Raw genomic sequence first — 57,671 nt, 5'->3', positions numbered from 1 at the left:
AATACCCGTGGGCTGCGTCAGCGACCGGCTCAGCGTAATTGAACAGGCGTTGGCATCGGTCACGGTGAGTGAATAAGTGCCTGAAGATAAGCCAATTATGTCTTCGGTGGTGCTGCCATCTGACCAGCTAAACCGATACGGCACAATGCCTCCCGACGGTGTGGTGTTGATGGACCCCGTCTGTCCGCCCGCGCAGGCAATGTTCGTCACTCCCGCCGCTAACGACAGCGCCGACGGCTGCAAAACCGTAGCTGACACAATGCTGCGACAGCCGTTGCCGTCCGTGACCGACACCGAATATATCCCCGCCGATAATCCGCTCAGGGCCGAACTGCTGGCCGCATTACTCCATAAATAGCTATACGACTGGGACGCCAGCCCGGCCGTTCCCCCCTGCACCGTCAGACCGATTTGCCCGTTGCTGCCACCAAAGCACGATACCGGGCGCGGGCTGGGCGTAAGCGTCAGCGACGAAGGTTCCTGAATAGTGGCTTGGGTGGTGGCGGTGCAGCCGTTGGCATCTGTTACGGTGACGGAGTAAATGCCCGCAACAATACCGGTCAGGTCTTGCGTGGTGCTTCCACTCGTCCATTTGTAGGACAAGGCACCCGTACCACCCGTGGGCGTCAGGTCAATGCTGCCCGTGGCGGCTCCGTTACAGGCCGCGTTTTGGATCGAAATGGCCAGTGAGAGAGCGGGTGGGTTGGTTAGGGTGGCGGTGGCGATGCGGCTGCAACCCTGCGCGTCGGTGACGGTCACGGTGTAGGTGCCCGCCAGCACGCTTGTCAGGTTTTGAGTCGTGGCTCCGTTGCTCCACAAATAGGTATACGGCTGAGACGCCAGCCCGGCCGTGCCCCCCGTAGGCAGGCTGTTGACCGACCCCGTGTTGGCCCCAAAACAAGCCGGGTTTTGGACTGTGGTGGTCACGCTTAGGGCGGGCGGGTTAGTCAGGGTCAGGCTGCGCACCAGCGTGCAGCTTTGCGCGTCGGTGAGGGTAACGGAGTAGACACCCGCTAGCAGGTTCGTGAGGGTTGGCGAGATGGCCCCGTTGCCCGATGGGCCTGACCAGCGATATGAATAAGTGCTGGTGCCGCCCGTGGCCGTGGTCGAAATAGCTCCCGTAGCCGTGCCGAAACAGGCTGGATTTTGGGCCGTAGTAGCCAGGCTAAGCGCCGTAGGCTGCGTAAGCGTATAGGAAGCCGTGGCCTTACAGCCGTTACCATCCGTTACCGTGACAGAATAGGTCCCCGCTGGTAGAGACGCAAGGGATTGCGTCTGCGCACCCGTATTCCAAACATACGTGTAAGTATTTGATCCAGAAGGTGTTCCACCCGCCATCGTGAGGTCTATACTGCCGTTGCTGCCCCCCGCGCAGCCGGGATTCTGAGTGCTGGCCGACAGCGAAATGGCCGTGGGTTGGGTGAGCAAAATAGCCGCTGTAGCCGTGCAATTATTGGCATCGGTGAGAGTGACGGAATAGGTTCCTGCCGTTAATCCGGTCAGGTTCTGTGTGGTTGCGTTGTTGCTGGTTGGTCCGGCCCAGCGATACGTAAACGTGCCCGTCCCGCCCACGGGAGCCAGGTTTGCCGTGCCGGTATTTCCCCCGAAACAGGTTATGTTTTGGCCAGTCAAGTTCGGAACAATGGGCGCGGGCTGGGTGACGGTAAACGACTGGCTGGCCACGCAAGTATTGGCGTCGGTGACGGTCACGGTGTATTTGCCCGCCACCAAGTTGCTCAGGTTTTGCGTGGTGGCCCCGCTGCTGACCGGACCCGTCCAGGCGTAGCGGAAGGGGGCCGTGCCGCCCGCGACGGTCAGGTTGATACCGCCCGAATTGCTGCCGTTGCAGGCCACATTCTGCACCACGCCCGATACGCTCAGGGCGGTGGCCTGGGTGATGGTAAACGCCTGAACCTGAGTGCAGTTGTTGGCATCGGCCACTGTTACCGAATAGACCCCGGCGGTCAGGCCGTTGAGGTTGCTGGCCGTGCTGCCATTGCCCACGGGGCCGTTCCACAAGTACCGATACGAACCCGTGCCGCCCGAAACGGCCAAACTAATGCTGCCCGTGTTGCCCCCGAAACAACCCACGTTTTGCTGCGTGGGGGTCAGGCTTAAGGCCGTAGGCTGCGTGAGCGTGAGCGACGTTAAGGCCGTGCAACTGTTGCCGTCAGTGACGGTAACGGCATACACGCCAGCGGCTTGACCCGTTAAATCTTCGGTTGTTGCGCCACCAGTCCAGCGGTAGGTATACGACAGTGTGCCACCCGAAACGGTGAGATCGATGCTGCCGTTGCTGCTGCCGAAACAGGTGGGGTTGCTGCGGGTGGTGCCCAGCGACAGCGCCGGGGGTTGTTGCAACGTTACCTGGCTGGTGGCGGTGCAATTGTTGGCATCCGTTACGGTGACAGAATAAGTCCCTGCCGGTAGAGACGCAAGGGATTGCGTCTGTGCGCCTGTGTTCCAGCGGTAGGTAAACACGCCCGTGCCGCCGGTGGGCGTCAGGCTTACGGCCCCCGTGGTTCCACCAAAACAGGCCACGTTTTGCCCAGAAATGGCCAATGCAATGGCTGGAGCCTGATTGATCACCACTGGTAGGTTACTGACGCAGCCATTTTTGTCTGTCACTACCACTGTATAGGACCCCGCCGCCACGCCCGTGAGGTCTTCGGTGGTGGCAATGCCCACGGTACTGGTCGAATTCCAAACATAACCGTAAGGTGCCGTGCCGCCCGTAACGGTGAGGTCAGCGGCCCCGGTGGTGCGGCCATTACAACCCACGTTCATCACCGTAGCCGCGAGCGAAAGGGCCGTGGGTTGGCCCACGGTGGTGGTGCCTACGGTGCTACAGCCGCCCCGGTCCGTCACCGTGACAGAATATACCCCCGCTGCCACGTTGGTGAGGTCTTCGGTGGTGGCGCTCTGGTTCCATTTGTAGGTGTAGGGCGTGGTGCCGCTGCCCGCCGTGAGGTCCACGCGGCCCGTACTTCCCCCAAAACAGAGCGCGTTTTGCACCGATAGCGACAGCACCGGCGCGGGCAGAATCGTTACCGTTTGCGTGACCGTGGCCGTACAGCCGTTGGCGCTCGTGACGGTGGCTTTTAGTGTGCCTGTACCCGCCGATGGCCCCCAAAGCACCGTGGCTGTTTGGCTGTTGGGCGTACCCCCCGACACGATGGTGCCGTTGGTGACAGACCAGGCATAGGTGCCCGCCGTGGCTGAGAGCGTATACGGCACCGACGTGCCCGTGCAGTAGGATAAACTACCCGCCGAACTGCCCGTGAACTTCAGCGTCGGGGTGTCAGGATTTAGGACAATGGAGGTGGTGTCGATACAGTTTTTACCGTCCTGTACACTAATCAGGTACCGTCCGGGCAGGGTGGCCTGAATTACCTGCGTGGTCAGCACCTGTTTGTCGGGCGTGATCCACTGGTATTGGAATGTGCTAACTGAACTGGTCGGAATGATGGTCAGCGAGGTTGCGCCGGTGGGCTGACAGATAAACGGATTATTTGGTATGACGTTGACGATCAGATCGTTATTCTTATTGACGTATTCCAGGCAAACCTGTCCTTCGCGCCCCAGTTCGTTCTGCACAATCACCCGGATTGTGTCGCGGGCGCAGATGGGGGCCGTCGTACTCATGGTGTAGGTAATGCACTGCACATTGTTGAACGTGGCCGACTGCGTGTATTTGCCCGGAATAATGCTTTTGATGGTGTTGGTGGTGCCGCAACTGGTGAGCGTGAGGCAGTAGTTGACCGGGCTGCCCACCGTGACCTCGGCCACGGTGTAGAAGTCGTCGGGCTGGCTGGTGTTGGGGTTGATCACGTCTACCCGCGCTTCGTAGTTCGAGTAGTAGCCGTAGTTGCCCGTGGCCGCGCCGCCCGTGTTGGAGACTACACCCACGTGAAACCGCTCGGTAGACGTGAGCGTGTTCACATTACCCGCCGCCGCGATGCTGCCGTTGGGAAAGCTGATGATGCTGTGGGGTACGCCGTTGATCGTGATCTGGTCAATGACGGTGCCGTAGACCGAAAACGGCTGCCCACGAAACGTGAGGCTGGGCGTCCCCGAAGAGGGAATCGTAACGATGGCCTGGTCGTTGGAACTGCCCGACGTGCGGTAGAATTCAATGCGCTTACTGCCGTTGCAGGGGTTTATGGTGGGCAGCAGGCCCATGCCAAACTCGTTGGCGGCGTAGGACGAGACGTGGTAGGCATAAGCTTTGCGGCTCGTTTTAATATAGAAAGCCCGGTTTTGTGCGCTGTTGGGCAGGTTGTAGGTGAATACCTGCCCCGCCTGCAATACCGTCGTCGACAGTACCGACGAGGTGCCCGCCGTGGTGGTTGGCCCCGAAATGGTGACGGTGGTGTTGTTTTCAATGGCCTCCACAAACACGTAGTCCGAGTTGGCGGTGGTGTTCAGACTGTGCACGGCCACGTAGTCGGTGCCCACCGTGCGGGCGGGTACCAACTGATCCATGCCGGCGTCGCGGTTGCCGCTGTAGGGCTGCACCGTATGCTGCGACCCCGAATTAACCACAATCGGGTGGTCGGGGTCGGAGGTGATGAGCGTGCCGGCCATCGACTTGTTTTCGGTGCTGGCCCCGTTGTTGATCACTTTAGACGTGACCATGTAGGTCTGCCCGGCGTTGAGCGTTACCGAAAAAGGCACGTTGGCGGGGCGTCCTTCCAGGTCAATGGGGCTGTTGAACGTGACCACCGTGCCGTCGAGGGTGGCCATAACCGAGGCGAAATGGCGTTCGCTGGCCACGTTATTACCCCCCAGCCGGGTTTGGCTACCGGCATAAAACGCGTAGCCCAGTGCAGCGCGGCACTTAAGCGGAATAATGTCCTGGTTGTTGCCCGCCGTTTGCCGGTAGGTCACCTGCACGGGGTCGCCGGAGGTGATAATCAAGCCTTTGTCTGTTTGCTTAGTGTTAGGTTGATCAGACATCACCACCGACAGGGGCAGCGACACGATGGTGGACCCCGACGAGGTAACGGCTACGGTTTTGGTGTAGGAGCCGTCGGCGCTGCGGATGGTGACGGTGGTAAACGGCGCACTCGTCGACAGCACCAGGTCCTGCGACCCGTAGACCAGACTACCCGTTGAATTAGGAATACCCCAGATGGGGGGCATGTAGCAGGTGTTAGGCTGTACGCAACTCTGAAAACGAACACATTCGGGGCAGTCAGGATCCTGACAGTCAACGAGTTTGTCGCCGTCGTCGTCAATGCCGTTGTTGCATATTTCGACGGCCTGCGCCTGCATGCTCTGAGGGATAAACACCCCAACAGCGGCACCTAAACCCAACCATACCTGTAGGAATAGGTAAAACAACCGATTGTGAAGGGGGCGAAATAGCATTGGTCAGCGTAGGGTATTCGCCCAAAATCAACCAACATTCATGCCAGATCGGCATTAGTTTACTAAGTTACAAGACTAATAACATGTGCTGACTTACAGCTAGTTATTCGTTCACCTCTGCCATAGATCAACTAGCACACCTGAGCAATTAGGGTACTTAAGTATAAATATGAATACTCTACCGACTATTGACAGATGTATTGCGTACTTTTGTTGCAGTTTTACTTATATAAATCATCTATGAACAACTTGTACGAAAAGATGGCAAGTCGCCCGTTAAAGCGGCTGCTGTGGCTTTTTTGCCTGCTCACCGTGGGTCAACTAGCCAATGCTCAATCCCCCACCCGTTACGTGCTGAAGGGCCGCGTGTTGGACGACAACAGGCAGGGGCTGCCCGGCACTACGATTGTGCTGGTGGGTACCAGCGTGGGGGCCACCTCCGACGCCGAGGGTAACTACACTCTGCCTGTAACGCGCAAAGCCGGTCCGGCCACGGTGGCGTTCACGGCCATTGGCTATGAAACGTTGCGGCAGGACGTCACCTTTGGCGCCGATGAAGTCGTCACGCTGAACGTGAACATGGTGGCGGCTGCCACCAACCTCGATGAAGTGGTCGTAACAGGCTCAACCCTGTCGGCACCCAAGCGTGAACTGGGCAACGCCATCAGCACAGTGCGGGCGCAGGACATCGTACAGTCGGGGTCGGGCAACCTCATCAACTCGTTGCAGGGCAAGGTGCCCGGTGCCCAGATCACCCAAAACTCCGGCGATCCGGCGGGTGGCATCACCATCCGGCTGCGGGGTATCAAGTCGCTGGCGGGTTCGTCTGATCCGCTGTATGTCATTGACGGTGTAATTGTTAGCAATGCCAGTACCAACGTGTCGCAACTGGCGCTGGCTGGCGACGTAGGTAACTCGAACGTGGGGCAGAACCGCCTCTCAGACATTAACCCCGATGATATTGCCACCCTCAACGTGATCAACGGCGCGGCGGCAGCGGCGCAGTACGGGTCGCGGGCTGCCAACGGCGTGGTCATCATTACCACCAAGCGCGGCCAGGCTGGCAAGCCCACGGTAACGTTTTCGACATCGTTCAACAGCAACGAACTCCGCAAGGGCGTGCCTGTGAACACCTACGGCAAGCAGTTTGGCTTTCCGGCGTTACGCCTCTACACCATCGGGGCTGTGTCGGCAGCGCAGATTACGGCCAACCCCGGCACCACCGTCACCACGCCCGGCATCTTCCGCGACGGCACCTTCACCAACCTGGCCACTAACCTGGTGGATGTGACACGCTACAACTACTTCGACCAGATTTTCCAGACGGGCACGGGTACCGATAATAACCTGTCGGTCAACGGCGGTACAGACAACACGCAGTACTATGTGTCGGGGGGGTATTTGCAGAATCAGGGTATTATTAAGGGTACCAACTTCACCCGTTATAGCCTCCGCGCCCGCGTGGATCAGCGGCTAGCAAGCTGGGCTAAGGTGTCGGTGGGTCTGAGCTACGCCAACAGTTTGTCGGACGAAAAAGCGAACGGCAACGTGTTCTACAGCCCCATCAACGCGGTCAACATCACCAACAACATCTACGACATCACCAAGCGCGATGCCGCCGGGAACCTGCTGGCCGTGGAACCCACCCGCGTAAACCCCCTGTCGACGATTGAAGACATGAAGTTTTCGCAGCAGATCAGCCGCACCATTGGTAGCGTGCAGTTGAACCTGACGCCGTTCAAAGGTCTTTCGGTCGATTATATTGCCGGGATAGATACCTATTCGCAGTTTGGCAAAAACTACATCCGGCCCTATCCCTATCAGGCCGTGGCTGGTTTGCCCGCCGCCCGGTATCCGGGTGGGTATGCCGCCAACGCTACCAACGTGGTAGCGCAGTTCAACAACGACCTGAACGTTTCATACACGGCTCAACTACTTGAAAGCCTGAAACTTAGTGCTGTTGCGGGCTACAGCTACCAGTATTTCCAGTCGGACTATACGCAGCTGAACAGCCAGAACCTGGCGCCGTTTATTGAGACCGTCAACGGCGGTACCAGCACTACCTACGGCCTGGGCTACGGGCTGGACCGGTACGCGCTGAGCGGGTTGTTTGGGCAGGCTACGCTGGGCTTCAAAAACTTTGCTTTCCTGACCGGGGCCATCCGCCGCGACCAGTCGAGCAAGTTCTCGCCCACGCAAACTAACCAGTACTACCCTAAAGTGAGCGGTTCGCTGGTGGTGTCGGATATGAGTTTCTGGAAGACATTGTTCAACGGCAATGATTTCAATAGCCTGAAGCTCCGGGCCAGCTACGGCGAGGCAGGTAACCTATCGGGTATTGGGTCCTATGCCCGGTTCTACCAGTTCAATCCGGCAGCCTACCTGGGCCGGAACACCATTGTGCCCGGCACCCAACTGGCCAACCCCGATGTGCAACCCGAACGGATGGCTGAACTGGAAGCAGGCGTAGATGTAGGTTTTCTGAACGGGAAAATCAACCTGGGCTTCACAACCTACCAGCAGCAGATCAGCAACCTGATCGTGAACCGCACCCTGGCTCCGTCGGCGGGGGGGACGAGTATCGTAAACAACGTGGGCGCGATGCAAAACACGGGTTTTGAAGTGGTGCTGGATGTAAACCCAATCAAAACGGCTGACTTCAACTGGGATTTTACGGTGATCTACAACCAGAACCGCAACAAAGTGACCGACCTGGGCGGTCTTACGGTACTCGACGTGGGCGCCGAAGGTACGTCGGGCGCACCGGTGCGGTTGCTGCTGAATCAGCCCGTGGGTGTGTTCTTTGGAACGGGCTATGCACGCAACCCGGATGGCTCCCTGTTGCTCTCGCCGTCGGGCTTTCCGATGTCAGAAAGGGCTACTACGGCCAATACGGGCACGATTGAGTTTACGCCCGCCCGCGCTGCCGATGGCAAAGTAGACGTGACCAAGCCCCTGGCCAACATCATCATTGGCAACCCGAACCCGAAATGGACCGGCTCGTTCAGCACCAATTTGTCCTACAAAAAGCTGAACCTCCACGTGCTGCTCGACGCCGTGCAGGGCCTCGACGTGTTCAACGCCGACAAACGTACCCGGCAGGGTGTGGGCCTGGGCGATTACGCCGAGCGCGAACTCCGCGGCGAGTTGCCACGCGGCTATATTTTCGGCATCTACAACACACAAGAATTTCGCGTCGATCCGGGTTCATATACCAAACTGCGCGAGGTGTCGCTGAGCTACGCCCTGCCGCAGTTCACGCCCGCCATCAAACGCCTGAGCGTGGGTTTGGTTGGCCGCAACCTCTATTCGTGGGATAACTACACCGGCTTCGACCCCGAAACCAACGCGGGCGGCAACAACGACCTCATCCGCGGCGTCGACTTCGGCAACGTCCCCATTCCCCGCACGTACCAACTGAAACTGACGGCAACATTTTAAGCACATGAAAAAAATCATTATTTCCGCCTTGTCGCTGGTGTTGCTGTCGCAGATGGCTTGCCAGACGCCAGAATATTTGAACCCCAGCACCATCAGTCAGTCGCAGGCCGTTAGTTCGCCCGACGGGCTGATAACGCTCTGCAACGGCCTCCAATTTCGGTACAGCACCGGCGGGGCGCTTAGCATTTTATATAACGCCACGGCCGGTGCCGGGCTGACTACCCGCGAGCTAAGTGTGCTCAACGTGGGTAACATTGAAGAAGCCAACCTGGCCACGGGTGGCGGCAACGTTAACAACGGCAACGGCGTGGTGCGTAACCTATGGACCCAAAGCCAGTTGGTGCGCGCCAACGCCGAGCTGATTCTGGCCAACACCGCCGTGACCGACAACGACCCTGGCACCAAAAGTGGCATTGTGGGCTATGCGGCCATTTTCAAGGCGCTGTCACTAGGTACGCTGGCGCAGTTTTTCGAGCAGGCACCCATCACCACGGGCACCAACGCGCCGTTTGTACCCCGTATACAGGTGTTGCAGGAGGCCATCCGTACGCTCGAAGCAGCCGCCACGCAGTTAGCTGCCGCGCCGGTGTCGGCCAACTTTACGGGCAAAATTGTGCCTGGCATCGACATTCCGAACACGATACAGGCGCTCATTGCCCGCTATGCCCTACTGGCCGGTGATAATGACAAGGCCCTGGCCGCCGCCGCTAAAGTAGTGCTGACGAGCAAGTCGGTCTTTAACTTCGACGACCTCACCCGCAACCCCTTGTTCGAGGCCACGTTTGGTAACCTCAACAACTACCAGCCCACCAACGCCAGCCTCGGCCTCACGGGTGCCCTGGCTCCCGACCCCGCCGATAAGCGGCTGGCGTTTCTGACCAAAGTGAGCAGTAACACGGCCGTGTCGCCGGTGGTGGCGTCGGCTTACTACACGGCTAACAACGCAGCGGTGCCGGTCTATCTGCCGGGCGAAATGGGCCTGATTCGGGCGGAGGCGTTTGCCCGTAAGGGTGATTTGGCCAATGCCATTGTCGAGCTAAACAAGGTGCGCACCAAGACCGCCGCTCAGGATGCCTTCGGGCTGGGGGCTGGCCTGCCCGCCTACGCACCCTCAGGCGATACGCCCGTCACTGCCGATGGTGTTTTGCTGGAGATCTACAAAAACCGACTGGTGGAACTGGCATTCCAGGGCTTCCGGCTGGAAGACAGTCGCCGGTTTAACCGCCCCGGTCCGGGTGCTACGGGTGCCGAACGCAACCGCAATTTCTTTCCCTACCCCCGCACCGAGCGCGACAACAACGCCAGCACCCCGGCAGATCCGGGGGTGTAGGGGTTGAGTTTAACGTTTAACGTCCAAGGTCTAAAGTTGCTTCGCGGGCTACCTCACCCCCAGCCCCTCTCCTTTAGAGAGGGGAGCCGCACTACAGCAGATTCGCCAGCTATTAAAGTAAGCGAAGCTACGCCGAAGCGGCTCCCCTCTCTAAAGGAGAGGGGCTGGGGGTGAGGTAGCCCGCGAAGCAACTTTAGACCTTGGACGTTAAACGTTAAACTCAACTTCCCCGTACCTTGCAGCTTCTACAAACGCTGCCCATTATGACTATCGCACTCGGCTCGGACCACGCCGGTTTTGCCTATAAAGAACTCGTCAAAGCGCACCTCAGTGAAGGGGGACATACCGTTGTCGACAAAGGCACGTTCTCCACTGACCCCGTCGATTACCCTGATTTCATCCGTCCCGCCGCGCAGGCCGTACTAGACGGTGAAGCCGAACGGGCCATTGTGTTTGGTGGCTCTGGCAACGGTGAGGCCATGACGGCCAACCGCCTCAAGGGCATCCGCTGTGGCTTGTGCTGGAGCGAAGAAACCGCCCGCCTCACCCGCCAGCACAACGACGCCAATGTGCTCTCGATGGGTGCCCGCATGATTCCCGAAGACCTGGCCCTGCGCATCGTCGATATCTTCCTCGAAACACCGTTTGAGGGAGGAAGGCACGTGGCGAGGATTGCGAAGTTAGACGAATGAAAAATGTAAAATGAAGAATGTAAAATGCGGTCCGACGGGTCGGCTTCGCGCTAGAATGTCAGAGTGCGGAGCCGACCCGTCGGACCGCATTTTACATTCTTCATTTTACATTTTTCATTAAAAAAATACCCCCATGCCCACATCCTTCTACTCCCCCCGCGACTTACGCTTTCACCTCTACGAGGTTATTAAGGCGCAGAATCTGAGTCAGTTACCACACTTTACCGACCATGATCGGGATTCGTTTGATATGGTGCTGGAAGCGGCGGGCCAGATTGGTGAGACGTTGCTGCGACCGCTACTAACGGTAATGGACCGCGAAGAACCCCAACTGGTAGACGGTAAAATTCGGGTGCACCCGCAGCTACGGGCCATTATCAAGCGCTTCGGCGACGATGGCTGGATCAACGCGCCGTTCAGCTATGACGAAGGCGGGCAGCAGCTCCCGGCCACCATCATGAACGCGGCCACGTTTATCTTCGGCGCAGCCAACTACTCATCTAGCGTGTTTCCGTTTCTGACGTCGGGCGCGGCCAACTTGTTGCGGTCGTTTGGCTCGCCGGAACTGGTGGCTATGTTTACGCCGAAGATGTACAGTGGCGAATGGCAGGGTACGATGGCCCTCACCGAACCCGACGCCGGTAGTTCGCTTTCTGACATTACCACCAGCGCCGAACCCACCGATAATGAAGGTGAGTACCGCATCCGGGGTCAGAAAATCTACATCTCGGCGGGTGACCATGATGCCTGCGACAACGTGGTGCACCTCATGCTAGCCAAGATCAAAGGAGGCCCTCCCGGTGCCAAAGGCATTTCCCTCTTCGCCGTTCCGCAGAAGCGCCTTGAGTCCAATGTTCAACGTCCAGCATCCAACGTCCTCGTCGACAACGACGTACAGACGGCGGGGGTGTACCACAAGATGGGCTATAAGGGCGCTCCCATTGCCCACCTTATGGTTGGCTCTGGCGACGGGACCATCGGCTACCTTGTGGGCGAACCGCATCAGGGGCTGCGCTACATGTTTCAGATGATGAACGAGGCCCGCGTGGGCGTGGGCATGAACGCCGTCTCTATTGGCACCGCCGCCTACTACGCCTCGCTCCAATATGCCCGCGAACGCCCTCAGGGCCGCCCCATGGCCGAAAAAAGTGCGGGCAGTCCGCAAGTGCCCATCATTCGCCATGCCGACGTGCGCCGGATGCTGCTGTTTCAGAAGTCGGTGCTGGAAGGATCGCTGGGATTGTTGTTGCAATGCAGCTACTACGCCGACCTGGCTCATGCGGGCGAGGGCGAAACCGCCCAACACGCGGCCCTGCTGCTGGATTTGCTCACGCCCGTGGCCAAATCGTACCCGTCGGAGATGGGGTGCCTGACCACAAGCGCGGCGGTGCAGATTCTGGGCGGGGCGGGCTACACGACCGATTTTCCGGTGGAACAGTTCTACCGCGAAGCCCGCATTCACCCCATCCACGAAGGCACCACGGGCATTCATGGGCTGGATCTGCTGGGCCGAAAAGTGACACTGCATGGCGGAAAGGGCGTTCAACTGCTCATTGCCGACATGCAGCGGGCCATCGCTGAGGCCGCCGTTCATCCCGAATTAGCGCCCCTGGCTAATCAGCTGACCGAAGCCATTGGCCGCCTTACTAAGGTCACTACCCACCTGCTGGGCCTTGCCGCCGACCCCAACGCTTTTTTGGCCGACGCTACGCTGTACCTGGAGTTTTTTGGCATTGTGACCCTGGCCTGGCAATGGCTCCGGCAGGCTACCGTAGCTCAGCTTGCCCTGCCCACCGCCCAGGGCAACGACATCGCCTTCTACCACGGCAAGCTGATGACCGCCCGCTACTTCTACGACTACGAACTGGTGAAAACCCTGTCCTTAGCCCACCGCCTCCAGTCCGACAGCCGCGTTACCCTGGAGATGCAAAGCGACTGGTTTTGAGGGGGCGTGTCGTGGGAGGTTGCTGCCGCCTGGCCCTTCGACTAGGCCGGTCCGCCGGTGCGGTCCCCGACAAGCTCAGGGTGACAACAACCTTGAATCAAGCTAGGATACTTTCTTATTTCCCTGTCACCCTGAGCTTGTCGAAGGCCCGCGCGGCAGCAACCTATAACGCGAAGCCAACCAACGCGGAGCCACACGCAACAACAGCCTACAACGCATAAAAAACGTCTGTGCGTCGTCGCACAGACGTTTTTTATGCGTTGACTATCAGTACACTAGTACCTCAGTTCCGTGATTGTGTGATGGTGGCGGTGTTGCCGATACCGATCTGGCTGACGCTGGCGATGTTGGCTACGTAGGGGGCACTGCTGCCTGAATTCTGCGTCACGGTCAGCGTGTTGTCGTTGCCCTGCTGGATGGCAAAATCACCGGTGAGGCCTTTAATCACGTTGTAGTCGCCGCGCTGGCTGAGCGTACCCGTGTTGCCATTGCCTACCTGCGACAGTTTGGCCGTATTGTAGCTGTATTCCTGCGTAATAGTAGCCGTGTTGTTTTCCGATAACGTGGCACCAGCACCCTGTTTGATGTAGGCCACGTTACGCGACCCCGCCGTGGTGAGCAGATCCTGTGTAATGGTGGCCGTGTTGCCTGTGCCTGAAGTACTGCCACCATACACCTGATCAATATTGGCTTTGTTGAGAGAGCCGTTCTGCGTAATGCTGGCCACGCCGTAATAATCATTGTCTTGATTAATGGTGGCCTGGCTTGAGGTACCTAACTGTAGTATGCTGGCTTGCTCATATCGGCTACCGTTCGATTGGGTGATTGTACCCTCGTTATCACCTCGCCGTTGCTCTACAGAGGCCATACTCTCCCTTGTATTCGTCTGCGAAATCGTTGCCGTTGACCCCAATCCGCCAATTTGCAGCACCGTGGCTTCGTTGTCGTAGCTGCTATTATTTTGGGTGATAAAGGCATCGTTGCTACTGGCTGTCTGCGTCACCGTGGCCGTGTTGCGACGGCTGAAATTTTGCTGTACTATCACGGCGCGGTCATCATTTACCCCCGCACTGGCCGTTCCCTGAAAGATGTTGGCCGTGTTGTTGTTTGACGTGCTGCTCTGGTCAATAGACGTCTGGCGGTTGTTGTCTCCATACTGGGTTATCTCACCAAAGTTGGCGTAGCTGGTGTTGCTCTGGTTGATGTAGGTAGTCACGTTGCCGTTCCCCTGCTGATAGATGCCCGCCCAGTTGCCCTTGGCCGCGATCACCGCCGCCGCTGAGGTGGCTCCTGTTACCTGCACCGCTGCCGTTGCCAGTGCCCCGCTGTTATTGCTCTGGGTGATGGTTGCTTCGTTGCCGGTGCCGCCACCCACCTGCGTCACATACCCCCGGTTCGAGTTCGAGCCATCTTTCTGATTAACGGCGGCGTAGTTGCCCGCCGCGCCGGTGCTTTGCTGACGCGTGGCGGCATAGCTGCCGTAGTTGGTTGCCGTTCCTTTGTCCTGCGTAATAAACGACTGGAGGTAGCTGCCCGTTTGCAGTTGGGTGGCCGTTTGGGCGTTACCGTTCTGGTTGAGGGTGGCGGTGTTGGTTTGGGCTAGGCCCGCTGTGGCAAAGGCGATCATCGCGGTGCCAGTAAGTACTACATTTTTCATGGTTGAAAACCGATTAGATGAAACAAGTGGATTAAGGTTACAAGGGGTGGCCGTTACGCCGTTTTGGTCAGATACTGAGTCAAAAGTAGCCGTGCCCAGGAGGCAGTGCCGGACAAAGGGGGTGAGCAACGCCCTGTGGTAAGTGAATTGGCGCGTTTCGGGAGGGAATGAATCCAGACCCCTATTGAGGCAGGCCATAGGCTCGGTTGAGAGCCATAAAAAAAGGCACCGCCATGGCGGTGCCTTTTCAGGGTTAGGGCAATAATTTGGTCAGTTATCGGTGCAAAAAGTGGCGCATAAAGTCGTCTTTGCAACTCCGGCTTAGGGGGATCAACTGCGGCCCAATGCTCACTTCCACGTCGTTAAACGACTCCACCGAATTGATGTTGATGGCGTAGGACCGGTGAATACGCACAAGCCACGGCTGACTGATGCGTTCCAGAATGCTGCTCAGCGTAAGCCGGAGAATGTACTTCCGCCCCGTGGTAACGAGTTTGGTGTAGGTGTTGTCGGCTTCCAGGTACAGCAGATCGTTCATGTCGATCCGAATAAACTGGTAGTTCTGCTTGATATACAGGTAGTTATTGATCTGAAGCAGGGTTTCGCGGCCGGTGCCATCACGTTCGGCGGCGGGTGGCGGGGTGCGCATGGTGGCGTTATGAATAGCCAGTTCAATGGCCGTGCGCAGGCTGGGCAATTGGTAGGGTTTGTTGAGGTAAGCCGCCGGGTAGGTTTGCTTGGCCCGTTCCAGCGTATCGCTGTCGGTGAGGGCGGTCAGGTAAATCACCGGTACGGGGCGTTCGGCCGTTAAATGGCGCACGGTTTCGATGCCGTCCCAGTCGCCTTTGATCATGATGTCGCACAGGACCAGGTCAACGGGCCGAGTGCGAAACAGATCGAGCGCCTTGTGGCCGTTGGTGGCTACGCCTACCACGCAATAGCCCTCTTCTTCCAGGCTGTCAGACAGGTCCATAGCCAGAATAGGCTCATCTTCTACTACCAAAATGTGCATTCGTTCGGCCGTTTTCATACCGCTACAGGGGCATAGTGTGATTGATTGGTAGAAGGTAAAGCGTTGGCTGTTAGTCGAATGTGTTGAATGGACAACCGGAACAGCGTACCATTTTGCCTGAGCCACTCGCCCTGGCCATCTAGTTGCTCACTAAGCGATGCAATGAGGCGCTTGCCAAACGACCGCGAACCGGTTGGCTGCCCGTTGGTGAGGTCAATGCCCGGCCCGTTGTCCTGCACTTCCAGCGTCATGCCTGACCCACTCAGGCCTTCGCTGCGGCGCAGGTCAATGCGGAGTAGGGGGTGTGGGCTGTCGTCGTAGGCATATTTGAAGGCGTTGGTAGCCAGTTCGTTGACAATTAACCCTAACGGAATGGCCACGTCGACATCTAATTCGGGTAGATCTACGTTCAGTTGCAGGTCGAATGAGTCAGGCTGATACCCGTAGGCCCTGATTAAACTGGCGGCCAGGTCGGTGAGGTACTCGGTCATGTTGACGGTGGTGAGCTGATCGGTCTGGTAGAGCCGCTGGTGAATGAGCGACATGGCCTCTACGCGCTGCTGTCCCACCCGCACCGCCTGGATGGCCTTCTCATCGTCAAGCCGGTTCGACTGGAGTTTCAGCAGGCTCGACACAATGGCGAGGTTGTTTTTCACCCGGTGGTGTAGCTCTTTCATCAGCACCCGCAACTGATCCGACTGGCTGACCAACTGCTCACTGTTGGCCGTGATGATGCCGTTTTGCACCGACAGGCGGCGGTTTGTCCGGCGAATAACAACATACAACCCCATCAGGCTACCTGCCAGCAGCAGTAGTAGCACTAGTCCCCCCGTCATGTATCTGATCTGCCGGGTGCGCTGTTGATTTTGCCCGTCGAGTATAGCAATCTGATGCACTTTCTTCTGCGTGTCATACTTAGCCTGCACACTCGCCACTGCCCGCGTCTTAGCCACCTCAGCAATGGCCCTAATCTGGGCTACGCGGCGGCTCTCTTCTGCCTGAATAGCCACAATCTCCTTTGCCTTCTGCGCCTCTATCCGAGCAATTTCCTGTGTCTTAGCCAGTTCCAGATTAGCCTTAATTGTAGCCAGGGCGTTGGCCTGCTGCACGGCATAGCGTCCCTCAAGCTGGGCGATGGTCCAGGTTTTGGTGATGTTGACCAGCGAATCTTCAATCTGCTTGTGGATGATCGAGGCCGCGTAGGCTTTGTCGTAATGGCCTGCACCGGCATAGCTTTTGGCCAATATGCCGTAGGTGGAAGCCGTCAGGGGTGCGTCTTTGGCTTTCTTGCTAAACGCCACGGCCTTTTCGGCACAACGAACGGCCATGTCGGGTTGCCCAAGGCCGTTATAGGCGGTGGCCAGGTTCCGGTAATTATGGGCCAGACTGCTGGTTTTCTGGAGCGATTCATTAATAGCCAGCGCTTTTTCGAGGTAGGTGATGGCCTGTTTGTGCAGCCCCTCTACGCTGTAGTTTTTGCCCAGGTTGTTGTAAAGAATGCGGGCATCTTCGGGTGTTACCTCGGTATTGTCGATACGGGCCAGTCCTTTGAAAAAGCACTCACGGCCTTGTCTGTAGTCACCCAGATCTTCATAAATAATGCCCAGATTGATGTAGTTACCACGCAACTGCTGCGTGGCTTTAAAGCGCTGGTTGATGGCGATAGCCTGCTGAATGTAGGCCAGCCCCTGCCGGGTATATGCCTGTACACCCTGACTGTCACCCATCATTTTGTACAGTAACCCCAGGCTCTGGTAAATTTTAGCCACCGCTTTCTGGTTGCCTACTTTGGTATAGCAGGCAATAGCGGTCTGACAGTAGGTCAGGGCGTCTTCATACAGGCCCCGGTGCATAGCCACTACGGCGCTAAGCCGGTTGTAGTCGCCCAAGCCCAGCTGGTCGTTGCGGCGCACGCAGAGTGGCTGCATCCGTTTCAAATACAGCGTGGCCGAGTCGGGGAGGTTCTGTTTGTAGAACGCGTTGGCGATGTCGTAGTAAATATGAGCACGGGTGGTGTCGGCCAACCGGTGCGTCAGGCTTGTTTTCAGACTATCGATCAACCGCGATTGTGCTGTTGCTGACAATGCCGAAAGTGTAAATAACATAACGCCCGTGAAAACGTGTCGATACAACGTCATGGGTTAAGTCGAAAGAGGTTGTCAGTGATAAAGCGCGTTGGTCTGCTGGTATTGCCGGGCCTGTACAGGTATAGAAATGATCCTCGAATTTGTCCTCTCGAAATAACAGACTTTAGGTATATGAATGCACCCTGATGCACCAAATAGGATGATATGTTTATCAGACGGTTACTGAATTTTCAAAGCAGAAACTCTGCTCATTCCGCTCTTCATCACCGCCGTGCTCGCCGAAGGCCTTTCCAGATGGCTTTGGCCATTTTTTGGCGAAAAGCGGGGTCTATGGCCAGGGCTTCGTCGGTGGGGGTGCTCAGAAATGGGCCTTCTACCAGCAGGTTGGGGTAATCGGTAGGGCTGTTGAAGAAGAAGTTGAAATGCCCCACGTTGCCAAACTCGGTTACGGGCAGTTGGGTCAGCAGTTGAGCCAGTACCGCCTGACTCCACGGCCGGAAGCCCAGGTGTTTGTAATACGTGCTCACGCCCCGCACTCCAGCGCCTCCTGCCGAATTGAAATGGACGCTTACCACCAGGTTGGGCAGCAACTTCCGCATGGCCAAAATCCGGTCCGACGGGCCGAGTGTTGTGTCTGTTTCGCGCACCATTACCACCCGCGCCCCGGCTTTGGTCAGGTAGGTTTGCAGCCGCCGCGCCACGTCGAGCGTGAGGTCTTTTTCCAGTAGGCCAGACTTCTCGCCTTTCGCGCCGGTATTGGTGCCCCCATGCCCGGCATCGACGGCGATGACCATGCCTCGCAGTGACCGGCCTGCGGGTGGCCTGCGCAAACGGAGCATAAGCGTAGTACGCTGATAATACAGCGAATAACCCCAGTGTGTTGGGCCATGCTGCGGCTTTTTCAAGGCAACAACTACCCGGAAATGCCCGTCGGCCACCTGCTCAAACCAGACCCGATCAATGGTTTGCACCGTGCGTAACTGCGTGATCCAATTGGTGTTGGCTGTGGCGCCGAAGATATCGAGCACGATCCGGTTGGGGTCAATTTCGGTTCGGCTTTGGTAAGGCAACCGTTCAGGCAATCGGATGGCCACGTAGTCATACAGGCTATCGCCGGAGACGGTCCAGTTGCCGGTGAGCAGGGTAGGGGGTGGGGGCGATGACGCAGGTATGATAACCGTTGTTGTCTGGGCCGTACTGTCGGGGATGGGTGCTGGTTTGAGGAGCGCATCGGCATCTTGCCGAAGCGGGACAGGCTGTACTTGCTCCATTGGTACAAACCCGGTCTGATTGGGCGCCAGTTGCACCCGGTACAGCTTGTCGGCCACGCCCGTAATGCGCAGCACCACCCCCGAATCGAGCGTTTCGCGCTTGGCCCCGCCGAGGCGGTCCGTGCCCTGTCCGTAGTATAAATTGGTGAGGCTGCTTTTGGTCTGCACCGTCAGGGTCGTGTCGCGGACGGGGGTGTTTTGGGCAAAGAGGTCGTTAACAGTCAGCCAGCTAAACAGTAACGGAAGCAGGTAACGTTGATTCATGCACGAAAATAGGGATTAGCCACAGAGATTATAGCCTGGGTGTGTGTTGGTCATTCCGTTAGGTCCGTACCTGAGCGGAGCGGCAGGCCCGGAGGCTTAACGCCATGCTTTAGCTTGGCGACGCGGGCTGCGACCACAAAAAATGGGCTACCTGTTTTCTGGAGCTAGAAAACAGGTAGCCCATTGTACTTGGCTGTCCTTGTGGTCTTTTTACTTTATCAGTTCACGCTAAAATCCGAATCCTTCAGTCCTTTATTCACCTCTACTTTATCCACCGAAAGCGTCATGGTCATGGGACCCATGGGCTGCTTGATGCTGTAAGGCACTTTCACGCCGCTGACATCTTTGTAGTCGCCGTAGCTGACGGTCTGTACCACCTCGCCCTGCGGCCCCTTTTGGGTCGACATAGTCTGTACTTTTAGGCCCGACGCGGTATCATAAAAATCGGTCCAGGTGAGGCCGTTGGCGGTGCTGTTTTTCACACGGTAAGCGTCTTTGCCGTCTACTTTTTCGGTGCCTTCCAGCGTACTTGTTACCTTGTTGTCGGCGTAGCGCAGTTCGGGGAAAAGGCCGCCCTGCACCAGCACCTGATCGGCGTCTTTGCCTTCCAGTTTGGTGGTGTTGCCGCGCACGGTCCGCGCCGCCGACGTGCCATCGCTGGCCATTTTCATCATCTCCATGCCCATCACCGTGGCCGACATCATCGACTTGTTGGGGGCTTTGGCTTTACGCGTCATCAGCACGGCGTTGCCCTGCATCTCGGTGCTCATCTGGGTGGTCATGTCCTGAATTTTCAGCAGGGCGTCTTTCCCGCCAATGGCCGCTACGTACTTATCAATCACCTGCTGGGCGGTCATGCCCACGGGCACGGCGGCAGCAGCTTTGGGTGCCTCCACGCGGTTGCCTTTGTTGTCGTAATACTCGATGTCGCCAAACTTTTTCAGCTTGTCGGCAATCTCACTGGCCTTACCCACTACCACGATCACGGCGTTTTCGGGCCGGATAAACTGCTTACCCGCTGTCGATACGTCGGCTTCGGTGATGTTGTCGACGTACTTCAGGTAGTTGGCGAAGAAGTCTTCGGGCAGGTTGTAGCGGGCCGTGTTGATGGCGAAGTTGGCAATCGTCTGCGGGTCTTCGAGAGTGAAAATGAAGTTGCCGCCAAACGCATTCTTGGTCTGCTTCAGCTCGGCCGCCGAAACGGGGCTGCTGCTGATCGACTTCAGTTCGTTCATGATCTCGGCTACTGAGCTGTCGGTCACCGCGTTGCGCACGCTAGCCCCCGCCCGGAACCGACCTACCAGCCGGTCGCCGCTCAGGTTCGAGTACGCGCCGTAGGTGTAGCCGTGCTTCTCGCGGAGGTTGTTGAACAGCCGCGCTTCTGACCCACCCAGAATGTCGTTCATCACGCTGGCCAGAATGGTTTCCTGCGAATAAGGCTTGAGCGTAACGGGATACACCACCGAGATCACCGACTGTACCGAACTGGGCCGGTCTACCAGCGCAATCTTGGTTTTGCCAATGGCTGCCGGAGCAGGGTAGGTAGGCTTGGGCACGTCGCCGCGCTGCCAGCCGCCCAACGACTTCTCGACCAGCGCTTTGGCCTGCGCGGGCGTGATGTCGCCCACTACGGCCATGTAGCCAATGTTGGGCCGGAAGTAGGTGGTGTAGTAATTCTTCACGTCGTCGATGGTGATTTTATCCACCGACTCTTCCGTTTGCTGCTCCCCGTAGGGGTGGTTTTTGCCAAACATGACCACGTTGGCCACCTTACTGGCAATGGCGTTCGGGTTATCTTTCTGCGAGGCTAGGCTCGATTTTGTCTGCTTTTTCAGCTTGTCTAACTCCGCCTGCGGAAACGCCGGGTTCAGCACCACGTCCGACATCAGTTCGAACAGCTTACCCACGTTTTTAGTCAGCGAACGGCCATACACGTTGGTGGCTGATGTGCTTAAGTCGGCGCCAATGAAGTCAACTTCCTCATCAAGCTGCTCTTTGGTGCGAGTCTTGGTGCCCATCCGTAACAGTTGTCCAGCAAAGCCGCTAACGCCTGCTTTGTCTCCTTCCAGCAACGGCTCACGGTCGAGCACTAGGTTTACGGCCACGCGGGGCAGCTTGTGGTTTTCCACCACAAACACCTTCAGACCGTTGGCCAGCGTAAACGATTCGGGCTTACCGATTTTGATCTGCGGCGCGGGGGCGTCCACAGGTAATTTGCTCCTGTCGAGCGGGTTCTGGGCGAAGCTGCTGGTGGCGATGCCCAACAGCGAAAGGCCCAGGAGGGTATGTTTGAGTATCATTATTTTGCTTTCGGCAGATAATATAAAACTACCCGGTTTTCGGGTTTGAGGTATTGGTTGGCCACGCGGCGGACGTCTTCCTTGGTGACCTTGTTGTAGCGGTCAATTTCGGTGTTGATCAGGTTGGCGTCACCGTAATACATTTTGTAGTTGGCCAGGTTCTCGGCCACCCCGAAAATGCGGGCGTTCTGGTTCACGAAATTGGTTTCGAGCTGGTTTTTCACCTTTGTCAACTCAGCATCCGTTACCAGGTCTTTCTTTACCCGGTCGATTTCGGTGTTCACCGCCACTTCCAGATCATTAGGTTTAACACCCTGGTTAGCAATGGAATAGGTCAGAAAAAGCCCCGAATCTTCGTTAGCCACCGGAAACGCCGCCGACTGTAGCGCCTTCTGTTGCTTATCGACTATCTCCTTGTTCATGCGCGAGCTTTCGCCCCCGGCCAGAATCGTTTGCAGCACCTCCACGGCATAGGAGTCGGGGGTGCCCTGCGCGGGGATGTGGTAGGCCTGCACCACGGCGGGCAGCGTGATGTTGTCGTAGATGGTGTCGCGCACCTCTTTCACCTGCTCCGGCTCTTTGATCGATGGACGGTAGATAGCTTTGGCACCCTTGGGAATTTCGGCGAAGTACTTGGTGGCCAATGCTTTAGCCTGCGCCGGGTCAATGTCGCCGGCAATAGACAGGATCGCGTTGTTAGGTACGTAGAAGTCTTTGTAGAACTGCCGGAATTCGTCAATCGTGGCGGCGTTCAGGTGCTCCAGCGAACCAATGGGTGCCCACTGGTAGGGGTGTTTGGTGTATGCGTGCTTCAGTACCTCGGTGAAAATAGAGCCATAAGGTTGATTATCAATCCGTTGGCGCTTTTCTTCCTTTACTACTTCGCGCTGCGTTTCCACACCTTTCTCGTCGATCCTGGCGTGCAACAGCCGCTCCGATTCCAGGTACAGGCCCAGCTCGAGCTTGTTAGACGGCATTACTTCGTAATAGAACGTGCGGTCCTGACTGGTGTTGGCATTGAGCTGTCCGCCGTTGCCTTTCACGATCTTCATGTACTCGCCCCGCTTAATGTTGTCCGAGCCTTCAAACAGCAGGTGTTCAAAGAAGTGGGCGAAGCCGGTGCGGGTGGTTTGCTCATTTTTCGAGCCCACATGATACATCATCGTCACGGCCACCAGCGGCGTACTATTGTCCTGATGCAAAATCACATGCAGGCCGTTAGGCAAGTCAAATTCGGTGAATTTAATGCGACCAGACGTAGCAGCGGCCGGGGCAACTGGCACTTTTGCTGCGTTGGCAGCCCCCGACTTCACGGCAGCCTGCATAGGAGAAGCCTTTGCCGGGGCTTTTTTCGACTGGGCTGGAGCTTGTGCGTAAAGGCAGGTGCCCACGGCCAACAGCCATAAGGTTCGTTTCATGCGTATTGGTTTTTCAGTTATTGATAGGGTGTTGCCTTAAGGCAAGTCCTAAAAATACAACCCCGGCGTTACATAGCGCAACGCCGGGGCTGGTGATTACACGAAAGGAAACCAATAGGTGATGGAAGGTAAGTCTGTATGGTTTGGTAGCACCCTTCTTGTTTCTTGCTTCTTATTTATTCAGCGAATCCTTCCGGGCTTCTTTGGCGGCGTCGTTGTATTCGGCTTTGGCCGAGTCGAGGTTGGCTTTCTCATCGCGCATTTCGCTGGTATCGCCTTCGGCGCGGGCCTCGTTGAGGTCTTCTTTCGCGTCTTGTACCTCTTCGGCTTTGTTTTCTTTCTTCGAATCGCAGGCTACAATGGTAGTAGCGGTCATGAAGGCTACGGCTAAGCCGACGACTAATTGTTTGGTTTTCATACGTGGTTTTTTTATTGAAAGTTGAACCAGACCTACTAACCGGCCTTTGACTAGAGTGTTTATGAAACTGTGTAAACGGTGTTCTACATCAACCGTTTTTCGTAGCAGTAGAAGCGCAGCCCCGGTCGAAAACCAAGGCCAATTTCACCCGCAAACACGTACCCCATGGCTGGAAAAAGTGCCTGCGTAGCCTGATTTTGCGTGTTTGTGTCGATCCGCAGGCGGGGGATGCTCTTCGCCTGCGCTACTGTTTCGGCCTGTTGCAGCAGCGCTTTTCCTACGCCCTGCCCCCGAAAAGCGGGATCAACCGCCAGCCGGTGCGTGACAATAGCGGGTTCACTGATGTCCCAGCCCACCTGCGCATACTCCGGTTCCTGATCGGTCGTGATGGCCGATACGCCTGCCAGTTGCCCGTTGATGTCGGCCACCCAGAGTTGCTGTTTGCTAATATCATCACCGAAAACGGTGGCATTGGGGTAGGTGCTGTCCCACTGAAAATTGCCCGATGCCTGCATTTGCGGCACCACACGGCCCAGCAGGGTTACTAATTGAGGAATATCGGCGGGCGTAGCGAGGCGAATGAACATGTGGGGATGTACGATGTACGAATTACGAATTACGATTTTTGCTGACGCACGAGTACAGACGCGTCAGCAAAAATCGTAATTCGTAAATCAGTTCAATCCAGTCCTGGTCTTCTAAACGAGCGGGCTTGGGGGAAGGCGATTTCCATGTGTTTGGTTAGCCGGTTTAATGTGGCCAACAGATCGAGCAGGTCATCCATTTTTTCGGGGAAAAACGCCAGCATCGTCTGCCAGGCCAGCAGCGACCGGTCTATGCTGACCAGCACCAGTTTAGCCTTGCCATTGTAATAATCCAGCAGGTACTCGTCGTCGGTAGGTTCTTCGATAGCGCGCAGGGCCGACGTGGTTTTCACCGGAATTAGGGTGCGGTACCAACGAATTTGCTCGTACGCATCTTTCAGGGCGTTTAACAACACCATGGCTTCGTCTTCGGTGCGGATTCCTAGTTGCACCTCGCGCAGTTGCTGCTGACCGGCCTGTTCTAATAGCCCTTTCTCGTCGGCCAGCCAGGTACCAGTTTGAGTGAGGTAGGCCAGCGCCAGCCGCGACGCAGGGTGTTCTTTAGCCTGCATTCTTGGCATAGCTGCCTGTTGTTCAAGCAGTTGCTGCTCTTCCCGATCTGGTGTACTGTTGAGCAAAATATCCTGTTCGCGCTGTAATTTCTCTACATAACGCTTGGTCAGGTTAAGCGCTTCGGTGAGTTGATGCACCAGCGAAGCGCTGGAGTCAACCGGCTGAGTGGGGCCGTCGGGGTTTTGCATCTGATAACTGCGGCAGCGGGTGGTCAGCTGGCAGCGTTCGCACCAGGAATCGCAGTAGTTATAGATGCCCGGAATCAGGTCGGGTTTGGCCGCAGCAGACGGCGACAGTGGTTGCGTGATCATTAGAGTAGTACAATTGAGGGATACGGTCGTTCATTTGTACCTTAAATATAGAGTCCCCTGAATCACCACCGTTTAAACTATACGGACATTTTTTTGACTTACTTTTAGCAAGCAAATTGGTCATTGGCCCCGTGGGCGTCATTAATCGTCATTCGCTACGCTGTCATTCAGTGGTCATTCAATAGTCATTTATTGCCTTTACAACGAATGACCATTAAATAACCACTGAATGACAGCGTAGCGAATGACGATTAATGACGCCCACGGGGCCAATGACCAATGACCAGCCCTTATCGAACCTACTTTATATGTCGTCATTCATAAATCAAGTTGCCCTCGTCTCCGGTGCCGGGTCGGGAATTGGACGGTCAACGGCCCTCGCGTTTGCCCAGTCGGGTGCCTCCGTTGTTGTGTCAGATGTAAACGATGCCAATGGTCAGCAGACCGTATCCATGATTCAGGATACTGGCGGTCAGGCGAGTTATATTCACTGCGATGTGGCTGATCCTGAACAACATACCGCTGCTGTTGCACATGCCGTGGCCACCTATGGTCGGCTCGACGTGGGCATCAACAACGCCGGCATTGGCGGTCGTTTTGCCCGCTTTCTTGAGCAGTCGGTGCGTGATTGGGACACCATGATGGCGGTGAACCTGGGTGGTGTTTTCTACGGCATGCAGGCCCAGATCAGGCAGATGATGCAGCAGACCGATGGGGGAAAGATCGTTAACGTATCGAGTATTGCGGGGGTACGGGGCATGCCCATGGGCGCACCCTACAGCGCGGCCAAGCACGGCGTCATTGGCCTCACGAAGACCGCCGCGCTGGAATTTGCCAAGAAAAATATTCGGGTAAATGCCATCTGCCCGGTCTATACGCACTCGGCTATGGTGCAGGACCTGATAGATACCGCCCCTGAAATGGAAGAGCGGATGCGCCGCCTGATTCCGATGGGCCGGTTTGGCCAGCCCGAAGAAATTGCCCAGGCTATTTTGTGGCTCTGCGCCCCTGAAAACGCCTTCTGCACCGGCCAAGCCCTACAAATGGACGGCGGTACCACGGCGGGATAATTATAGTGAGCAGTTCTACAGCAGGCAGTATGCAGTGTGGCTGACGCATGAATACGCTGGCGTCAGCCACACTGCATACTGCCTACTGTAGAACTGCTCACTGTAATTACCAGCGGCGTTTTTTGCCTCCGCTGTTGCTGTTTCCGCTGCCTGATGATTGCTCACGGGGCTTGTCGAAGCGGTCTGGTGAGGTAGAGAGGGATGCCGTCCAGGGTTTCCAGCGGGCATCTTCGGCGGTGTTGTCTGCCGACCGATTGCCGCCGCTGTTGCGCCGGTCGTTGTTGCGGGGTTGACCGCTACGGTTGTCCTGATTGCGACCACCGTTTGGCCGACCGCTGTTACCACCGGGGCGCGGGCCTTGCGGACGCGATTGCTCCGTGCGTGGCTCCTGCGGACGGGACTCCGACCGGGGCTGCTCGGACCGAGGCTGTTGCGGACGAGACTCCTGCCGCGGGGCGTTATCGCGGCGGGGTTCGCGTGAACCACCTTCACGGCCTTCGCGGGGACCACGGCCCTGTTTCTGCACCATCTTGGGGGCTTTGGCCCGCTCAATAGGTTCGTTATTGTCTGACTGGTAGGGGTTATCAGTGGCTACCGGTACCTTCCGGCCAATCAGTTTCTGGATGTCTACCAGCCAGGCCCGCTCGTCGGTTTCGCAAAACGAGATAGCAATGCCGCTGGCACCCGCCCGGCCCGTACGACCAATGCGGTGCACGTAGCTTTCGGGAATGTTGGGCAGCTCGAAGTTGATCACGTGCGTAAGGCTGTCGATGTCGATACCCCGCGCGGCAATGTCTGTAGCCACTAGTACGCGGGTGGTGTGGTCTTTAAAGTTACTCAGCGCCCGCTGACGGGCGTTTTGGGCCTTGTTGCCGTGGATGGCTTCGGTCTTGACGTTGTGCTTGTTCAAAAACTCGGCTACCTTGTCGGCACCGTGTTTGGTCCGGCTAAACACCAGCGCCGATTCGATTTTAGGATCCTGCAACAGGTGCAATAGCAGGCTCCGCTTGTCGTCGCGCTCTACCATATAGACCGACTGCGTAACCGTGTCGGCGGTAGAGGAGGCGGGCGTTACTTCCACCTTCACGGGGTCGGTCAGGATGGTATCGGCCAGTTTTACGATTTCGGGCGGCATAGTGGCCGAGAAAAACAGCGACTGCCGTTTGGCGGGCAACTGCGCAATCACCTTGCGCACGTCGTGAATGAACCCCATGTCGAGCATCCGGTCGGCTTCGTCGAGGACGAAGAACTCGATGCCTTTGAGGTTCACAAATCCCTGTTGCATCAGGTCGAGCAGGCGGCCCGGTGTGGCGGTCAGGATGTCGATGCCATTACGCAGGGCATCGGTTTGGGGCTTTTGACCGACGCCGCCAAAAATGACGGCATGGCGCAACCCCACGTGGCGGCCATACGCGCCGAGGCTTTCATCAATCTGGATGGCAAGCTCGCGCGTGGGCGTAAGAATCAGGGCTTTAATCTTGTTCGACCAGTTGCCCGACTGCTTCATTTCGTACAGGCGCTGGATGGTTGGGATCGAGAAGGCGGCGGTTTTGCCGGTGCCGGTCTGGGCGCATCCGAGCAAGTCGCGACCTGCGTTGACGTAAGGGATGGCTTGTTCCTGAATCGGGGTTGGGGTGGTGTATCCTTCTTCGGCGAGGGCCTTCAGGATGGGAGCTATAAGCTCTAAATCGTTGAAATTCATTAAGTTGGGGTGATGTAGAAAAGGCCGCTACAAAAGCCGTGCCTAAACCCCACCACAGAGTGTATATCCCCCTTACTACGAAGAAGGTCAGCCGTTTAGTTCCCCCTCGGGCTTGGTGGGCACCCACCTTAGGTAGGCGCCACGAGCTGCCTGGTGAACCAGTTGGCGGCCATTGGCCACAGCACCCGGCCCAGGTCACGCCGAAAAAACCGCGTGTGGCCAATGCTGTCTGCGCCAATATCGGCGGGGTTTAGTCGCTGATACTGAACGGGTGCGTTGGCCAGCTGTGAGTACAGGCGGGTCATGGCCATGGGTGTGCAAAGCGGGTCGTCGGTGGCCGAAAACGCCAGCGTGGGGCAGATCAGGTTCAAGTGGTGCGAGGGCAGATTTAACTCGGCCAGGAAATCGAAGATGTTTTCATAATGGCGTCGCATTGCAATTTCGTGCACAAACTGTGCGGGTATGTCGGCAAAACCCAGTTTGAGGCGCTCACCCGGAAAATACCCGTAGCAGCGCGTAAGTAGGGGCATGAGCATGAACCACTGGAACCGCAGCTTGACATTGTCCCACCAGCCCGGCCCAAAATCGGGCGGATAGGCCATTTGAGTACCCACCGTAAACATAGCGTCGAGTTTCCGGTTTTCGGGTGTAAGCAAGGGCAAAATACCGCCAATAGAATGGCCGATTAGCCCCAGTGGCAAACCTGGGCATTGGCTTTGGGCATACTGCATAAGACATTCGGTGTCGGTCACCAGCTGGCGGAACCCACCCGCAAAATCGACCGTGAGCCGGGGCGGTGCCGACTTGCCCACGCCCCGGTAGTCATAGGTAATGGTGGTGAAGTGATGTTGCGCCATGTACTGCGCGAAAGGGCGGTAGTACCGCTGCGAAATGCCCACAGCGGTATTGACCAGGAGAACGGCGCGGGGTTGTGGTGCCGCGAACAAGGTAACGCCCAGCGGGTAGCCATCGAGCGAACGCACCCGCAATGGCTGGCCTGATGTGTGGTCTACGGCCATAGCTCGTCGGTGATGTCGTCCCAGGAAATATCGCCCCGGGGCGTGGTGAAATCGAACTGATCGAAGGAGAACGAATTGTAGAGGAGCAAAGCCCAAAAGGCCGCTACGAGCGAAATAAGAAGCGTTTTCATTGGTGGCGCATTGTTTTTCTACAAAACTCCCCCTTAGAAACGCCCTTATCAATCGCCGAATCCGGTGCTTTTTTGTCCCGGAATTCCGTGATTTTCGGGAGTGATCTTTACCCTATTGGTACGGTAGCTAAAAAGCCTGACCGGTTGCCCAGTAACCTGTTGACAGAGTCGGGGTGGGTATTGGTTATTTGCAGGTTACCCCCTTTCGCTTCGGTATCATGCATTGTTTTTGGCGCTACACACTGCTGCTTTGGTTGGGGACCACCACGCTTAAGGCCCAATCATACCAGACCCCCTTGTTCAACTTCGACCGGGGGGCCGAGCGGAGCTATGTCGATAGTTTGTTGCAGCTGTCGCGGCAACAGGTTCGGCTTATTGGCCAACTGCCCGCCACACCCACTGCCGACACCGCCCGCATGGAGTGGCTGCATTTTATGGCCACGGTGTATCACAACAGTTATTCGCGGCGAGACAGTAGTCGGCTGGTGGCTAACCAATTGGCACAGCTGGCCCAGCGAAAACACAACATCAAATACCAACTGAAGGCCCTGCAACTGCTGGAACGCTACCACCGGTCGGCAGGCGATAAGTTTGCCGAGGCCATCCGGCTCAATTTTCAGATGCTGGCGCTTATTGAAGCCAACCCGCCACTGGCCAGCATGTATACCTGGCGCATTTACCGAAACCTGGGCAAGATCAACACTAGCCTGGACCAACGTGCCGACGCCATAACGTACCTGCTTAAAAGCCTGGCCTGGTTTGGTAAAGACCCCAGGGGCGAACAAAACCAACTGGCCGATCTGCACCAGTCGCTGGCCAATGTTTATTTGAAAGATAACCGGCTGGCCGAGGCTGAAACGCATTTTATAGAATCGCTGCAACATGTTGATAGTCAACACGGTAATTTGTCCAGCCTGGCTTACCTGTCAAATGATATGGGGCGACTCTACCTTGCTCAGCACAAACCGGCGGTAGCGTTGCAGCACCTGGAAAAAGCCATTGCTTACTGGGGACAGCTCAACAGCCCTATGCCGCAGTCTGACGCCCTGGCCGACATAGCGCAGGCCTACGTGGCGCTGGGGAAGCCCGACGAAGCCATTGCGCATGCCAAGCAGGCTCTGGCGCAAAACAGAGTAGTGTTTGCCGTGCGGCTTACGGCCCTCAACACGTTGGTGGCGGCTTATGGACAACAGCACGACTGGAAAAATGCCCTCGACGCCCAAACCCTTTACCTGGCCCTTAAAGCCGATGAGCAACAAGCCCAAAACCGGTCGGACGTGCTGCGGCAACACGCCGTTTTTGAGCGCGAACGGCTCGAAACCAAGTACCGGCACGAACGACAGTTGCAGGAGCAACGCTACCAAACACTAGCCCGCGAAGCCGACATTGACCGGCTGAATAACGCCCTGGAAACGACCGCTTTGCAGCAGCAAAGTCAAACCAATGCGCTCTGGTTTCGGCTGGAAAAAGAAGCGCTGAAAACCGCGGCTACCCAAAAGCAGCTGGCGCAGCAAGCCACCATCAAACAGCTCACCGTGAGTGAGTTAAGCACGCGTTTGGCTACGCGAAAACGGATTCAGGATCAACTGTTTACGGGCCTGATCATCATCAGCGGCTTGGGCGTATTGCTGGTCTATTATAGTCTACGCCTGCGGCGAAGCAACCGGGCGTTGCGGGCGAAAAATGCCGATATTGAGGCCGCGCTCATTAAAGGGCAGCGGCTGGAGCGCAAGCGTGTGGCCACCGAACTCCACGACCGGGTGAGCAGTTTGCTGGGGGCCACCAAAATGACGATCCAAACCATCGACGCCGACACACTGCCGCCACAAGCCAAGAAACTATACGAAAACAGCCTTTTTCTGCTCGACGATGCCGCCAAACAGGTACGGCAACTGTCGCACAACCTGCTGCCTAAGCAGTTGCTGGAGCAGGGGCTGGTGCAGGCCATCAATGACCTGGTTGCCCGCCTGAACCTGGCCGACCAGACTGAATTCTCTTTCACCTACCCCAGCGCCAACCGGTTACCCCTGAGCGAAACCGCCGAGTTCAACCTCTACGTAATCTGCCTGGAACTTTGCACCAACATTATCCGCCATGCGCAGGCCAGCCACGCCCGTATTGAGCTAACGCAGCAGGAACGGGGTCTTCAGCTGGTGTTGCACGACAACGGCGTGGGCATTACCGACGGATCAGTGGCGGGTATGGGCCTTAGCAACATTCGGGAGCGGGCGCAGCAATTGGGTGGCCACTTCCACCTCGAAAGCATCCTCGGCGCCGGCACCCAGACCACCATTTTGGTGCCGCTGGGCTAACAGCAAAGGGCATGGAGCTTAGTGCTTAACCCATACAGCTTCTTAGCTCCTGGCTCTCTGCCCTAAGCTGTACTTGAGCAGACCCAGCGAGGTGTTGATGCCTAGCTTTTGGTAGATGCGTTTGCGGTGCGTCTCGACCGTATTGAACGAAATAAACAACTTTTCGGCGATTTGTGTGCTCGACAACTCGTTCAGAATGAGGTCAACTACTTCTTGCTCGCGGCTGGTGAGCGGGTTTTCATCAGGCCGGACAGTAACGTCTGCTTCCAATTCATATACCCGGCTGTCAACATAGCGGCGACCTGCTGCCACGGCCATGATAGCATCATAGAGTTCGGTTTTATCGGCCGATTTAGTCACGAATCCGTTGGCGCCCGCCCGCATTACCTGACGAATCAATGACGCATCGAGGGAGCCAGACAGGACCAAGATGGGGAGTGATGGGTGGTACTGCCGAAAGAGCGTGATCAGGTCCAGCCCGCCGAGATTAGGTAGCATCAGGTCGGTGACCAGCACGTCGGCGGGGGTGTCGTCAAGGAGGTCAAGCAGGGCCGGGGCGTCAGTAGCCGTGCCAATAACGGCAAGTTGCTCGAAGGTGCCGAGCAGGTTGGCAAAGCTTTCGAGTACCACCCGATGGTCATCCAGCAAAGCTACTTTATAAGGCATGGTATACACAGATTACAACGTGGAGCGGTCAGTATATTCAATTGCAAACCAACGGGTTATCGGCTACATTATGCCGCGTAGAACTACGTGAACTAGTTGCCGAAAACTCAATCTAACCCATAGATATGCCTACCTGCATAGCCAGCCAATGGCGTTATGGCGTTGTGCTGACCACCATTTTTGTCTGGTTTTTTTACTCCGTTTCGGGCTGGGCACAACGCGCCGATAGCCGGGAGAGTGCCGATTTCTGGGTCACCAAAGGCACCCGACTGATGGGGGCAGGGCACTACGCCGAGGCATACACCGCCTTTCAGCTGGCGCGTAGCCTGGGCGCACTTAACATGGCCGCGCAGATGGAACTGGCCAAAAAGCGTAACATCAACAGCGTTCAGTTTCGGGCGCTGGTGGCCGAAGCCCGCCTTCAGGCTACCACCGACCCCACCCAAAGCCTACGGTTGCTGGAATACGCCCACCAGCAGTTTCCAGACAGCACCTCCTTACTACGGGTCATTGGCGACGTGGCCAACCAGCCCAACAACTGGTATTACGCCCTCCGCGCCGATAGTATCCGGGCCTCGCCCCAATTCACTTACCTGCTGGCACACAGCGACAAAAGCCGCCTCTACTACCGACGGGGCGATTCGCTGACGCTGGTGTACACTTTTGCCGAACGGCCCCGCATCCACTTCTTTTCACCCGACGACCGGTACCTGTTTGTGGCCACCGGCGACAACTGGCGGGGCACGCTGCTCACGCTACGTGGCCCGAAACTTGACCCGCCCCGTCCGTTTGGTAATGCCGTCAGGAGCGTACTGTTTTCGCCCACGGCCAACTACGGGGCCTGGATACTGGTGAACCGCTACAACCGGGGGGCGCAACTCCACGACCTGCAAGCCGCCGACCCCACCGCCGTGGTGGCTAAACTTCCCGATAAGTGGCTGCACGAATGTCAGTTTTCGCCGGCTGGACATTACCTGATTAGCCCAAAGGGATTGCTGATGCTGGAACCGGACCAAGTGCAGTACATAAAACCGATGCAAAGTGCCAGTTGGGTTCGGTACGGCAATTTCAAGGGCTACTTTTCCCCCGACGACCGCCACCTGCTGCTGGTATACCGCGCCTCGTTTATCGGTGTCCAGGAAAATGGCGCGTCGGGGCTGGACATGGGCCTATACGCCATGCCCACTACGCCCGGCGACACCCTGCGGCAGTTAGTGGACCACCTGAACGCGTTTACGTTGCTGCCCCGCCGACTGTGGACGCCTTTTTCAGCCGATGGCCGCTACCTGTTTACCAGTCAAAGCCGCCTGTTGACAGGGGCAATCCGGTATGCTGGTAGCCGTTGGGACACCTTACCACCAACGTCTGTTACGGTCCCAACATCAGCCGATTCGGTAGTACGACTCGTCAGGAATGCAGTTCGGTTTTCGCCCGCCAATCAGTTGCTTACGCTAGAAGCGGTAGCCTCGAAGGAAGTAGTAGCTCGCCTTTGGCAACTCGACGGGCAAAGGCGGCGACTGTTGCATACGTTCGACCAGAAGACAACGGTGGCCGATGACGTTTTTTCGCCTGATGGCCGCTACCTGCTGGCCCGCCACACCACCGCCGATTGCCTCTGGCGCATCGACCCCGACACGGTGGTGCTAGTATATCGGTTCGCCCGGTCTATGCGGACAGTGAACGTATTTGATGAGGGTGGGTGGCCCGTGGCGTCGGCCTGGTTTTCGCCCAAAAGTGGCTACCTGATTACCTACAGCAACACGACCCAGGATGCCGACAGCCTGTGGCGCATTGGGCCGCAGGGGCTGGTGCCGGTCTATGGGTTTAGCACCCGGCTTAGGCCAGAAAACACCGTTTTTTCGCCCGACGAGCGGTTTTTGCTCACCGAAGGCAGCGGTATTCAACCTGCTACAGCCTGGCCTATGGCGGTGCAGGTGCCGCTGTTGTCAGACCGGCTTGGGTCGGCCACGGAGGCTCTTTTTTCACCACAGGGCAACGTGCTGCTCACGCACCATGCACCGCCCAATGCGCCCCGGTCGCGGGGCACCGTATGGCAGGTGACAGACCGGCAACTGCACCCGCTGGCCGACACGATTGGCCTTACCACGATCAGCAACTGCCAGTTTTCGCCCAACGGGCACTACCTGACCACCACATTGGCTGAACAGCGTGGTGCCGAAACGGCCCTGTATGGGGTGAACGCAGACCGGCTTACGTTCCTGCGCCGCTACCCCATCAACACGCCACTATATGTGGTTATGGAGGGGAGCGTACGGGTTATCACGCACCAGACTGGCCTGTTCTCGCCCAATGGCCGTCAGTGGCTGCAAGCTAACCAGATGGTTATGATGCCGGAAAAAGCGCCGGACAATGCGGGTGTTCGCCCGGTTAACCGCCCCGATTCGCTGTGGCAACTCGACGGAACAACGCCCGCCACGGTCCTGCAATTGGCCTCAAAAAAAGCCGTTCGGGTAATTGATAAAATGGTGGTGAAAACGTCGGAAAATTCGGTTTTTCAGCAGTGGCACGTCACGCCCGCCGCCCTGTTTTCGCCCGATAGCCGCCTGCTGATGACCCGTGAACGGGACAGGCTGCAGGTATACCAGGTGAATCCTATGGATCGGCTTAATACGTTGATAACCAATGCTCCCGATTGGCCTCTCGACGTATCGACTACGGGTAATTTTTGGCTAACGAGGAGCCAAAGACTGTATTATATGCCGTCCCGACAACAAACGGCTACAGACACCAACGAGATCGTTCATGAGTATAAAATGGATTTCCCCGTCGATCTCGACACCGTGCGCCTCTGGCGACTGACCACCAATCGGGCGGGTCAACCCGGCTGGAAGCTGATGGGTAGTTTCGACCCGTTCTACGAGGGCCTGAACAACGACTGGCAGGGCACCCGGCGGCAAAGTCTGTTTTCGCCCACTGGCAACTACCTGCTGCTGCCCACCACCACACCCGCCCTTACCACCCTTTATACCATAGCCAATGACGTTCTACGGCCTGTTAGTAATCTCAACGTCAGGTTATTAACAGCGTCGCATCTGCCTGCGTCGCCACAGAACGGCTGGGATGTGAGCCTGCTCTACACCACCACGGCGAGCCAGACGTACCTGCTGCGCCATAGCCGGGCGGGTACACGCACCACCTTGCTGGGGTTTGGGCAGTTGCTGCACCCTCCGCGCCCCTGGGGTACGGCGGCCTGGTGGGTGCGTAAAAAAGACGAGAGCCAGCAAACCGTGGAACTGCTCGATCTGGTCTCGACCCGGACGCTGGTGCAAGTGCCGTTTGGGTCGGTGCTGGACGTGGCCGTGCGCCCCAACGGCGACGCCTGGGTGGTGTCTACGGCTGGTGCGCGGCTGGTGCGGTCGCCGCAATCTACCCTGCGCTGGTTGCAGCAAGCCCCCATAGCTCCTCTAAGTAGTGGTCTGCGACAGATGTTTACGTTTTTGTAGTTTTCGGTGCGTTGCCTTTCGTTTTGCTGGAATAGTTTGTGGCCGCAAATAGATTACGGTCTCGGCATGTACCTTGCTGCCGGAAGTACGTACCAACCGCCGTCTATGTCTTCGCCCCTGCGTACCCGCCTGCTTCAGTTTCTGGATAAACAGGCCCCAAACCGCGTCTACTGGCTGCTGCTGACGCTGGTGGTGGGCGGGCTGGTTACGTTTATCGAAAACCAGTTCGACGGGCAGGATATCCACTCACTCACAGCTCGTTACGTCGATTCGGGGTTGAATCCGATGGCGCTGATCCGTCGCTGGGAATCCAACCGCCAACGGCTGGCGTGGCTGGAGGTACTGGTCGACACGGTGCTGTTCATTCCCGCCTACCTCACCACGCTCACGGTCTGGTGCTGGTATTTTTCGGCCCACACGCTCTTCGTCACCAACCCCTATCAACCCCATATTGCCCGGTTCATGCGGCGGTTTGGTCAGCTGGCCACTGGAGTAATGCTGGTTGGCGCGGCGGCTGACCTGGTCGAAAATCAAATCATGATGGGCTGGCTGCTCTACGTGCCAATTAGCCTGCCGCCCTGGGCCGTGGGCCTGATCCGGTTGCTCAAACTGGCACCTATTGCGCTGGCCGTTTTCTTTATCCTGCTGCATCCACTGGGCATTGTGTTCTCCCTGCGCGAGGCCTTCTTCCGGCTGCTGGGCGTGACCGGTTTCACCCAAAACGATGGTCGGCGGGTGTTGCTCAACCACATCATCAGTCGGCGGAAAAACGAAAAAGCCATCGACGACGCCCTGGCCGACCTGCGCGAACAGCACCCCGTTCGGGCGCGTCCGCTGCGGTTTCGCGACTACCTCAGCGCCGCCTGGAAGGGGTTTTTGAACGTGCAATATGTGGTTTACCTGCTGCTGATGATGGGCGGCCTGTTTCAACTGGATCAGTTCGATGAGTTGTTCTTTTTCCTGCTCACCGAATGGCGCGGCGTGTGGGTGAGCCTGGCTACGCTGGTGGCCCTGGGCCTCTGGGGCGGTATGGTCTATGTGTGCAGCAAAATTCTCTTGTTTGTGCAGCCCAATTTCTTTGGCGACGTTGACCCCGGCGATGCCCGCGCCACGGCCAAACTGCTGCTCACTCACCAGCGCGAACTCCGGCTGTTGCGTAATACGCCCAAGTGGCTGGCCTACAGTCCGTTTCTGATCATGCTCGTTACGCTGGGCCTCAACTACAACCGCCTTCGTCCCGACGAGCAGGGCAACCCCGACTACGCCTTCAAATACGTGATCCTGCTGCTGGCGCTGGCTGCGGCCTACTGGCTCTTCACCCGGATTATCAACTACTTCCACCGCAGCCTCGACGAGCGCGACATTGTCCTGTTCAAATCGGTCAACCCCGCCCGCGATTATGCCCTGCTGGTAGACCTGGCTCCGCGCAGCATTTTGTTTGGGCAGGGGCTGCTGGTGGCCGCGCTGATGGCGTTTTTGCCCACGGCCACAGGCTTAGTGCTGGCCAAAAGTATTGGCCTCTACGCCATTGTATTGCTCTGGCTGGCCGCGCTGACCTATTTTATCACAATCCTCTATCAGTTCAATCGCCTGCCCAACTACCCCATTCTGGTGGTGCTGGTAGGAGCGGTGCTCATTTTTTCGCGCTACAACGACAACAGTGCCATCCGCGAAAGTCCGCTGCCCACCCGCCAATTGCGCCGCGAAGCCGAACTAGCCCCCTCTCCAGCCCTGCTGCGACCCACGCTGGCTGCTTATTACACCCGCTGGCTCCAAACGCGCCTGGCAACCCCGCCCGGTCAGCCCGTAGATTCCACCAGTCCGTTGCCAGTGGTGGTGATTGCCACGGCGGGGGGCGGCATTCGGGCGGCGGCGTGGACAACGGAAGTGCTGGCGGCGCTGAATGAGCAGATTCCCCAGTTCGACCGGCATCTGTTTGGTATCAGCGGGGTGTCGGGCGGTGGGGTAGGGGCGGCTACCTATGTGGCCCTGCGGCGGGGCGGACAGTCGCCCACGGCGGCTGAGTTCGGGCGGCGGCTGCGCTACGTCGTGACCGAAGACCTTGTCTCGCCCACGGTGGCGTCGATGTTGTTTCGGGGCGGGGTGCACAACTTCATGCCGCTGCCCGTGCCCGCGCTGGACCGCAACCGCTGGCTCGAAGATGCCTGGGAACGCCGGATGCTCACCACCGACATCCTGCCCGACTCGGTCACGCGCCGTGATCTGCCCCAGTCGTTTTTGTCCTTTTGGCCCTCGGCGGGTGCCGCGCTCGATACGGCCTCGCTTACCTTGCCCGCCCTGCTGCTCAACGGGGCCGTGGCCGAAACGGGGCAGAAGATAATCATGACCAACCTCGCGCTGGGCAACACCGCCGACGTGCGCAACCCGTTCTATGACGTGGCCGACCTTTTCGCCAGTGCAGGCCACGACGTGCCCTATAAAACGGCCACGTTTCTTTGCGCCCGTTTCCCGTTTGTCACCAGCGGCGGGCGCAGTAGTGGTCCCCTGCCCAACATCTCCGATAGCAACGCCGACCACGATTACCACATCATCGATGGGGGTTATGCCGAAAACACAGGGCTACTGACGGCCGTGCAGCTTATTAAAAACATGCAGCGCATTGAAGACGACCTCCGCCGCCACCCACCCGTCTGGCTGGGCTGTCGGCCGGTGCAGTACTATCTGCTATTTTTGCCTAATTCGGCGGCAGCCGAGACTAAAGGGCCACTGGGGGCGTTCCGGTTTCTGACCGAACCCGTGCAGGGTTTTCTGCGCACCTGGGACCGCAACGGCGTAGGCCTCAACCAGCTCATTGGCCGCACCCTGCGCCGCGACCGGGGTGGCCTCAGCTTCGACTACACCAGTCTGGTGCTCGACACCAAAAACCACCACTACCCGCTGGGATGGTACATTTCGCCCACCGCCGTGGCCCGCATGGGTGAGCAGGTGAACCGGAATCTCGCCGATAGCCTGAACCCAAAAGCCGGTCAACCTGCTACCCTGTTCAGCCTGTTGAAACAGCAAATAAAACGGGGAAAAGAACCACCCGTAAGGAAGTAAAACAGGGCCGTTTTTGTTCTGTTTAAGACCACCACACCCATAGACGCACCCTCCTATGAATGATCCTTTTTTAGCTTGCCCAGCGCTTGGAAAAGCGGCAAAAAAGTCGTACTTTTATTAGTGTAAAACAACCCCGTAAACATGGCAAAATCGGACTCGGCTACGGCCACAGCAACTGCTAATGACAACAAGCTGAAAGCCCTTCAGACCACCATTGAAAAATTAGATAAAGCCTTTGGTAAAGGCACCGTGATGCGGCTCAGCGAGACCAAAGTCATGGACGTACCTGTGATCTCGACCGGCTCGCTTGGCCTTGACCTGGCCCTTGGCATTGGCGGCCTTCCCCGCGGTCGTGTCGTAGAAATCTACGGACCGGAATCGTCAGGTAAAACCACGCTCACGATGCACTGCATCGCCGAAGCACAAAAAGCCGGTGGCCTTGCCGCTTTTATCGATGCCGAACATGCCTTCGACCGTACCTATGCCGAGAAGCTGGGCATCGACATAAACAACCTGCTCATTGCCCAACCCGACAACGGTGAGCAGGCACTGGAAATCACCGAACACCTGATTAGCTCAGGCGCTATCGACATCATCGTGATTGACTCCGTTGCGGCTCTGGTGCCCAAAGCTGAGATCGAAGGCGAGATGGGTGAAAGCAAAATGGGTTTGCAGGCCCGTCTGATGTCACAGGCCCTGCGGAAGCTGACCGGTACAATCAACAAGACTAACTGCTGCTGCATTTTCATTAACCAGTTGCGTGAGAAAATCGGTGTAATGTTCGGTAACCCCGAAACAACCACTGGTGGTAACGCTCTGAAATTCTACGCCTCGGTCCGCCTTGATATCCGCCGCATTGGGCAGATCAAAGAAGGTGCCGACAACATCATTGGTAACCGCGCTAAGGTGAAGGTGGTGAAGAACAAGATGGCCGCCCCCTTTAAAGTGGTTGAGTTCGACATCATGTACGGTCTGGGTATCTCGAAGGTGGGCGAAATTCTTGACCTCGCCGTTGAGATGGAGATCATCAAGAAATCAGGTTCGTGGTTCTCATACGGCACCAGCCGCCTGGCACAGGGCCGCGATGCCGTGAAAGACCTCATTCTGGATAACCCCGAACTGATGGCCGAACTGGAGAACAAGATCCGCACCAAGATCGCCGATGACCAAAACGCCCTCCTCGACCCCGCCGGTGCCAGCGATGCTGATGCCGATGAGGAGGACGAAGCAGACGTGTAGTGTAGCAAACCTATAAGGTTTTTAAAACCTTATAGGTTTATTAGAAAGGCCATTTCCACGCAGGAAACGGCCTTTTTTTATGCCTTGACTGGTACGTAGTTCCACCCCCGCACGTAGTTTCCACGTCACTCATTCATGGGACGCGCCGTGGTGCTTGGTAAGTCTAGTTTTGTAATAGTCTAAGCGGCTTTCCGCACTATCCACACCACCAGCATGCCCACCATTCACGCCACTCACCATGAAAACGTTCCTGACTACACTCGTCGCCCTTGGGCTGAGCGGGACCATCGAGGCGCAGATTCTTAGTCCCGACCCACCCACCACTGGTACCTTGACAGACATCCGTGCTGCACAACTGCTAAACAGACTGCGCCAGCCACCCCCGCCACCGGCAGGTGGTTTCTGGGTTGTAGAAGATCAGGTAAGACAAAAAGGGCCAACGATTGTCCGGTACTATACCGAGCAAAATCGGGAGATTCACGCCGATACGTTAATCCGTAAGCGACTGAATATTAAGAAAATAGCGGTAGTCTATTGGTTGAATGATCGGTTGCGGCAAGCGCTGGCCGCGCAGCAAAAACCAACATTGGCGTTATTCCGATAAGCTTACGTTTTTACTGAAAAATACCTTCGTAGAGGTCTGTCAGCGAAAGCGTTAAGCTCAGTGCCGGAATAGCAAATGAATCGGTAATGGTACGGTAAGGACGGTATTCCCACGTATCGCCTCGACGGATATAGGCTTCAACAAGCGGCTCGTTCTGATCAATGATAAGGTAACACTGCACCGATGGCAGCGACGAGTATTCCAATAACTTGCTATGCGTGTCGGTTTCAATAGTACTCTCTGATGTGATTTCAGCCACTAGCACCGCTTCGCTTACCATATGCGTTTCGCGGCGGTCGGTTGCTGACACAACCATCAGGTCAGGGTAACGATAGCGGCGTTTCTCGTTTATTTTCAGTTTTACCTCGTGAGTAAGGGTAATGTAAGGTTGCCCACGCAACGTGGCTTTGAAAAACACCGCCAAATTCAAGGTGATCATGTTTGCTACAATCGATTCTCCTGCCATTTCTAGTAAATGCCCATCAACAAATTCATGGCGGAGTTCGGCTGTTTCTTCCAAAGCCAGATACTCTTCTACCGTATAGATCTGCTGTTCAACTGCCGTCTCCATGTCATCAAAACGTGTTCAAGGGTAAAGATAGCGTTGGAAAATTCTGTTTACTGCCAATTCGGCGCAACGCTCAATAGGGCCGGGATGAAAAGTTAGTCCAGCCCCAGCGTTTCAAACGCTTTTTCGGCGGCCGACTGTTCAGCTTTTTTCTTGCTGTAGCCCGTGCCGGTGGCCAGCGGCTGTTCGTTCACCAGCACCTGCGCCACAAACTCGCGGAATTGGCTTGTGCCCCGCTCCGACACAATGTCGAACCGGAGTTCTTTGCCTTCACGCTGCGCCCACTCGATGAGCTTGCTTTTGAAGTTGATTGTGTTGTTCACAATCGCGTCTAAGTCGTAGTGCGTCAAGAGGTTATGCAGAATAAAGCGGCGCGAAAAATTAAATCCCTTGTCGAGATAAACTGCGCCTACGAGAGCCTCGAGGGCATCGCCGTACATAGAGGTGCGGGCGGGCATCATGCGGCCGCGCTGACCGTCATATTCGAGGAGGTTGTCGAGGCCTATTTTGCGCGAAATGCCATTGAGGGCTTCGCGGTTGACCAGGCGCGACCGGATCTCGGTCAGGAAGCCCTCGTCTTTGTAGGGATATTTTTTGAAGAGGTACTCGGCAATGACCATGCCTAGTACAGCGTCGCCCAGGTATTCGAGCCGCTCATTCGACTCCCGAAACCCTTTGACGATGGTTTCTCTAGAAGCCGACGTATGCCGAAGCGAGAGTTGGTACAGCCCGATGTTGCCCGGTTTTTCACCAATGATGTGCGTTATTGCCTGACGCAGATGTTTCCGGCGGTCTCTCTCTTTGGAAGGACCAAACCAGTTAGCTAAAGGCTGCGTGATAAAGCGGGGTAACGCGAGGGGCACGAACAAGTTGACGTGGGGAACAGGATGACGTAGGCGGCGAAGGGGAAGGAGAATAAGTTACCCGGTATTCGTGTGAGCAGCAGGCTGTTAGCACCAATACCGGGTAAACGGCATTACTTGCCAGCGTTTGCTTCAAGGTATTTGATAGCCTGACCCACAGTCGTGATTTGCTCGGCTTCGTCGTCGGGGATTTGGATGTTGAATTCCTTTTCAAATTCCATAATCAATTCGACGGTATCAAGCGAGTCGGCACCCAGGTCATTGGTAAAGCTTGCTTCCGGCGTAACTTCCGACGGATCAACGCCTAATTTGTCAACGATGATTTGCTTTACTTTTTCGTCAGTCTGAGACATTTTGGTAGTCCTTTTTTGTTAAAAAACGATGCAAAGAAAACACTTTACCCGCTGATTGCCAAACAATTTTTTCAGCCCGGCAGCGTTCAGACGGTCCTAAACATAAATGATAATGTGCTGTTTATGAATAGGTTACAACTGCATACTAGAACATGTTATAGCTATAGTAGCTAATTACTCTATCCATAAAGTAGTGTATTCTGATTGTCATTTTGGGCAGCGCCGAACCTACTACCTTTGCCAATAGCTAACACCAACCATTTTTCATGCAACTTACCAAACTGAAACATACTGACAGTGGCCTTTTCTTTTTGATGGCCGGCCCCTGCGCCATTGAAGGCCGCGATATGGCCCTGCGCATTGCCGAGCGCATTGTCACGATCACCGACCGCCTCCAGATTCCCTATATTTTCAAAGGGTCATACCGCAAAGCCAACCGCACCAAGCTCAATTCCTTCACCGGCATCGGCGACGAATTGGCTCTCTCGATCCTGGAAGAGGTAGGCCGCACGTTCGACATTCCGACCGTGACCGACATCCACGAATCGCACGAGGCGGCACTGGCCGCTCCGCACGTGGACGTGTTGCAGATTCCGGCGTTTTTGTGCCGCCAAACCGAGTTGCTCGAAGCCGCCGCTAAGACCGGAAAGGCCGTTAACGTGAAGAAAGGGCAGTTTTTGTCGGGTGAGAGTATGAGATTCGCCGCCGAAAAAGTGAAGGCTACCAACCCCGACGCCATCGTTTTTCTCACCGACCGGGGCAACAGCTTTGGCTACGGTGATCTGGTAGTCGACTACCGCAACATCCCCGCCATGCAGTCGTTTGGTGTGCCCGTGGTCATGGACTGTACGCACTCGCTGCAACAGCCCAACCAGTCGTCGGGTGTGACGGGCGGGAAACCGGCCCTGATCGGCACCATTGCCAAAGCCGCCATTGCTGTGGGTGCCGACGGCCTCTTCATCGAGACGCACATGAACCCCGCCGAAGCCAAATCGGACGGCGCCAATATGTTGCCCCTGGACCAATTGGAGGCTCTTTTAGAGCGGCTGGTGCGGGTGAGGGAAGCCGTTATGTAGTGGTAAGTGCTGAGTGGTAAGTGGTGAGTTTGCTGCCGCAAGAGAAATACACTTGCGGCAGCAAACTCACCACTTACCACTCAGCACTCACCACTCCCTTAAAGAACGCCTTCAGCTTCTCCTCATCCAGCCGCCCGTTGGTGCGGACGCCGCTGCACAGGTCTAGTCCGAAGGGTTGAACAGCGTCGATGGCCTGCCGGACGTTGTCGGGGCGGAGGCCACCAGCCAGGAAAATCGGCACCGGCGACTGTTCGCGGATTTGGCGGCTGAGTGCCCAGTTGTGTACGCGACCGGTGCCGCCAAGTTCTTTTACCGCCAGATTCGGATTGCCACTGTCCAGCAACAGCGCATCGACGTGCGGGGCAATCTGGAGCGCTTCTTCTACCGATTTTTCGTCAATAACATGGATCACCTGCACCAGCCTGATGCCGGGCAGTGCGGCTCTTATCTGCGCATAATCGCCTGATTGTAAAGCGTCTACGATCTGAACGGTATTGGTGTCTACCCGCCGCTGGTGGGCAATGATGGCGTCGGCATCGGTTTCGCTTGTGAGCAAAAACGTGGCGATGGGCGGCGGCACCGTTTTGGCAATGGCGGCAATTTCTTCGTCCGTAATAACGCCGGGGCCGCTGGGCATAGGACCAACCAGTCCTAGCGCCGATGCGCCATACTGAATAGCCATCCGGGCTTCGTCGGGGCTGGAGATGCAGCAGATTTTTACGCGAACCATGGGTAAAGAGTGAAAGATAGAAAGAGTGAAAGAGTGCTTTTATCAGCGGATGGCCAATGAGCGTCAGTTATACGATGTTAAAAGCACTCTTTCACTCTTTCTATCTTTCACTCTTTAAAACTGGCTCCCCCCTTTCCGTGTTGTATGAACGAACCGCCCTGCACTTGAACTTTTCGGCGATGGGGCGGGGCTTTCGATTTGTTTTGGTACTAATTTCGCCCGCTGCTCTGGAACATGAGCGCACAACCTGTTAACGCTGAATATTCTCCTCCGCACGCACGTATGGCAAGCAATGCTGAACTAATCGTTGACGGCAAATCGTACAGTTTTCCTACCCTGGAAGGCTCTGAGCACGAAAAAGCTGTAGACATTTCGAATCTCCGTGACCAGTCGGGTTACGTTACCCTCGACCGGGGGTACAAGAATACCGGTGCCACCCAAAGTGCCATTACGTTTCTCGACGGTGAAGAAGGCATTCTGCGTTACAGGGGGTATTCTATTGAAGAGCTGGCCGAGAAAGCCTCGTTTCTGGAAGTAGCTTACCTGCTTATCTATGGCGAACTGCCCACGCAGGCCCAATACGACGCTTTTGCCACGGGTATTCGCCGGCATACGCTGGTGAACGAAGATATGCGGAAGATCTTCGATGGTTTTCCCGTCAACGCCCACCCCATGTGCGTGTTGGGTTCGCTGGTAAATGCCATGAGCGCGTTTTATCCCGATTCATATGAGGGCAACCAAAACACCGACCTGCACATTACGCGGTTGATGGCCAAGCTGCCTACCATTGCCACCTGGTCGTACAAACGGTCGCAGGGGCACCCGATTAACTACCCCAAGAATGAGCTGGACTACATCCCGAACTTCCTGAATATGATGTTCGCGTTGCCGGTGGAAGATTACAAAGTAGACCCTGTGGTGGCCCAGGCGCTGAACGTGCTGCTGATCCTCCACGCCGACCACGAACAAAACTGCTCGACGAGCACGGTGCGCCTAGTGGGGTCGTCGCAGGCCAATATTTACTCGTCTATCGCTGCCGGGATCAACGCCCTGTGGGGTCCGCTGCATGGTGGTGCCAACCAGGAGGTGATCGAGATGCTGGAAGAAATCAAAGCCGGTGGCGGCGACGTGGCGAAGTACATCGACATGGCCAAGAATGCCAAGACTACGGGCTTCCGCCTGTTTGGTTTCGGCCACCGCGTCTACAAGAATTTCGACCCCCGCGCCCGTATCATTAAAAAAGCTGCCGACGACGTGCTGAGCAAACTCGGCGTGAACGACCCCGTGCTGGAGATTGCCAAAGGCTTGGAAGAAGCCGCCCTGAACGACCCCTATTTCGTGCAGCGCAAGCTATACCCCAACGTCGATTTCTATTCGGGCATTATCTACCGTGCTTTGGGCATCCCGACCAATATGTTTACGGTGATGTTTGCCATTGGCCGGTTGCCGGGCTGGATTGCGCAGTGGCAGGAAATGCGGACCCAAAAAGAACCCATTGGCCGCCCCCGCCAGATCTACACCGGCTCTACCCTCCGCGACTTCAAAACGATGGGGGAGCGCTGAGAAGCGAGAATCAAGAGGTAAGAAACAAGAAGTGAGAAGTAAAAATGGGCTGACGCTATGGTGTTAGCCCATTTTTGTTATATATTTTTCGTTTTAGATTATATTTGGCAAGATTCTATTCCATGATTCCATATGAATTCATTTCGATGTCAATTGCCTCTAATCAGCCTGTTTTTCCTATCGTTAATTGACCAATATGCATACGCACAAGTCCCTGTTTATGAATCGGTTAACGTCGATTCGGTGGCGGTGCCGCGTGGTGGCTACCCCATGCTGGAGACGTTTTTGAAGGCGAACGTTCAGAAACCGTTTATGGCGCAGGTAGCCAATGTGACGGGTAAGGTGTATGTGAAAGCGGTGGTGGAACCTGACGGTCAGGTAGCTGACGTGCAGGTTATCCGGGGCTTACGTCCCGACTGTGACCGCGAGGCCCTGCGGGTGGTGCGGCTGTTCACAGCTTGGAAACCGGCATGGAAAGATGGTAGGCCTGTTAGGCAAGCAATCAAGCATACAATTAATTTTACTGAAAATGAATCGTTGATCTACAAAAGTGGCTGGGTATTTAACTACTTTGATATTAATAGAAAAAAAACAGATAGAATAAAAAATGCTAAATATGTAACAGCAATGGCAGTTGATACAATGAGAGGCGTGCCAAACGGAGATTTAGTAGTCAGTGAGTTTTATTTAGGTGAATGGAATGAAATTTCTCGCTATTCGTTACATAAAGAGCGGATATCCAACGATTTGCCAAATGCTGAGACGGCAATAATGATTAGTTATAAACCAGATGGTACTGATTGGTTTGGTAATTTTTATGTTATTAATACAGACAGCTTAATAATAAACAAAGGGATTTTAGAAGGCAATGAAGGTAATTTAGTCCAGTTTTATAAAAATGGCACAGTCAAGTATATTATATCGAATAAGGACCAGAGGTGTATTAAATGGCATACAAATGGAATCATTCAATATGACGGTATTCTCACCAATGAATCATCGTCAGCAGCAGGCGACTTTGCCAGCATTAATGAAGCATGGGATAGCACAGGGAATCAACAGGTTAAAAAAGGATTTGGTCATGCGTTTTATCATTCAACAATACCATCTAGGCTAGCGTCTGGGAAGAATACATTATTTTTTGAAGAGGGAAATTATAGCAATGGGCTTAAGCATGGTACTTGGATAGGTATTACTAAAGACAAGTCATACTCATATACTGAACGTTTCGATAGAGGCAAAGAAATAGGAGGTGAAGTGATTATAAATGATAGATCTATTAAGTATGATAATGACATAGAATCAGGATTCATTGGTGGCAAAGAAGCTATGTTTGCCTATCTGAGTAATAATATTAAATATCCTCCTGAATGCAAAGGCCAAAACATTTCAGGAAAAGTTATTATATCTTTCAAGGTTAACGTAGATGGCTCATTGGATGATTTTGTTTTGGTAAAAGGTATAGATTTATACATTGACAGAGAAGCATTACAAGGTGCAAAGTTATTGAATGGCCATTGGCAACCTGCTTTCGAACGAGGTGAGCCAAAGAGTGTTACCTATGTTTTGCCGCTTACTTTTCAATCAGCTCAAAGTTTACGCAACCCATTAGTTCTAGGTAACAGTTTCTTCGGTAATTATTTTATGCTGAAATCTTTCATGCGTTAGCTCGAAGCCGAAAGAATAGGCTACCAATTTTTCTTAGATGCTACTAACTGTGATCTCATCACTCCAGACAAACGTTAAAAGGCCTTATTTTTGCGGGCTATTAACTCGTCAACATGTCGCTGAAACACGTTCCCCTTGAGGCTGTCCACCGGGCGTTGGGGGCCAAAATTGTTCCTTTTGCGGGCTACGAAATGCCCGTTCGCTACTCCTCCGATCTCGACGAACACCATACCGTTCGTAATGCCGTGGGTATCTTCGACGTCTCGCACATGGGCGAGTTTGTCCTTAAAGGCCCCGGCGCGCTCGACCTTATTCTGAAAGTCTCGGCCAACGATGCCACCGCGCTCTACGACGGGCGGGTGCAATATTCCTACCTCCCCAACGACCACGGCGGCGTGGTAGATGACCTGCTGGTGTATCGGATTTCGGAGATTGAATACATGCTCGTGGTCAACGCCTCGAACATCGACAAAGACTGGAACCATATCAGCCAATACGCCGCCGATTTCGATGTAGAGATGGTGAACGTATCGGACGGTATGTGCCTGTTTGCCGTGCAGGGGCCGCTAGCCGCCAAGGCATTGCAACCGCTGACCAACGCCCTGCTCGACGGAATGAGCTACTATACCTTCGAGAAGACCGATTTTGCGGGTATGGCCAACGTGATCGTGTCGGCCACGGGCTACACGGGTGCGGGTGGGTTTGAAATTTACGTGTCGAACCATCAGGCCGAAGCTGTCTGGAACGCCATCATGGAAGCGGGTAAGCCGTTCGGTATCAAGCCCATTGGCCTCGGTGCGCGCGATACGCTCCGGCTGGAATCGGGCTACTGCCTCTACGGCAACGACATCACCGACGAGACTTCACCGCTGGAAGCCGGGCTGGGTTGGGTCACGAAATTCACCGCCGGGACCCAGCCGCATAATTTTGTGAACGCCGCCGCCCTGAAAGCCCAAAAAGAGGCGGGTCTGTCGCGCAAGCTCATTGGCTTCAGTATGGTAGACCGGGGCATTCCGCGCAGTCACTACGCACTCTGCACTGCCGACGGCACCGTGGTGGGTGAGGTAACATCGGGCACGCAATCGCCCACCCTCGGCAAAGGTATCGGCATGGGCTACGTCCCCACCGAACTGAGCAAACCCGGCACCGAGATTTTCGTGAACGTGCGCGATAAGCTCTTGAAAGCCGAGGTGGTGAAGGTGCCTTTCTTGAAAAAATAAGGATTTTGGACGTTGGATACTGGATGTTGGATTACACTTAATCGCTTCCAGTGTCCAACATCCAGTATCCAACGTCCAAAATCATAGTTAATGAAACACATTGACGTTTGCTTAACCCCCGAATTGCTTGATCTCCACGACGTTGACAACACGATTGTGGTGGTAGCCGACGTGTTCCGGGCTACCTCCTGCATGGTTACGGCCTTTGCCTATGGCGTGGGGAGTATTATTCCCGTGGCCACCGTTGAGGAGTGCCGCGACCTGCAACAGCGGGGCTACCTGGCCGCCGCTGAACGCAACGCCCGCACTGTAGAAGGCTTCGACCTCGACAATTCGCCATTTAGCTACATGGATGAGCGGCTGGAGGGTGCCGACATTGCCATGACCACCACTAACGGTACCCTGGCCATTACCAAGTCGCGAACGGCGGTGAAGGTGCTGGTAGGATCGTTTCTGAACCTCGATGCCGTGGCCAACTACCTCCGGGGGCAATCGTACGACGTGCTGGTATTGTGTGCTGGGTGGAAAGGGCGCGTCAACCTCGAAGACACGCTCTTTGCCGGTGCCCTCGCCGACCGCCTTAAGGACGACTACTCGATGATGGAAGACAGCGTGCTGATGGCCCACCGCCTGTATGTCGATGGGAAGGACAACCTCATCAGCTACCTCGCCAACGCCTCGCATATCCGCCGCCTACAACGCCTCGGCATCCAGAAAGACATCGCCTACTGCCTGCAACACGACCTCTACGACGTAGTACCCGTCCTCCGCGGCAATGCCCTCGTGAAAATGGAAATTTAGTGGCAGTAGGCAGTGGCTACTCCTGCGCCAGCCACTGCCTACTGCTCACTGTAGAACTGCATACTGTAATGATTTTCCCCGACATCACGGCTCTTCTTGCTCAGCGCTTTACGGTGACTGCCGTGGAGGGAGCTTTCCAGTCCTACCTGACCGTGGAGGCTGGGGAACTGGTGGCGCTGTGCCAGTTTTTGCGCAACGACGAACGTCTCTTTTTCGATCTGCTGGCCTGCGTGACGGCGATTGATAATGGGGTAGAGGTTGGTACGATGGAGGTGATTTACAACCTGACGTCGATTCCCTACGGCCATGATCTGATGCTGAAACTGACCATACCACGGCCTGTTCAAACCCAGCAAGCACTTGATTTAGAAGAAGTTAGCGCTGTGGTGCTACCCGACGTACCCAGCCTGGCAAGCGTCTGGCGCACGGCAGACTGGCACGAGCGCGAAGCCTTCGACCTGGTGGGTATCCGCTTTACCAATCACCCCGACCTGCGCCGCATTCTGCTCCCCACCGACTGGACCGGCCACCCCCTCCGCCGCGATTATCAGGAGGCAGAGCGGTATCATGGTATTTCAACGAAATAGGAGGCAGTTTTTTGTCTAATTTGCCTTTCTATGAACATGCGTACTCTTTTGGCCGGGCTGCTTGGCCTGGCGTTGGCGGGGGGAGCCTGTGCCCAAACGGCGGTCGATTCGGTGATTGTGTCGGGACAGGTGCAGCGACTGTCGGCGCGGTTGTATCGGCAGTCGCCCAACGTGGTGGTGAGCCGGACCAACATCCTGCGCGGGGGCGTCGATCAGGCGTTTGTGGCCCCACTGCAAGTAGACGGCAGTTTCCGGGTGTCGGTGCCCATTATTTACCCGCTTGAAGAAATGGCGTTTCAGGTGGGCAACGCCACCACGGCCTTTCTGGCCACGGCGGGGGCGGTGACGATCAACATTGATAATGATTCGCTGTATGTGGCGGCGGTACCGTTTCAGTTTGGCGGGGTCAACGCGCAGGTGAATCAGCAGTTTGCGCAGTATAAAGCTTTTGAGGCCGAACAGTTGACGGGCAAGGCCGCTGCGGCTCGTCAGAAAGCCATTCAGAAAGCCCTGGGCGGCTCAATCACTGATGCTTTTGCCAGTATTAATAATCTGTTTACCAATTCGTTAACGACTTTTTCGACCAGTCGAAACGTGTTTCCGCTGGTGAGCACCTGGGTGCAGGCCAACGCCCGCTACGATGCCGCCGCCTACGTGATCGACAGGGCTGCTGAGACTGGTCAGCGGATTAACAACCTGGGGCAAGTGGGTCTTTCGGGTGGCAATGATAACCTGATGACCCCCGCCCGCGCCACGGCGCTGGGGCGTTTTGGGGCTTACGCTACAGGCCTTATTGCTCAGAATCCGTCGCGGAATATCAAGGTGCGCACGATGGCCGGGTTGCTGCTGCGCTATGGCAAAAACCTGACGGCCACAGACCGCGAACGGCTGGCTGGTTTCGAGCAAACCAACACCGCCCGGCAGGCCGATCTGCGTTACTTTTCGCGGCTCATGGAAAACAACGTCGATACGCTGGCCAAGGTGATTGCTTACGAAAACACCCTGGCCACGGCCCGTACCCTGTTCGACAGCACGAGCGTAAACTACCTGAAAGGCTTCACCTTGATTGCCGAAATACCACAGCTTACCCTCAATATTGTTGCCCTGCTAGGGCAACACGTACGGCCGCAACTAGCCGGCCAACGCCTCGGCCAATCGTTCGGCGACGTGCTGGCCCTGGCCCTGCGCGACACCGCCCGCGTGCGGCAGGCCCGCGCAGCCTACCTGGCGCTGGACAAAAAAAGAGCCACCGGGCCGGTGGATAATGGCGTGCTGATAACGGCCGCCTCCTATGACAACGGCAGCGACCTGGTGCAACGGGTGCTCGACCGCAACCGGGGGCGCGTGATTTACACCGTGCTGTGGTCGCCCGAAAGTCCGCCCACGGTGCAATTGGCGCAGGACATTCAGCGCCTCAACGACGTGTTCAGCCCCCGTGACCTAACCATCTTCTACGTTTGCACCAACAATGCCGATGACGACCTCTGGCTGGAAACCATTGTGCGCAGCCGCCTGCGTGGCGAACACGTACGCCTCAGCGAAAGTCAAACGCCGCAGACAACGGGCTTGCTGGGCCTGTTCGACGCTAACCCCGCCCGGATTTTTACCCCCACCGGCAAGCTGGACCGGAAGCAGGCGCTACTGCCCGATCAGTTCGAGAAGCTGGTGGCACAAATTCGCGAGCTGCTGAAATGAAAGCCCTTTTCTGGGTGTTTCTAGCCCTGCTGCTGGCTACGTTCTACCATCGCATTCATCACTTCGATGAGGCCTGGCTAGCCGAGCAGGCGTATTGGCTCGTGCACGACGGGCGCGTACGGTCTGAGCTGTTTTGTGGCCTGAACGGCTGGGAAGATCAGCTCTTTATTTACCACAAGCTTTTTATATACTTCAGCGCCGCCTGGCAGTGGGCGTTCGGCTTTTCGCTCTTGGCTGGCAAAACTTACAGTCTGCTGTGGGCGGTGCTAATGGGGGTACTGCTACTGGGTTTTCTACGACAGCAAGATATTGACAATCAATACGTTCGGCTGGGTATGGTTTTGTATGTGGCCAACGGACTGGTCATTGAGTTTTCGTTTGTATATCGTCCCGAAACCATGTGCGTGGCGTTTGGTTTCGCGTCGTTCTGGCTGCTTACTACCCGCCGTCCGCTATGGTCCGGGGTGCTGGCGGGGCTGGCCGTGCTGACGCACCTCAACGGCCTGTGCTTTGTGCTGGCAGGGGGCGGCTGGTTGCTGTGGTACCGGCAGCCCCGGCAGGCCGTTAGCTTCGGCTTGCTGGCGGGGACGTTGGCCAGCCTGTACCTGCTCGACGTATGGCTGGCCAACGGCTGGGCCATGCTGCTGATGCAGTGGCAAAACGAACCCGCACTAGCACACCTCACGACTTTAGGCGACAAGCTGAAAGACACGTTTCATGCCCTAAAACCAGCACGCCTAATGGCCGAACTGGGATTATTGGGCTTGGGCACCTACTGGCTCACCCGTTCCGTTGGTCGGAGGCGGTCCCGCTCGCAGCCGGTGGGTCGCTACCTGGCGCTGCTGGGGGCGGCTCATATCCTGACAAACCACAGCACCGCCATTCAATACGACCTGCAATTTGTGCCATTTCTATGTGCTTTCGTGGCCCTGCGCGTGGCGGCCTGGCAACCCGACAATCAACCAAAACGCCTTATCTGGGCCTGGCGAATGCTGCTGGGGGTCTACCTGCTGGCAGGTTTGTATCGTACTGGTTATCTGATCGTTACAAACGTAACCTCGCCGCCGTTGGCAGTAATGAACGCGCAGATGGCCGCATTGATTGGTCGGCCGGGCAGCGAAGTCATGGCCCCGGTCGATTTCTTTTATGAGCAGATTGGCCACTACAACATCCGCTGCATCGACCGGCACCTGGGGGGCTTCTTTGCACCGATGCACTACGGCGCACTACCCAGCCGCAACAGCCTCTTCCAGATGGCCGAACGCGAAGGTTTTGCGGCCGTTATTACCTACGACGGCAAAGGACTCGGTACTGCGCTTGCAGATACCCGCCCCCTGCCCGATTCGCTCAACCACATCGGCCACTACCACCGCGTGTATCAGGACTGCTGGAACAGTTTGTATCTACCCGACAACTAACCGCCCCTATGCTAACACAAACGGGCTATCTGTCAGGCCCATCTGCGGCAATGATCCGGGTGCTGGTTGGGGTGTTTCTGGCTCTGCTGCTAGCTACGTTCTATAACCGTACGCCCAATTATGATGATGCCTGGTTTGCCGAACAGGCCTACTGGCTCGCACACGACGGCCGGGTGCGTTCGGAGCTGTTTCGAGGCGTAAATGGCTGGGAAAAACAGCTCTTTATTTTCCACAAAGGCTTTATTTATTTCGGTACGCTGGTGCAGTGGCTGTTTGGCTTTTCGCTCCCGGCGGGTAAAAGTGTGGGTGCCATCTGGACAGCGTTGCTTGGGTTGATGCTGTGGGTCTATGGTCGGCAGGTGGAGGATGGCTGGGCGTTATGGCTTTTGCTGTTGCTCTACGTGGCCAACGGAGCGGTAATCGAATTGGCGTTTGTGAACCGCCCTGAGCCGATGTACACGGTGCTGGGCTTTGGCTCGTTCTGTCTGCTGACCACCAACCGGTGGCCGGGCGCGGCTGCTTTGGCTGGGTTAGCTGTATTTACTCACCTCAACGGTCTGTGTTTTGTGGTGGCGGGCGTGGGCTGGCTGCTTAGCAGTCGGCAGTGGTGGCGGGCCATTGGGTTTGGGCTGGTGGCGGGCCTGGTCAGTAGCCTTTATTCGCTCGACGTAGCGCTGTCGGGGCAATGGGCTACTTTCTGGATGCAGCTCACCAACGAACCCGCCCTGGCACACATCAGCGGCGTTTCGGACAAACTAATCATCATTTTGAACGTCTACAGGCAATTTTTCATCAACCGCACCACCACTGCGTTTACCATGCTGGTGCTAGGTACGTTGCTGCTGAACGCCCGCCGGTTGCTGACCAACCAAACGCATCCCGCCCGTCCGTCGGCTCTTTATTTGCTGTGGCTGGTGATTGGTTTTGCGTTGGTGACCCGCACCCATACACCCAATTACGCATTTATTTTTGTGCCGTTCTGCGCTGTGGTGGTTGCGCGTTGTATAGTGTCTGTGTACCAGTGCCAACCCGTCATGAGCAGGCAAGCGGCTGGCTTCTACGGGTTGCTAACGCTCTACCTGCTGGCTGGTGCTGCCAAGGCCGTTTATACCATCCGCACCAACTACACGACCCCCGTTTTGGCAGAACAAAACGCCCGTATGGCCGCCCTGATTGGTCATCCGGGGGCCAATGTGCTGGCTCCTGTGAGCTTTTTCTACAACCAGATGAGCCGATACCACCTACAAGCTGTTGACGCCTACTTGTTTTATTATCAGTCAATTACGGGTAAAAAATTGACCAATGCCGTGTTGTTTTCGCTAGCAGAAAGCACCAACATGGCAGCCGTCATCACCTACGATGGCAAAGGCCCCACCGCCTCCCTCTCAGATACCCGCCCCCTGCCCGATTCGCTCAACCACATCGGTCATTACCACTGCGTGTATCAGGACCGCTGGAACAGTTTGTACCTGCCCGACCGGTAGCATGTCGTTAGGCAGCGCTAAGTTTCGGCTCAACTACTCGTTAATGAAGCCTTTATTCCTGCTTTTTCTGGTACTTCTCCTGGCCACTGCCTGGCACCGTAGCGAACATTTCGACGATGCCTGGTTTGCCGAACAGGCCTACTGGCTGGTGCACGACGGCCAGGTGCATTCTGCCTTTTTTCGGGGGCTAAACGGCTGGGAGAATCAGCTGTTTGTGTTCCACAAAGGCTTCATCTATTTCGGGGCGGCAGTGCAGGGGCTGCTGGGTTTTTCGCTGCCTGTGAGCAAGGTAGTGGGCGCTTTCTGGACTCTGCTGGGTGGCGTGGCCATTGCGCTGCATATGCGCAGGCTGGAACTAGGCGGGCGCTGGACGTATCGGGCCTTGCTAATCTACGTGGCCAACGGTATGCTTATCGAATATGCCTTCGTAAACCGGCCCGAACCCATGTACATGACGCTGGGGTTCATCTCGTTTTCGTTGATGACCCGCCGTCGTCTACTAGTTGCCGGTATATTGGCGGGGCTGGCCGTGCTGACGCACCTCAACGGGATTAGCTACGTACTGGCTGGCTTGGGTTGGCTGGTCTGGGATGGCCTGCGCCCTGCCTCGCCCACGCTGACTCGCCGACCAGATTGGCAAGGACTGCTGGCCTTCGGTGCGGGGGCGGGCGTAGCGAGTGCTCTCTACTTCGCCGATGTGGCCGTGGCTGGGGCGTGGTCTACGTTCTGGATGCAGTTTACCCATGACCCCGCCACGAATCATGTTACTGGGTTGGTAGATAAACTACTCATCACCAGTAAGTTGCATGAACTATTTTTTCATAGCGAAGAAGAGGTAGCACTCTCAGTGCTGGTGCTGGGCGTTACGCTGCTGACGTTTGTTCGACCCCAAAAACAGCCCGACAAGCTAACTCCTAAGCGCCAAAGCCGTACCGAGACAGGGCGCTACCTGCTGCTGTTGCTGGGATCATTTGCCCTGATTACCAAAAGTAATACCGACTATTATTACCTCATTTTCCTGCCCATCATGGCCGTTTGGGTGGCGCAATGCGTGGCCGGCTGGTCGGGCAGGGCGTTGCCGGGTGTGGGGCGGTGGCATGCTGTTGGCCTGCCCGTATTGCTGGGCCTGTACCTGCTGGCGGGAGCCTATAAAGTGTTCGTGACCATCCAGACAAATAAGGAGCAGCCCGACGTAGCGGCTAAAAATGCCAGGCTAGCCAACTTCATTCAGCAGCCCGGTGCCCGCGTCATTGCCCCGCTCGATTTCTTTTACAACCAGCAGGCGCATTACCGAATCCACGGCCTGTCGTACTACCACCTGCTCAACCAGAAAACCTACGATGGCCACCTGACCGCCAACCAGTTTTTCCAGCTAGCCGAAGCCGACAGCGCCGCGGCCGTCATCAGCGACTACGGCCGCGACTTTTCTTACCCCATTCCAAAAGAAACACCCGCTCGCATAGGTCACTACGAGCGGGTGTATCGGGATAAGTGGAATGAGGTGTACCTTCTAAGAAGCAAGAGGTAAGAAATGAGAAACAAGATGTGAGAAGCAAGAGGCAAGATTGACTGCTTTAGTCTTGTCTCTTGCTTCTTATCTCTTGTTTCTCATTTCTGAAACGACCCGAAGATATAGTCCCACATGGGTGAGGAGACGCCGTAGTTGCTTTCGGGGTTTTTGTAGTGGTGGATGCTGTGGTTGATCCAGAGCTGTTTGAAGGCGTTTTTGGGTGGGGCGTAGGCGTGTACGATGAAGTGTACGGCCAGGTAGCCCGTGTAGCCTACCATGAAGCCGGGGAAGAACGCATAGGCGGCTTCGCCCATCATCAGGAAGAACAGGCCGAAAAAGAAGCTTGCCACAATGACGGCCAGCGCCGGGGGCATGGCCAGCCGGGTTTTATCTTTCGGGTACTCGTGGTGAACGCCGTGGAAGGTGTACTGAATCTTAGCCCGTTCGGGTGTGGTGGGGGCCAGGTGATAGAGGTACCGGTGCAGCACGTATTCAAAAATAGTGAAAATGAACAGGCCGGTGGCAAACAGGCCGCCAATACGGCCCGCGCTCATGTCGGTATACGTGAAGGCGTACCACCCCAGAAAAGCCGACAAAGTTAGCCACATGGTAATGGGCACCATAATGTGGGTACGTGAAAGCGCTTCGAGAATGGGATTGTCGAAAAGTTGCTTGGTTCCGTTGTTTTTGGGTCTTGAATGAACCGCTTTGTATTCTTCAACTTGCATACAATCGAGTAATTAGTAGTTGGCAATATTAACCGATTTCGTGTTTTGTCTGTTCCAACCAGTCAACCAAATTGACTAAATCGCCCCTGATTTGGCGACTTCCACCGAATCGTTTAATCGTTCCTTCGGAACATCCAATGGGGCTTTGGGTAGCTTAGGCTTGATAATTAACCGCAAAGACTGGTTGTATGTTAGGTAGTTCCACATCCAGTTAATGAAAATAAGGAGCCTGTTTTTGACACCCAGGATAGCCATCAGGTGTACGAACAGCCAGGTAAGCCACGCAAAGAAGCCCTGAAACTTAACAAATGACAAATCGACTACGGCCAGCCCGCGCCCAATGGTAGCCATTGAGCCTAAATCGCTGTAGACGAAGGGCACCATCTGCCCGCCCCGTATCAGCAGGGTAAGGTTTTTGGAGAGTAATTTGCCCTGCTGAATAGCGGGCTGGGCTACCTGGGGATGCCCATTGGGCCATATATCGCCCTCGGCCATCGTGGCCAGGTCGCCCACGGCGAAGATATCGGTGAAGCCCTGCACCTGGTTGAACCGGTTCACGATTAGCCGCCCGCCGCGCCCCACAGCTTCGGCCGGAATGCCCGTGGGGGTGTTGGCTTTCACGCCCGCCGCCCAGATCAGGTTGTTGGTACGCAGGGTGGTGCCATCGTTCATGAACACGGTTTTTCCGTCGAAATCCTTCACGCGAGTGTTTAGCCGTACGTTTACGCCCAACTCCTGCAAGTACGCCAGCGAGTGCTCCTGCGACTGTTTCGACATTGGCCCCAACAGTTCTCCCCCCGATTCGATCAGGTGGATGTCCATGCCTTTGAAGTCCAGTTCGGGGTAGTCGCGGGGGAGCACGGTTTTGCGCATCTCGGCCAAGGTACCGCAGAGTTCCACGCCCGTGGGTCCGCCGCCTACCACCACCACATCCATCAGGCCGGTTAGTTCGTCTTCTGTTTCTACGCTCAGGGCCTCTTCAAAATTCTGCAATAGTCTGTTTCTCAAGGCAATGGCTTCCTGCACCGACTTCATGGGCAAGGCACGGTCGATGATGTTCTGCTGCCCGAAAAAGTTGGTGTCGGCCCCCATAGCCAGCACCAGAAAGTCGTAGGTGATGGGGCCAATCTCGGTATCGATGGTTTTGTCGGCGGGGCGGATACCCGACATGCACGTGATGCGAATGTGCACGTTGGAGTTGTCGCCGAGGGCCGCCCGCAACGGAAACAAGATCGAGTTAGCTTCCAAACCGGCGGTGGCTACCTGGTAATAGAGCGGCTGAAATTCGTGGTAGTTGTATTTGTTCACCAGCACCACCTGAAATTCTGACCGGTGGGCCAACGACCGGGCCAGTGTCAACCCGCCAAAGCCCGCGCCCACAATCACCACGCGCTTCCGGTCTGTAATGGGTATGTTTGGGTTCATATTTTTAAATTAATGTACAATGAATAATGAACAATCGGT

General features: G+C 56.1%; 40 protein-coding genes (1 of these 40 running past the window's edge). 20 read left to right on the top strand and 20 right to left on the bottom strand.

Annotation, left to right across the window (positions count from 1 at the left end; translation table 11 throughout):
• Positions 1–5,373, bottom strand: the start of a protein-coding gene (locus J2I48_RS26400) for a CVP-CTERM putative protein-anchoring domain-containing protein (protein WP_207338534.1). Its footprint begins 6,834 nt before the window's first position; the window shows 5,373 of its 12,207 coding nt (coding positions 1–5,373); it begins with the start codon at positions 5,371–5,373; the stop codon falls past the left edge of the window.
• 240 nt (positions 5,374–5,613) lie between these two features.
• Here J2I48_RS26400 and J2I48_RS26395 point away from each other — a divergent pair, with 240 nt between their 5' ends.
• The 4 genes from J2I48_RS26395 (at position 5,614) to J2I48_RS26380 (ending at position 12,781) form a co-directional block, all read left to right on the top strand.
• Positions 5,614–8,814 carry a SusC/RagA family TonB-linked outer membrane protein gene (locus J2I48_RS26395; protein WP_229376811.1) on the top strand — a complete coding sequence of 1,067 codons (3,201 nt, stop codon included), beginning with the start codon at positions 5,614–5,616 and terminating at the stop codon, positions 8,812–8,814.
• A 4-nt stretch (positions 8,815–8,818) separates the two neighbouring features.
• Positions 8,819–10,144, top strand: coding sequence for a RagB/SusD family nutrient uptake outer membrane protein (locus tag J2I48_RS26390; RefSeq protein WP_207338533.1), 1,326 nt, complete (start codon positions 8,819–8,821; stop codon positions 10,142–10,144).
• Between the two features lie 263 nt (positions 10,145–10,407).
• Complete coding sequence (rpiB, locus tag J2I48_RS26385) at positions 10,408–10,836, top strand: ribose 5-phosphate isomerase B (protein ID WP_207338532.1); 429 nt, start codon at positions 10,408–10,410, stop codon at positions 10,834–10,836.
• 133 nt (positions 10,837–10,969) lie between these two features.
• Positions 10,970–12,781 (top strand): acyl-CoA dehydrogenase, encoded by a 1,812-nt coding sequence (locus J2I48_RS26380; RefSeq protein WP_207338531.1) that lies wholly within the window; start codon positions 10,970–10,972, stop codon positions 12,779–12,781.
• A 283-nt stretch (positions 12,782–13,064) separates the two neighbouring features.
• Here the strand turns inward: J2I48_RS26380 and J2I48_RS26375 are convergent, their stop codons facing one another.
• The 9 genes from J2I48_RS26375 to J2I48_RS26335 form a co-directional block, all read right to left on the bottom strand.
• The gene (locus J2I48_RS26375; protein ID WP_207338530.1) at positions 13,065–14,438 is read right to left on the bottom strand and encodes a hypothetical protein; all 1,374 of its coding nucleotides are present in this window, start codon (positions 14,436–14,438) and stop codon (positions 13,065–13,067) included.
• A 274-nt stretch (positions 14,439–14,712) separates the two neighbouring features.
• The gene (locus J2I48_RS26370; RefSeq protein ID WP_207338529.1) at positions 14,713–15,468 is read right to left on the bottom strand and encodes a response regulator; all 756 of its coding nucleotides are present in this window, start codon (positions 15,466–15,468) and stop codon (positions 14,713–14,715) included.
• Positions 15,465–17,588, bottom strand: a complete 2,124-nt coding sequence (locus J2I48_RS26365) for a tetratricopeptide repeat protein (RefSeq protein WP_207338528.1) — start codon at positions 17,586–17,588, stop codon at positions 15,465–15,467. Before J2I48_RS26365 ends, J2I48_RS26370 begins: the two co-directional genes overlap by 4 nt.
• A 212-nt stretch (positions 17,589–17,800) precedes the next feature.
• A complete protein-coding gene (locus J2I48_RS26360) occupies positions 17,801–19,072 on the bottom strand; it encodes an N-acetylmuramoyl-L-alanine amidase (RefSeq protein WP_207338527.1) in 1,272 nt (423 codons plus the stop codon).
• Between the two features lie 218 nt (positions 19,073–19,290).
• On the bottom strand, positions 19,291–21,372 hold the full coding sequence (locus J2I48_RS26355; protein WP_207338526.1) for an insulinase family protein: 2,082 nt from the start codon (positions 21,370–21,372) through the stop codon (positions 19,291–19,293).
• On the bottom strand, positions 21,372–22,790 hold the full coding sequence (locus J2I48_RS26350; protein WP_229376809.1) for a M16 family metallopeptidase: 1,419 nt from the start codon (positions 22,788–22,790) through the stop codon (positions 21,372–21,374). Before J2I48_RS26350 ends, J2I48_RS26355 begins: the two co-directional genes overlap by 1 nt.
• A 172-nt stretch (positions 22,791–22,962) precedes the next feature.
• Positions 22,963–23,208 (bottom strand): hypothetical protein, encoded by a 246-nt coding sequence (locus J2I48_RS26345; RefSeq protein ID WP_207338525.1) that lies wholly within the window; start codon positions 23,206–23,208, stop codon positions 22,963–22,965.
• An 83-nt stretch (positions 23,209–23,291) separates the two neighbouring features.
• The gene (locus tag J2I48_RS26340; RefSeq protein ID WP_207338524.1) at positions 23,292–23,795 is read right to left on the bottom strand and encodes a GNAT family N-acetyltransferase; all 504 of its coding nucleotides are present in this window, start codon (positions 23,793–23,795) and stop codon (positions 23,292–23,294) included.
• 92 nt (positions 23,796–23,887) lie between these two features.
• The gene (locus J2I48_RS26335; protein ID WP_207338523.1) at positions 23,888–24,676 is read right to left on the bottom strand and encodes a hypothetical protein; all 789 of its coding nucleotides are present in this window, start codon (positions 24,674–24,676) and stop codon (positions 23,888–23,890) included.
• Between the two features lie 308 nt (positions 24,677–24,984).
• Here J2I48_RS26335 and J2I48_RS26330 point away from each other — a divergent pair, with 308 nt between their 5' ends.
• A complete protein-coding gene (locus J2I48_RS26330; RefSeq protein WP_207338522.1) occupies positions 24,985–25,746 on the top strand; it encodes an SDR family NAD(P)-dependent oxidoreductase in 762 nt (253 codons plus the stop codon).
• Positions 25,747–25,852: 106 nt separating this feature from the next.
• Here the strand turns inward: J2I48_RS26330 and J2I48_RS26325 are convergent, their stop codons facing one another.
• The 3 genes from J2I48_RS26325 to J2I48_RS26315 all read right to left on the bottom strand — a co-directional run bounded on the left by J2I48_RS26325 (position 25,853) and on the right by J2I48_RS26315 (position 28,598).
• Positions 25,853–27,448, bottom strand: coding sequence for a DEAD/DEAH box helicase (locus tag J2I48_RS26325; RefSeq protein ID WP_207338521.1), 1,596 nt, complete (start codon positions 27,446–27,448; stop codon positions 25,853–25,855).
• A gap of 128 nt (positions 27,449–27,576) precedes the next feature.
• On the bottom strand, positions 27,577–28,467 hold the full coding sequence (locus J2I48_RS26320) for an alpha/beta hydrolase family protein (RefSeq protein ID WP_207338520.1): 891 nt from the start codon (positions 28,465–28,467) through the stop codon (positions 27,577–27,579).
• On the bottom strand, positions 28,458–28,598 hold the full coding sequence (locus J2I48_RS26315; RefSeq protein WP_207338519.1) for a hypothetical protein: 141 nt from the start codon (positions 28,596–28,598) through the stop codon (positions 28,458–28,460). The genes J2I48_RS26320 and J2I48_RS26315 overlap by 10 nt, the downstream gene beginning before the upstream one ends.
• A gap of 218 nt (positions 28,599–28,816) precedes the next feature.
• Between J2I48_RS26315 and J2I48_RS26310 the strand changes: the two genes are divergently transcribed.
• Positions 28,817–30,910 (top strand): tetratricopeptide repeat-containing sensor histidine kinase, encoded by a 2,094-nt coding sequence (locus J2I48_RS26310; protein ID WP_207338518.1) that lies wholly within the window; start codon positions 28,817–28,819, stop codon positions 30,908–30,910.
• 42 nt (positions 30,911–30,952) lie between these two features.
• Here the strand turns inward: J2I48_RS26310 and J2I48_RS26305 are convergent, their stop codons facing one another.
• Complete coding sequence (locus J2I48_RS26305; RefSeq protein ID WP_207338517.1) at positions 30,953–31,576, bottom strand: response regulator; 624 nt, start codon at positions 31,574–31,576, stop codon at positions 30,953–30,955.
• Positions 31,577–31,701: 125 nt separating this feature from the next.
• Between J2I48_RS26305 and J2I48_RS26300 the strand changes: the two genes are divergently transcribed.
• The 4 genes from J2I48_RS26300 to J2I48_RS26285 all read left to right on the top strand — a co-directional run bounded on the left by J2I48_RS26300 (position 31,702) and on the right by J2I48_RS26285 (position 39,943).
• Positions 31,702–35,040, top strand: coding sequence for a WD40 repeat domain-containing protein (locus J2I48_RS26300; RefSeq protein ID WP_207338516.1), 3,339 nt, complete (start codon positions 31,702–31,704; stop codon positions 35,038–35,040).
• A 105-nt stretch (positions 35,041–35,145) separates the two neighbouring features.
• Positions 35,146–38,100 (top strand): patatin-like phospholipase family protein, encoded by a 2,955-nt coding sequence (locus tag J2I48_RS26295; RefSeq protein ID WP_207338515.1) that lies wholly within the window; start codon positions 35,146–35,148, stop codon positions 38,098–38,100.
• Positions 38,101–38,241: 141 nt separating this feature from the next.
• Entirely contained in the window at positions 38,242–39,339 is a 1,098-nt protein-coding gene (gene recA, locus J2I48_RS26290; protein WP_207338514.1) for a recombinase RecA, read from the top strand.
• A gap of 238 nt (positions 39,340–39,577) precedes the next feature.
• Positions 39,578–39,943, top strand: a complete 366-nt coding sequence (locus J2I48_RS26285; protein ID WP_207338513.1) for a hypothetical protein — start codon at positions 39,578–39,580, stop codon at positions 39,941–39,943.
• A gap of 10 nt (positions 39,944–39,953) precedes the next feature.
• Here the strand turns inward: J2I48_RS26285 and J2I48_RS26280 are convergent, their stop codons facing one another.
• The 3 genes from J2I48_RS26280 to J2I48_RS26270 all read right to left on the bottom strand — a co-directional run bounded on the left by J2I48_RS26280 (position 39,954) and on the right by J2I48_RS26270 (position 41,727).
• Complete coding sequence (locus J2I48_RS26280; RefSeq protein ID WP_207338512.1) at positions 39,954–40,514, bottom strand: Uma2 family endonuclease; 561 nt, start codon at positions 40,512–40,514, stop codon at positions 39,954–39,956.
• Between the two features lie 92 nt (positions 40,515–40,606).
• Positions 40,607–41,374 carry a ribonuclease III gene (gene rnc / locus J2I48_RS26275; protein WP_207338511.1) on the bottom strand — a complete coding sequence of 256 codons (768 nt, stop codon included), beginning with the start codon at positions 41,372–41,374 and terminating at the stop codon, positions 40,607–40,609.
• A 113-nt stretch (positions 41,375–41,487) separates the two neighbouring features.
• The gene (locus J2I48_RS26270; protein WP_207338510.1) at positions 41,488–41,727 is read right to left on the bottom strand and encodes an acyl carrier protein; all 240 of its coding nucleotides are present in this window, start codon (positions 41,725–41,727) and stop codon (positions 41,488–41,490) included.
• Between the two features lie 266 nt (positions 41,728–41,993).
• On the opposite strand from J2I48_RS26270, the gene kdsA reads away from it, so the two are divergent.
• Positions 41,994–42,803: a 3-deoxy-8-phosphooctulonate synthase gene (gene kdsA, locus J2I48_RS26265; RefSeq protein WP_207338509.1), complete on the top strand. Its 810-nt coding sequence runs from the start codon at positions 41,994–41,996 to the stop codon at positions 42,801–42,803.
• A gap of 73 nt (positions 42,804–42,876) precedes the next feature.
• Here the strand turns inward: kdsA and J2I48_RS26260 are convergent, their stop codons facing one another.
• Complete coding sequence (locus J2I48_RS26260) at positions 42,877–43,533, bottom strand: phosphoribosylanthranilate isomerase (RefSeq protein WP_207338508.1); 657 nt, start codon at positions 43,531–43,533, stop codon at positions 42,877–42,879.
• A 282-nt stretch (positions 43,534–43,815) separates the two neighbouring features.
• On the opposite strand from J2I48_RS26260, the gene J2I48_RS26255 reads away from it, so the two are divergent.
• The 9 genes from J2I48_RS26255 (at position 43,816) to J2I48_RS26215 (ending at position 55,497) form a co-directional block, all read left to right on the top strand.
• A complete protein-coding gene (locus J2I48_RS26255; protein ID WP_207338507.1) occupies positions 43,816–45,096 on the top strand; it encodes a citrate synthase in 1,281 nt (426 codons plus the stop codon).
• 132 nt (positions 45,097–45,228) lie between these two features.
• Positions 45,229–46,764, top strand: a complete 1,536-nt coding sequence (locus J2I48_RS26250; RefSeq protein ID WP_207338506.1) for a TonB family protein — start codon at positions 45,229–45,231, stop codon at positions 46,762–46,764.
• Between the two features lie 113 nt (positions 46,765–46,877).
• Positions 46,878–47,984 carry a glycine cleavage system aminomethyltransferase GcvT gene (gcvT, locus tag J2I48_RS26245; RefSeq protein ID WP_207338505.1) on the top strand — a complete coding sequence of 369 codons (1,107 nt, stop codon included), beginning with the start codon at positions 46,878–46,880 and terminating at the stop codon, positions 47,982–47,984.
• Positions 47,985–48,074: 90 nt separating this feature from the next.
• Positions 48,075–48,785, top strand: coding sequence for a 2-phosphosulfolactate phosphatase (locus J2I48_RS26240; protein ID WP_207338504.1), 711 nt, complete (start codon positions 48,075–48,077; stop codon positions 48,783–48,785).
• 68 nt (positions 48,786–48,853) lie between these two features.
• Positions 48,854–49,372 (top strand): NADH-quinone oxidoreductase subunit C, encoded by a 519-nt coding sequence (locus tag J2I48_RS26235; protein ID WP_207338503.1) that lies wholly within the window; start codon positions 48,854–48,856, stop codon positions 49,370–49,372.
• Positions 49,373–49,402: 30 nt separating this feature from the next.
• Positions 49,403–51,067, top strand: coding sequence for a hypothetical protein (locus J2I48_RS26230; protein ID WP_207338502.1), 1,665 nt, complete (start codon positions 49,403–49,405; stop codon positions 51,065–51,067).
• Positions 51,064–52,485 (top strand): ArnT family glycosyltransferase, encoded by a 1,422-nt coding sequence (locus J2I48_RS26225; protein WP_207338501.1) that lies wholly within the window; start codon positions 51,064–51,066, stop codon positions 52,483–52,485. Before J2I48_RS26230 ends, J2I48_RS26225 begins: the two co-directional genes overlap by 4 nt.
• Positions 52,486–52,493: 8 nt before the next feature.
• On the top strand, positions 52,494–53,969 hold the full coding sequence (locus J2I48_RS26220; protein WP_207338500.1) for a hypothetical protein: 1,476 nt from the start codon (positions 52,494–52,496) through the stop codon (positions 53,967–53,969).
• Positions 53,970–54,012: 43 nt separating this feature from the next.
• On the top strand, positions 54,013–55,497 hold the full coding sequence (locus tag J2I48_RS26215; protein WP_207338499.1) for an ArnT family glycosyltransferase: 1,485 nt from the start codon (positions 54,013–54,015) through the stop codon (positions 55,495–55,497).
• A gap of 80 nt (positions 55,498–55,577) precedes the next feature.
• On the opposite strand, the gene J2I48_RS26210 is transcribed toward J2I48_RS26215, so the two are convergent.
• Both J2I48_RS26210 and J2I48_RS26205 read right to left on the bottom strand, forming a co-directional pair.
• Entirely contained in the window at positions 55,578–56,207 is a 630-nt protein-coding gene (locus tag J2I48_RS26210) for a sterol desaturase family protein (RefSeq protein ID WP_207338498.1), read from the bottom strand.
• Between the two features lie 75 nt (positions 56,208–56,282).
• Entirely contained in the window at positions 56,283–57,632 is a 1,350-nt protein-coding gene (locus J2I48_RS26205; protein WP_207338497.1) for an NAD(P)/FAD-dependent oxidoreductase, read from the bottom strand.
• Between the last annotated feature and the right edge of the window lie 39 nt (positions 57,633–57,671).

This window comes from Fibrella aquatilis, from assembly GCF_017353255.1.
Classification (GTDB): domain Bacteria; phylum Bacteroidota; class Bacteroidia; order Cytophagales; family Spirosomataceae; genus Fibrella; species Fibrella aquatilis.
Note: the sequence above shows the minus strand (reverse complement) of the source record. Positions and strands in the feature narration are given on the sequence as shown.

Bases quoted from the DNA above. Each gene is read 5' to 3' on its own strand.
- J2I48_RS26340 (WP_207338524.1), bottom strand. From the start codon at position 23,795: ATGTTCATTCGCCTCGCTACGCCCGCCGATATTCCTCAATTAGTAACC.
- J2I48_RS26350 (WP_229376809.1), bottom strand. From the start codon at position 22,790: ATGAAACGAACCTTATGGCTGTTGGCCGTGGGCACCTGCCTTTACGCA.
- J2I48_RS26360 (WP_207338527.1), bottom strand. From the start codon at position 19,072: ATGAATCAACGTTACCTGCTTCCGTTACTGTTTAGCTGGCTGACTGTT.
- J2I48_RS26335 (WP_207338523.1), bottom strand. From the start codon at position 24,676: ATGATCACGCAACCACTGTCGCCGTCTGCTGCGGCCAAACCCGACCTG.
- gcvT (WP_207338505.1), top strand. From the start codon at position 46,878: ATGTCGCTGAAACACGTTCCCCTTGAGGCTGTCCACCGGGCGTTGGGG.
- J2I48_RS26315 (WP_207338519.1), bottom strand. From the start codon at position 28,598: ATGAAAACGCTTCTTATTTCGCTCGTAGCGGCCTTTTGGGCTTTGCTC.
- J2I48_RS26310 (WP_207338518.1), top strand. From the start codon at position 28,817: ATGCATTGTTTTTGGCGCTACACACTGCTGCTTTGGTTGGGGACCACC.
- J2I48_RS26305 (WP_207338517.1), bottom strand. From the start codon at position 31,576: ATGCCTTATAAAGTAGCTTTGCTGGATGACCATCGGGTGGTACTCGAA.
- J2I48_RS26375 (WP_207338530.1), bottom strand. From the start codon at position 14,438: ATGAAAAATGTAGTACTTACTGGCACCGCGATGATCGCCTTTGCCACA.
- J2I48_RS26320 (WP_207338520.1), bottom strand. From the start codon at position 28,467: ATGGCCGTAGACCACACATCAGGCCAGCCATTGCGGGTGCGTTCGCTC.
- J2I48_RS26355 (WP_207338526.1), bottom strand. From the start codon at position 21,372: ATGATACTCAAACATACCCTCCTGGGCCTTTCGCTGTTGGGCATCGCC.
- kdsA (WP_207338509.1), top strand. From the start codon at position 41,994: ATGCAACTTACCAAACTGAAACATACTGACAGTGGCCTTTTCTTTTTG.
- J2I48_RS26210 (WP_207338498.1), bottom strand. From the start codon at position 56,207: ATGCAAGTTGAAGAATACAAAGCGGTTCATTCAAGACCCAAAAACAAC.
- J2I48_RS26395 (WP_229376811.1), top strand. From the start codon at position 5,614: ATGAACAACTTGTACGAAAAGATGGCAAGTCGCCCGTTAAAGCGGCTG.
- J2I48_RS26365 (WP_207338528.1), bottom strand. From the start codon at position 17,588: ATGACGTTGTATCGACACGTTTTCACGGGCGTTATGTTATTTACACTT.
- J2I48_RS26235 (WP_207338503.1), top strand. From the start codon at position 48,854: ATGATTTTCCCCGACATCACGGCTCTTCTTGCTCAGCGCTTTACGGTG.
- J2I48_RS26380 (WP_207338531.1), top strand. From the start codon at position 10,970: ATGCCCACATCCTTCTACTCCCCCCGCGACTTACGCTTTCACCTCTAC.
- J2I48_RS26325 (WP_207338521.1), bottom strand. From the start codon at position 27,448: ATGAATTTCAACGATTTAGAGCTTATAGCTCCCATCCTGAAGGCCCTC.
- J2I48_RS26280 (WP_207338512.1), bottom strand. From the start codon at position 40,514: ATGGAGACGGCAGTTGAACAGCAGATCTATACGGTAGAAGAGTATCTG.
- rpiB (WP_207338532.1), top strand. From the start codon at position 10,408: ATGACTATCGCACTCGGCTCGGACCACGCCGGTTTTGCCTATAAAGAA.
- J2I48_RS26285 (WP_207338513.1), top strand. From the start codon at position 39,578: ATGAAAACGTTCCTGACTACACTCGTCGCCCTTGGGCTGAGCGGGACC.
- J2I48_RS26205 (WP_207338497.1), bottom strand. From the start codon at position 57,632: ATGAACCCAAACATACCCATTACAGACCGGAAGCGCGTGGTGATTGTG.
- recA (WP_207338514.1), top strand. From the start codon at position 38,242: ATGGCAAAATCGGACTCGGCTACGGCCACAGCAACTGCTAATGACAAC.
- J2I48_RS26215 (WP_207338499.1), top strand. From the start codon at position 54,013: ATGAAGCCTTTATTCCTGCTTTTTCTGGTACTTCTCCTGGCCACTGCC.
- J2I48_RS26240 (WP_207338504.1), top strand. From the start codon at position 48,075: ATGAAACACATTGACGTTTGCTTAACCCCCGAATTGCTTGATCTCCAC.
- J2I48_RS26270 (WP_207338510.1), bottom strand. From the start codon at position 41,727: ATGTCTCAGACTGACGAAAAAGTAAAGCAAATCATCGTTGACAAATTA.
- J2I48_RS26300 (WP_207338516.1), top strand. From the start codon at position 31,702: ATGCCTACCTGCATAGCCAGCCAATGGCGTTATGGCGTTGTGCTGACC.
- J2I48_RS26230 (WP_207338502.1), top strand. From the start codon at position 49,403: ATGAACATGCGTACTCTTTTGGCCGGGCTGCTTGGCCTGGCGTTGGCG.
- J2I48_RS26225 (WP_207338501.1), top strand. From the start codon at position 51,064: ATGAAAGCCCTTTTCTGGGTGTTTCTAGCCCTGCTGCTGGCTACGTTC.
- J2I48_RS26255 (WP_207338507.1), top strand. From the start codon at position 43,816: ATGGCAAGCAATGCTGAACTAATCGTTGACGGCAAATCGTACAGTTTT.
- J2I48_RS26295 (WP_207338515.1), top strand. From the start codon at position 35,146: ATGTCTTCGCCCCTGCGTACCCGCCTGCTTCAGTTTCTGGATAAACAG.
- J2I48_RS26370 (WP_207338529.1), bottom strand. From the start codon at position 15,468: ATGAAAACGGCCGAACGAATGCACATTTTGGTAGTAGAAGATGAGCCT.
- J2I48_RS26390 (WP_207338533.1), top strand. From the start codon at position 8,819: ATGAAAAAAATCATTATTTCCGCCTTGTCGCTGGTGTTGCTGTCGCAG.
- J2I48_RS26260 (WP_207338508.1), bottom strand. From the start codon at position 43,533: ATGGTTCGCGTAAAAATCTGCTGCATCTCCAGCCCCGACGAAGCCCGG.
- J2I48_RS26330 (WP_207338522.1), top strand. From the start codon at position 24,985: ATGTCGTCATTCATAAATCAAGTTGCCCTCGTCTCCGGTGCCGGGTCG.
- J2I48_RS26250 (WP_207338506.1), top strand. From the start codon at position 45,229: ATGAATTCATTTCGATGTCAATTGCCTCTAATCAGCCTGTTTTTCCTA.
- J2I48_RS26345 (WP_207338525.1), bottom strand. From the start codon at position 23,208: ATGAAAACCAAACAATTAGTCGTCGGCTTAGCCGTAGCCTTCATGACC.
- J2I48_RS26220 (WP_207338500.1), top strand. From the start codon at position 52,494: ATGCTAACACAAACGGGCTATCTGTCAGGCCCATCTGCGGCAATGATC.